The organism is Bacillus haynesii (assembly GCF_001969855.1).
Taxonomy (GTDB): domain Bacteria; phylum Bacillota; class Bacilli; order Bacillales; family Bacillaceae; genus Bacillus; species Bacillus haynesii.
On record NZ_MRBL01000004.1, the window covers coordinates 1 to 57,671 of the forward strand.

The 57,671-nt window shown below is 47.7% G+C and carries 55 protein-coding genes (1 of these 55 running past the window's edge); 35 read left to right on the forward strand and 20 right to left on the reverse strand.

What is annotated here, in order from left to right:
* On the forward strand, window positions 1-356 hold a 356-nt coding region (locus BTA31_RS04135), incomplete at its 5' end, for a hypothetical protein (protein WP_193427207.1).
* 192 nt (window positions 357-548) lie between these two features.
* Here the strand turns inward: BTA31_RS04135 and BTA31_RS04140 are convergent.
* The 5 genes from BTA31_RS04140 to BTA31_RS04160 form a co-directional block, all read right to left on the reverse strand.
* Entirely contained in the window at window positions 549-1,640 is a 1,092-nt protein-coding gene (locus BTA31_RS04140; RefSeq protein ID WP_076789039.1) for a DegT/DnrJ/EryC1/StrS family aminotransferase, read from the reverse strand.
* Window positions 1,637-2,179 (reverse strand): acyltransferase, encoded by a 543-nt coding sequence (locus BTA31_RS04145; protein WP_076789042.1) that lies wholly within the window; start codon window positions 2,177-2,179, stop codon window positions 1,637-1,639. Before BTA31_RS04145 ends, BTA31_RS04140 begins: the two co-directional genes overlap by 4 nt.
* A 17-nt stretch (window positions 2,180-2,196) precedes the next feature.
* Entirely contained in the window at window positions 2,197-3,171 is a 975-nt protein-coding gene (locus BTA31_RS04150; protein ID WP_043925917.1) for an NAD-dependent epimerase/dehydratase family protein, read from the reverse strand.
* A gap of 66 nt (window positions 3,172-3,237) precedes the next feature.
* Window positions 3,238-4,611 carry a glycosyltransferase gene (locus BTA31_RS04155; RefSeq protein WP_076789046.1) on the reverse strand — a complete coding sequence of 458 codons (1,374 nt, stop codon included), beginning with the start codon at window positions 4,609-4,611 and terminating at the stop codon, window positions 3,238-3,240.
* 153 nt (window positions 4,612-4,764) lie between these two features.
* A complete protein-coding gene (locus tag BTA31_RS04160) occupies window positions 4,765-7,008 on the reverse strand; it encodes a glycosyltransferase (protein ID WP_076789050.1) in 2,244 nt (747 codons plus the stop codon).
* 203 nt (window positions 7,009-7,211) lie between these two features.
* Here BTA31_RS04160 and BTA31_RS04165 point away from each other — a divergent pair, with 203 nt between their 5' ends.
* The 5 genes from BTA31_RS04165 to BTA31_RS04185 all read left to right on the forward strand — a co-directional run bounded on the left by BTA31_RS04165 (window position 7,212) and on the right by BTA31_RS04185 (window position 12,959).
* A complete protein-coding gene (locus BTA31_RS04165; protein ID WP_076789055.1) occupies window positions 7,212-8,294 on the forward strand; it encodes a glycosyltransferase in 1,083 nt (360 codons plus the stop codon).
* A 120-nt stretch (window positions 8,295-8,414) separates the two neighbouring features.
* Entirely contained in the window at window positions 8,415-9,524 is a 1,110-nt protein-coding gene (locus tag BTA31_RS04170) for a DegT/DnrJ/EryC1/StrS family aminotransferase (protein ID WP_076789060.1), read from the forward strand.
* Entirely contained in the window at window positions 9,521-10,585 is a 1,065-nt protein-coding gene (locus tag BTA31_RS04175; RefSeq protein WP_076789063.1) for a Gfo/Idh/MocA family protein, read from the forward strand. Before BTA31_RS04170 ends, BTA31_RS04175 begins: the two co-directional genes overlap by 4 nt.
* Window positions 10,586-10,670: 85 nt before the next feature.
* A complete protein-coding gene (locus BTA31_RS04180) occupies window positions 10,671-11,966 on the forward strand; it encodes a nucleotide sugar dehydrogenase (protein WP_076789066.1) in 1,296 nt (431 codons plus the stop codon).
* An 81-nt stretch (window positions 11,967-12,047) separates the two neighbouring features.
* Window positions 12,048-12,959, forward strand: coding sequence for an alpha/beta hydrolase (locus BTA31_RS04185; RefSeq protein WP_076789069.1), 912 nt, complete (start codon window positions 12,048-12,050; stop codon window positions 12,957-12,959).
* Here the strand turns inward: BTA31_RS04185 and BTA31_RS04190 are convergent.
* Window positions 12,956-13,348 carry a winged helix-turn-helix transcriptional regulator gene (locus BTA31_RS04190; RefSeq protein WP_076789074.1) on the reverse strand — a complete coding sequence of 131 codons (393 nt, stop codon included), beginning with the start codon at window positions 13,346-13,348 and terminating at the stop codon, window positions 12,956-12,958. The two genes, BTA31_RS04185 and BTA31_RS04190, sit on opposite strands and share 4 nt — an antisense overlap.
* 130 nt (window positions 13,349-13,478) lie before the next feature.
* Between BTA31_RS04190 and BTA31_RS04195 the strand changes: the two genes are divergently transcribed.
* Window positions 13,479-14,162 (forward strand): NAD(P)H-dependent oxidoreductase, encoded by a 684-nt coding sequence (locus BTA31_RS04195; protein ID WP_076789078.1) that lies wholly within the window; start codon window positions 13,479-13,481, stop codon window positions 14,160-14,162.
* Between the two features lie 44 nt (window positions 14,163-14,206).
* On the opposite strand, the gene BTA31_RS04200 is transcribed toward BTA31_RS04195, so the two are convergent.
* A complete protein-coding gene (locus BTA31_RS04200; RefSeq protein WP_076789082.1) occupies window positions 14,207-18,544 on the reverse strand; it encodes a multifunctional 2',3'-cyclic-nucleotide 2'-phosphodiesterase/3'-nucleotidase/5'-nucleotidase in 4,338 nt (1,445 codons plus the stop codon).
* Window positions 18,545-18,772: 228 nt separating this feature from the next.
* On the opposite strand from BTA31_RS04200, the gene BTA31_RS04205 reads away from it, so the two are divergent.
* On the forward strand, window positions 18,773-19,288 hold the full coding sequence (locus BTA31_RS04205) for a type 1 glutamine amidotransferase domain-containing protein (RefSeq protein ID WP_076789086.1): 516 nt from the start codon (window positions 18,773-18,775) through the stop codon (window positions 19,286-19,288).
* 39 nt (window positions 19,289-19,327) lie between these two features.
* Here the strand turns inward: BTA31_RS04205 and BTA31_RS04210 are convergent, their stop codons facing one another.
* Both BTA31_RS04210 and BTA31_RS04215 read right to left on the reverse strand, forming a co-directional pair.
* Complete coding sequence (locus BTA31_RS04210; protein WP_043925906.1) at window positions 19,328-19,543, reverse strand: DUF1128 domain-containing protein; 216 nt, start codon at window positions 19,541-19,543, stop codon at window positions 19,328-19,330.
* A gap of 90 nt (window positions 19,544-19,633) precedes the next feature.
* Window positions 19,634-20,992, reverse strand: coding sequence for an alanine/glycine:cation symporter family protein (locus BTA31_RS04215; RefSeq protein ID WP_076789089.1), 1,359 nt, complete (start codon window positions 20,990-20,992; stop codon window positions 19,634-19,636).
* Between the two features lie 183 nt (window positions 20,993-21,175).
* On the opposite strand from BTA31_RS04215, the gene BTA31_RS04220 reads away from it, so the two are divergent.
* The 3 genes from BTA31_RS04220 to BTA31_RS04230 are packed head-to-tail and all read left to right on the forward strand — an operon-like array spanning window position 21,176 to window position 22,831.
* A complete protein-coding gene (locus tag BTA31_RS04220) occupies window positions 21,176-21,646 on the forward strand; it encodes a low molecular weight protein-tyrosine-phosphatase (RefSeq protein WP_076789092.1) in 471 nt (156 codons plus the stop codon).
* A 22-nt stretch (window positions 21,647-21,668) separates the two neighbouring features.
* Complete coding sequence (locus BTA31_RS04225; RefSeq protein WP_076789095.1) at window positions 21,669-22,019, forward strand: hypothetical protein; 351 nt, start codon at window positions 21,669-21,671, stop codon at window positions 22,017-22,019.
* Complete coding sequence (locus tag BTA31_RS04230; protein ID WP_076789098.1) at window positions 22,016-22,831, forward strand: YihY/virulence factor BrkB family protein; 816 nt, start codon at window positions 22,016-22,018, stop codon at window positions 22,829-22,831. The genes BTA31_RS04225 and BTA31_RS04230 overlap by 4 nt, the downstream gene beginning before the upstream one ends.
* Before the next feature lie 211 nt (window positions 22,832-23,042).
* On the opposite strand, the gene BTA31_RS04235 is transcribed toward BTA31_RS04230, so the two are convergent.
* Entirely contained in the window at window positions 23,043-24,221 is a 1,179-nt protein-coding gene (locus tag BTA31_RS04235; RefSeq protein ID WP_076789101.1) for an MFS transporter, read from the reverse strand.
* Between the two features lie 100 nt (window positions 24,222-24,321).
* Between BTA31_RS04235 and BTA31_RS04240 the strand changes: the two genes are divergently transcribed.
* The 3 genes from BTA31_RS04240 (at window position 24,322) to BTA31_RS04250 (ending at window position 26,719) form a co-directional block, all read left to right on the forward strand.
* Window positions 24,322-24,708: an OsmC family protein gene (locus tag BTA31_RS04240; RefSeq protein ID WP_076789107.1), complete on the forward strand. Its 387-nt coding sequence runs from the start codon at window positions 24,322-24,324 to the stop codon at window positions 24,706-24,708.
* A 97-nt stretch (window positions 24,709-24,805) separates the two neighbouring features.
* Window positions 24,806-25,861: a calcium/proton exchanger gene (cax, locus tag BTA31_RS04245; RefSeq protein WP_076789110.1), complete on the forward strand. Its 1,056-nt coding sequence runs from the start codon at window positions 24,806-24,808 to the stop codon at window positions 25,859-25,861.
* A 66-nt stretch (window positions 25,862-25,927) separates the two neighbouring features.
* Complete coding sequence (locus BTA31_RS04250; protein ID WP_076789115.1) at window positions 25,928-26,719, forward strand: YfkD famly protein; 792 nt, start codon at window positions 25,928-25,930, stop codon at window positions 26,717-26,719.
* A gap of 29 nt (window positions 26,720-26,748) precedes the next feature.
* Here BTA31_RS04250 and yfkAB read toward each other — a convergent pair whose 3' ends face one another.
* The gene (yfkAB, locus tag BTA31_RS04255) at window positions 26,749-27,870 is read right to left on the reverse strand and encodes a radical SAM/CxCxxxxC motif protein YfkAB (protein ID WP_076789121.1); all 1,122 of its coding nucleotides are present in this window, start codon (window positions 27,868-27,870) and stop codon (window positions 26,749-26,751) included.
* A gap of 144 nt (window positions 27,871-28,014) precedes the next feature.
* Between yfkAB and BTA31_RS04260 the strand changes: the two genes are divergently transcribed.
* From BTA31_RS04260 to BTA31_RS04270, 3 genes are all read left to right on the forward strand, one after another.
* A complete protein-coding gene (locus tag BTA31_RS04260; protein ID WP_003179806.1) occupies window positions 28,015-28,200 on the forward strand; it encodes an SE1561 family protein in 186 nt (61 codons plus the stop codon).
* A gap of 107 nt (window positions 28,201-28,307) precedes the next feature.
* Window positions 28,308-29,099 carry a delta-lactam-biosynthetic de-N-acetylase gene (gene pdaA / locus BTA31_RS04265; protein ID WP_043925924.1) on the forward strand — a complete coding sequence of 264 codons (792 nt, stop codon included), beginning with the start codon at window positions 28,308-28,310 and terminating at the stop codon, window positions 29,097-29,099.
* A gap of 175 nt (window positions 29,100-29,274) precedes the next feature.
* Window positions 29,275-30,378 carry a glycerol dehydrogenase gene (locus tag BTA31_RS04270; protein WP_076789126.1) on the forward strand — a complete coding sequence of 368 codons (1,104 nt, stop codon included), beginning with the start codon at window positions 29,275-29,277 and terminating at the stop codon, window positions 30,376-30,378.
* A 223-nt stretch (window positions 30,379-30,601) separates the two neighbouring features.
* Here BTA31_RS04270 and BTA31_RS04275 read toward each other — a convergent pair whose 3' ends face one another.
* On the reverse strand, window positions 30,602-31,198 hold the full coding sequence (locus BTA31_RS04275; RefSeq protein WP_076789129.1) for a hypothetical protein: 597 nt from the start codon (window positions 31,196-31,198) through the stop codon (window positions 30,602-30,604).
* Between the two features lie 57 nt (window positions 31,199-31,255).
* Entirely contained in the window at window positions 31,256-32,215 is a 960-nt protein-coding gene (gene corA, locus BTA31_RS04280) for a magnesium/cobalt transporter CorA (RefSeq protein ID WP_076789132.1), read from the reverse strand.
* A gap of 133 nt (window positions 32,216-32,348) precedes the next feature.
* Between corA and BTA31_RS04285 the strand changes: the two genes are divergently transcribed.
* The 6 genes from BTA31_RS04285 to BTA31_RS04310 all read left to right on the forward strand — a co-directional run bounded on the left by BTA31_RS04285 (window position 32,349) and on the right by BTA31_RS04310 (window position 37,047).
* The gene (locus BTA31_RS04285; protein ID WP_076789136.1) at window positions 32,349-33,212 is read left to right on the forward strand and encodes a DNA-3-methyladenine glycosylase family protein; all 864 of its coding nucleotides are present in this window, start codon (window positions 32,349-32,351) and stop codon (window positions 33,210-33,212) included.
* Window positions 33,213-33,214: 2 nt separating this feature from the next.
* Window positions 33,215-34,621, forward strand: a complete 1,407-nt coding sequence (gene rlmD / locus BTA31_RS04290; protein WP_422109650.1) for a 23S rRNA (uracil(1939)-C(5))-methyltransferase RlmD — start codon at window positions 33,215-33,217, stop codon at window positions 34,619-34,621.
* Window positions 34,622-34,670: 49 nt separating this feature from the next.
* Window positions 34,671-35,141: a DUF6884 domain-containing protein gene (locus BTA31_RS04295; RefSeq protein ID WP_076789140.1), complete on the forward strand. Its 471-nt coding sequence runs from the start codon at window positions 34,671-34,673 to the stop codon at window positions 35,139-35,141.
* 227 nt (window positions 35,142-35,368) lie between these two features.
* On the forward strand, window positions 35,369-35,767 hold the full coding sequence (locus BTA31_RS04300) for an RNA polymerase sigma factor (RefSeq protein ID WP_239693138.1): 399 nt from the start codon (window positions 35,369-35,371) through the stop codon (window positions 35,765-35,767).
* Entirely contained in the window at window positions 35,757-36,320 is a 564-nt protein-coding gene (locus BTA31_RS04305) for a hypothetical protein (RefSeq protein ID WP_076789143.1), read from the forward strand. Before BTA31_RS04300 ends, BTA31_RS04305 begins: the two co-directional genes overlap by 11 nt.
* A 1-nt stretch (window position 36,321) precedes the next feature.
* Window positions 36,322-37,047: a YfjL-like protein gene (locus tag BTA31_RS04310; RefSeq protein ID WP_076789146.1), complete on the forward strand. Its 726-nt coding sequence runs from the start codon at window positions 36,322-36,324 to the stop codon at window positions 37,045-37,047.
* A 29-nt stretch (window positions 37,048-37,076) separates the two neighbouring features.
* Here BTA31_RS04310 and BTA31_RS04315 read toward each other — a convergent pair whose 3' ends face one another.
* A complete protein-coding gene (locus BTA31_RS04315; RefSeq protein WP_076789149.1) occupies window positions 37,077-37,652 on the reverse strand; it encodes a TetR/AcrR family transcriptional regulator in 576 nt (191 codons plus the stop codon).
* Between the two features lie 107 nt (window positions 37,653-37,759).
* Here BTA31_RS04315 and BTA31_RS04320 point away from each other — a divergent pair, with 107 nt between their 5' ends.
* From BTA31_RS04320 to BTA31_RS04345, 6 genes are all read left to right on the forward strand, one after another.
* The gene (locus tag BTA31_RS04320) at window positions 37,760-38,956 is read left to right on the forward strand and encodes a macrolide family glycosyltransferase (RefSeq protein WP_076789152.1); all 1,197 of its coding nucleotides are present in this window, start codon (window positions 37,760-37,762) and stop codon (window positions 38,954-38,956) included.
* 96 nt (window positions 38,957-39,052) lie between these two features.
* Complete coding sequence (locus BTA31_RS04325; RefSeq protein WP_076789155.1) at window positions 39,053-39,373, forward strand: YckD family protein; 321 nt, start codon at window positions 39,053-39,055, stop codon at window positions 39,371-39,373.
* A gap of 103 nt (window positions 39,374-39,476) precedes the next feature.
* Entirely contained in the window at window positions 39,477-40,682 is a 1,206-nt protein-coding gene (locus BTA31_RS04330; RefSeq protein ID WP_076789161.1) for an MFS transporter, read from the forward strand.
* A 58-nt stretch (window positions 40,683-40,740) separates the two neighbouring features.
* Window positions 40,741-41,415, forward strand: coding sequence for a YfjL-like protein (locus BTA31_RS04335; RefSeq protein WP_076789166.1), 675 nt, complete (start codon window positions 40,741-40,743; stop codon window positions 41,413-41,415).
* Between the two features lie 312 nt (window positions 41,416-41,727).
* The gene (locus BTA31_RS04340) at window positions 41,728-43,104 is read left to right on the forward strand and encodes a sucrose-specific PTS transporter subunit IIBC (protein WP_076789170.1); all 1,377 of its coding nucleotides are present in this window, start codon (window positions 41,728-41,730) and stop codon (window positions 43,102-43,104) included.
* Between the two features lie 42 nt (window positions 43,105-43,146).
* Window positions 43,147-43,989, forward strand: a complete 843-nt coding sequence (locus BTA31_RS04345; protein ID WP_076789173.1) for a PRD domain-containing protein — start codon at window positions 43,147-43,149, stop codon at window positions 43,987-43,989.
* A 34-nt stretch (window positions 43,990-44,023) separates the two neighbouring features.
* Here the strand turns inward: BTA31_RS04345 and BTA31_RS04350 are convergent, their stop codons facing one another.
* The 5 genes from BTA31_RS04350 to BTA31_RS04370 all read right to left on the reverse strand — a co-directional run bounded on the left by BTA31_RS04350 (window position 44,024) and on the right by BTA31_RS04370 (window position 50,065).
* The gene (locus BTA31_RS04350) at window positions 44,024-44,530 is read right to left on the reverse strand and encodes a carbonic anhydrase (RefSeq protein ID WP_076789176.1); all 507 of its coding nucleotides are present in this window, start codon (window positions 44,528-44,530) and stop codon (window positions 44,024-44,026) included.
* Window positions 44,531-44,541: 11 nt separating this feature from the next.
* On the reverse strand, window positions 44,542-47,163 hold the full coding sequence (locus BTA31_RS04355; protein WP_076789179.1) for a DUF2309 domain-containing protein: 2,622 nt from the start codon (window positions 47,161-47,163) through the stop codon (window positions 44,542-44,544).
* Window positions 47,160-48,692, reverse strand: a complete 1,533-nt coding sequence (locus BTA31_RS04360; RefSeq protein WP_076789182.1) for an NADH dehydrogenase subunit 5 — start codon at window positions 48,690-48,692, stop codon at window positions 47,160-47,162. The genes BTA31_RS04355 and BTA31_RS04360 overlap by 4 nt, the downstream gene beginning before the upstream one ends.
* Window positions 48,693-48,868: 176 nt before the next feature.
* A complete protein-coding gene (locus BTA31_RS04365; RefSeq protein WP_043925878.1) occupies window positions 48,869-49,243 on the reverse strand; it encodes a Na-translocating system protein MpsC family protein in 375 nt (124 codons plus the stop codon).
* A 270-nt stretch (window positions 49,244-49,513) separates the two neighbouring features.
* Window positions 49,514-50,065, reverse strand: a complete 552-nt coding sequence (locus tag BTA31_RS04370; RefSeq protein ID WP_043925877.1) for a DJ-1 family glyoxalase III — start codon at window positions 50,063-50,065, stop codon at window positions 49,514-49,516.
* A gap of 211 nt (window positions 50,066-50,276) precedes the next feature.
* On the opposite strand from BTA31_RS04370, the gene BTA31_RS04375 reads away from it, so the two are divergent.
* The 5 genes from BTA31_RS04375 (at window position 50,277) to BTA31_RS04395 (ending at window position 56,790) form a co-directional block, all read left to right on the forward strand.
* A complete protein-coding gene (locus tag BTA31_RS04375; RefSeq protein WP_076789186.1) occupies window positions 50,277-51,251 on the forward strand; it encodes a thiamine pyrophosphate-dependent dehydrogenase E1 component subunit alpha in 975 nt (324 codons plus the stop codon).
* Between the two features lie 21 nt (window positions 51,252-51,272).
* Window positions 51,273-52,307: an alpha-ketoacid dehydrogenase subunit beta gene (locus tag BTA31_RS04380; protein ID WP_076789191.1), complete on the forward strand. Its 1,035-nt coding sequence runs from the start codon at window positions 51,273-51,275 to the stop codon at window positions 52,305-52,307.
* Window positions 52,279-53,457 (forward strand): dihydrolipoamide acetyltransferase family protein, encoded by a 1,179-nt coding sequence (locus BTA31_RS04385; RefSeq protein WP_275667465.1) that lies wholly within the window; start codon window positions 52,279-52,281, stop codon window positions 53,455-53,457. The genes BTA31_RS04380 and BTA31_RS04385 overlap by 29 nt, the downstream gene beginning before the upstream one ends.
* Window positions 53,458-53,475: 18 nt before the next feature.
* On the forward strand, window positions 53,476-54,852 hold the full coding sequence (gene lpdA / locus BTA31_RS04390; protein ID WP_043925873.1) for a dihydrolipoyl dehydrogenase: 1,377 nt from the start codon (window positions 53,476-53,478) through the stop codon (window positions 54,850-54,852).
* 102 nt (window positions 54,853-54,954) lie between these two features.
* Complete coding sequence (locus BTA31_RS04395; RefSeq protein ID WP_076789198.1) at window positions 54,955-56,790, forward strand: sigma-54-dependent Fis family transcriptional regulator; 1,836 nt, start codon at window positions 54,955-54,957, stop codon at window positions 56,788-56,790.
* Here BTA31_RS04395 and BTA31_RS04400 read toward each other — a convergent pair.
* Window positions 56,787-57,116: a YnfA family protein gene (locus BTA31_RS04400; protein WP_162274285.1), complete on the reverse strand. Its 330-nt coding sequence runs from the start codon at window positions 57,114-57,116 to the stop codon at window positions 56,787-56,789. The two genes, BTA31_RS04395 and BTA31_RS04400, sit on opposite strands and share 4 nt — an antisense overlap.
* A gap of 183 nt (window positions 57,117-57,299) precedes the next feature.
* Here BTA31_RS04400 and glvA point away from each other — a divergent pair, with 183 nt between their 5' ends.
* Window positions 57,300-57,671 carry the 5' portion of a maltose-6'-phosphate glucosidase gene (gene glvA, locus BTA31_RS04405; RefSeq protein ID WP_043925870.1) on the forward strand. It continues 978 nt past the right edge of the window, so the window shows 372 of its 1,350 coding nt (coding positions 1-372); the start codon lies at window positions 57,300-57,302; its stop codon lies beyond the right edge, outside the window.

Consider the following 57,671-nt stretch of genomic DNA (forward strand, 5'->3'; position numbering starts at 1 on the left):
CAACCGGAGCGACAGGTCCGACCGGAGCAACCGGAGCGACCGGAGCAACAGGAGCGACCGGAGCAACGGGAGCAACGGGAGCAACCGGCCCGACAGGCCCGACAGGTCCAACAGGAGCAACAGGTCCAACAGGTCCGACAGGAGCGACAGGTCCAACCGGAGCAACAGGAGCAACGGGAGCGACAGGTCCAACCGGAGCGACAGGCGCAACAGGCGCAACAGGCGCAACCGGCCCGACCGGAGCGACAGGAGCAACGGGAGCAACGGGAGCAACAGGAGCAACCGGAGCGACCGGCCCGACAGGCCCGACAGGTCCAACTGGCCCAACTGGCCCAACAGGTCCAACCGGCGCTTAATATCTAACGGCTATTAGCAAATACTTTCCGTTAAATGTTTGTTTTCCCGGAAGTTCGCTGTAATCTATGCGAATGATTCAGGGGGCAGTAAACCTATGGTTTACTGCCTTTTTTTCTATTTTTATTCTTGCTTACTTCTAAGAATAAAAAAACATCCCTGTCACTATTTTGTGAAAGGGATGTTTTGATTGATTAGCCTTTACGTTGGCTAAATGATTGAATGGCTGAGACTACCTGATCCACATTGACTTGGTCATGACAGGGGAGGGTGATCGTATTTTGTTCAAGAAAAATGGAATTGGGTTTAATCTGCCTGTATTTGCGGCGGTAATAGGTAGTGCCGCTTAAGCAATAGGTGCCGAAAGTCGACTCTATATGGCAGTCTCTCAAATATTGAATCAATTCGTCGCGAACGATGTTTTTTGGAACTTTAAAAACGGCGGATTGTATGTTGTGTACAACGTCAGGACCGATTTTTTGACTTTGGAATCCGAGGGGTTCAAGCTGTTCACTATATGCTTTCTGCTGAAGGTTTCGGCGATGAATGATGTCATCAAGTTTTTGGAGCTGTTTGATTCCAAGAGCGGCTTGGATATCAGATAATCTGTAGTTGTAGCCGAAATCCATAAAATCCAATTGGCCGTCAGAGATAGCGGCGCCATGGTTTAACTTGACTGAAAACCAATCTTTCAACTCTTCCCGGTCGGTTGTAATTGCTCCGCCTTCGCCTGTCGTAAGCAGCTTTCTGGGGTGAAAGCTGAAACAGGTGAGATCGGCAATTTTTCCGGATTTACAGCCGTACTCACTGCTGCCGATCGCACACGCAGCATCATCCACGAGTGGTAAGCTATACTCTTCACATATGTGTTTAATGTTGGTGATGCCTGTCGGGTTTCCAAGAGCATCTACAAAAAGAACGGCTTTTGTCCGGGACGTGATTTGACTTTCCAGCTCTTCTGGAAGCATGTTAAATGTTTCAAGATCAACATCGGCAAAAACCGGCTTGGCACCTAAATCTTCTATTACATTGACAGTGGCGGGAAACGAAAAGTCTGAGACGATCACTTCGTCTCCGGGTTGGACGTTCAGGCTTTTAAGGCACACCGATAAAGCCGTTGTAGCCGATGTTGTTAAAAAAGCATGCTTTGCACTTACATACTGTTTAATATGATCAGCAAATGTTCTGACGAAAGGGCCTTTTGTCAGCATGCCGGAGGAAAATATTTCTTTTAATTCTGCTTCCACTTCTTTAAACGTAATATACGGCTCGATCAACCTGATCATGAGCGCTCCTCATCTTTCATCCTTCGGTTTTTGATGATCTTTGCCGGCACGCCTACCGCTATGCTGTACGGGGGAATATGACGATTGACGACGGCATTTGCTCCGATTTTGGAGTGGGCGCCTATCGTAACGCCTGCTAAAATAGACGCACCGATCCCGATGTTGCAGTTTTCTTCAATATGAATGGGAGCGAATGTAAGCGGCGAAAACAAAATGGTACTATCGGATTTCTCGGGATCGGTATGGTAAGCGGCATGTATCCGGACATTCGGACCAATTCCCGCAAATTCTCCGATTGTAACCCCGCCGGCACCGTGTATAAAACATTGCTGACCGATCCAGCTGTTTGAGCCGATGATCAGGTCATGCTTATAATAGCCTTTTAAAATCGTGTCATGGCCGATATAAACGTTATCTCCGATATAGATATTTTCCGGATGGAAAATGCGGACTCCGTCTTCAATAACGACATTTTCGCCGTATCCTCCAAGCTGGGAAAGGGTAAATTCACCTTTTCCTTCGCTTTTCCATTGTTTCAACAAAAGCGCCTCCTTTCTTATTGATCCAAATTTTTTTTAATGCTCTCAGCTGTTCTTCTGATGCCTTCTTCCAGATCCACTTTAGCGCTGAAACCGAGCATTTCTTTCGCTTTATTGACCTGAGGGATGCGAAGTTCAATATCGGCTTCTTTTTTCTCTCTAAAGAAGATTTGTGATTTTGATCCGAGAACTCTGATAATCGTGCTTGCCAATCCGTATACGGTAATCACAGTGCGTTCATTGCCGATGTTGAAAGACTCTCCAATGGCTTCTTTCATCGTCAAACAGCGCAATATTCCGTCGATCATGTCATCTACGTAACACCAGGCCCGGATTTGCGTTCCATCGCCGTGAATATCGATCGGCTCATCTAACAGCGCTCTGTGAACCATCGTTTTGATGGCGCCTTCCCCGACTTGTTCCGGTCCATAAACATTAAATGGGCGGACGGTGACGGTCGGCAGTCCATGTTCTTTAAAATAGGCATATGCCATATGTTCCTCGGCGAGTTTGCTGACAGCATATGTCCAGCGTGCTTCTCCTACCGCTCCTAAAACAGTATGACTGGTCTCGCGTGCTCTGAAAGCGATTTGGCCGAACACTTCACTTGTACTGAAACAGACGACCCTTTTGCATTCGGTTAAACCGGCAGCCGCTTCAAGCAGATTGGCTGAACCGATCATGTTGACCTGCATCGTTTTAACCGGATTTTGAATGACTGTGTCAATCCCTGCGATGCCGGCGGCGTGGACAATGTGACTGGCCCCTTGGATCGCCTTTTTAAGCGCGTTCAAATCCAAAATGTCTCCCTGCACCACCTTTAAGTGAGGGTGGTCCCGGTAAGGTTTATACCGGAGGGAGTCTCTTGAAAAATTGTCGTATACGGTGACGCTGTTGCGCTCTATCAGCTTTCCTATTAGAGAAGATCCGATAAAGCCTGCTCCGCCAGTTATGAAAATATGCTGGCCGGATAACTCTGTCATATCGCTCATCAATTGTTCACCTGCTTGTTTTGTTTTTTTGAAATACAAATCCCGCTACGCGAAAGTCGTTCAACATCATCCCGAAAGAAGTGACTGATAAACAGCCAGCGTTTTTTTGCTGTTTTTCACCATATCATGATGAACTTCTGCATATTTTCTTCCTTTCTGGCCGATTTCCGGCAGCATATCCCTGTTTTTCAGCACATTTTCAATCACTTCTGTAATGTTGTCAGGATTTGCTCTGATGAGAGGCAGTTCGGAAGGATAGTGATCCTTCATAAAATCACTGATCCAGCAGATAACGGGTTTCCCCATTGCCATCGATTCGACGGCAAATAATCCGTAGCTGCCGATATGAAGCTGATCAATGATCAAATCCGCCTTTTGATAGATTTTCTTTGCCTGTTCATGAGAAACCCCTCGTACTAGGTGAAAATGAAAATCGTATTTTTCTTTTAAAGACTCAACAGCCTTAAGGATATGGCGGGTTCCTTTTATTCCGGGAGAGGTGGGGGCATGAACGATGAGCGGCTTTTCATTTGACCGGTAGTCGGGGATATAGCGGTCAAGCTGGATCATGGTTGGAATCATGTGGACATGCTCATAATAGTTTTTTACATACTCGTATAGTTCCATATCGGCAACGATGCAGTGCTGGACATATTGTGAAATTCGTTTGAGGTGATATCGAATTCGCGCTTCGTTTTTCGTTTTTGCAACGGCGTATGGATTTGTTTTAGCCAATGTTGAATAAAGCCTCACATCGCTGCCCCAATGATGCATGATCATTGGTTTCCCCGCCTGTTTTAAAATGGGATAATCCGACATGTCCAGTGTAAAGCTTGTGCCAAAATGAAAATGGAACAAATCATAGGATGGCAAGAGATCACTGGCAAGCCTTCTCAGCCTCGCATTCATAACGGGCGTATTGCGTTCTTTCAGCAATGACCAGGTGTAGTCGGCAGCGTAATTTAAATAATAAGGATAGTAATTTAAAGTGTGGGCAAGCGCGCCATGCTGTGAGAGCCCTTTAGCCAAGGTATTCATTTGATTGGCGATTTCCATCGTGCCTTGCAAAACGCGGACTTGCCCAGCCGGAGGCTCGATTTTTTCATCAACAGGAAGATCAAGCTTCAGCGCGCTTCCGGTTTCTGCTCCATCTCCTTTTTGAAGATAGGCCGCGCTCTCTTGTTCCCTTCCGGTGCGCAGGCACACTTTTCCCATCAGCAGATTTAAAGACCCGTTATCAGGAAAAAGGTCAAGCCCTCTCCAGAGCCACAGCCAAGCGTTATGGTCATGGCCGAGATAAACAGAAAGAGAGGCTTGAAGAAAATAAAAATCAGGCTCGTTATGCGAGCCGTCAGCTTCCCACTCTTTTAGGCGCTTCATGGCTTTGTTCCAATCTTTTTGTTCCAGACAATGAATGATATCTGACTTGAAATCTTTCATGATGACCTCCCATCGATCATGCTGATTCAATTTCTCCTTTTAAATGGCAGAATAAAAACACTTTGTGCGCTCTATCATACGTATCAATGAATCTATATGACTGTGTATTTGTGCGAGAGTATATGAGAAAAACCTTCCAAAGAGCGGAAGGTTTTATATCAGCTGTATTTTTTTTATATTTTTCATATACCGTTCATACTGATTGTCTGAAGCGAGGCTTAATTGGAAGTATTCATCCATTTTGTTCAGGAGCGGCTGAATGCATTCTTTTTTGGCGTCTTGATCTAGATGCCGGGTATATCCGTTTTGTGCGTATCCCCGGGCCATTCTCCAAAAGGTTTTCCCGATGCTGAAATACTTCAAAGACTGTCTTTGATTTTCCTCAAGCTCCTTCCATTTGATATGAGGAAAATAGACACTTTCGTCAAATTCTTTCACAATATAGTCCATGACGTACACAAGCGATTGAATTCTTTTATGCAATTGGTAGGAAATGTTGTTTTGATGGCGGCGGTAGCATAATACAGGTTTTTTTAAATAGCGGCGCTTCCAGCCGCGCTTCGTGTTGGCTAAACAATTCAGCACATCGCCAGCAAGCGGCTTTTGCCGATCAACCAGCCAAGAGAAGCCTTTTTGCTGATAATAAGATGCTTTAAACATGCCCACCATCGGGACAATGCCTGAGCCGCCCCTTTGAAAAACAGTCCTCACCAGCTCCTCATCGTCATACTCTTGATACGTCCACAGACCAGCATTTTTCCCGTGTTGATCAACGAGCAAAAGGTCGCCGTAAACATAATCCAATCCCTCTTCTTCAAAAAAGCATTGCATAAAGTCATGGATCACCAAATTGTGCGGGAGGAAATCATCTGCGCTTAAAAGTAAAACATATTCTCCCTTTGCCTCTTGGAAGATTTCCTTAAAAGCGAGATCAGGAAGTTTTGTATTTTCGCTGTGGCATATCGTTCGAATGTGCGGATGCGTTTTTTGATAGCTGCTGATTTTTTGCATCGAGTCGTCAGTTGAATGGTCGTCAACGATCAGAATGTCGATACTAGGGTAGAGTTGATTTAAAACGGATTGAAGGCATTCATCAATGAAATTACTGTAATTATAGTTGATGATGCCTACCGTAATCAGCGGCGGATTTGGCATAACCGTCAACTCTGACTGCTTTGCAAAGCCTGAAATCATCTCTTCAATTTTGCGCATGCTCAGGTCATATGAATAATGCTCTTCAATAAACGACCGATAATGGAGAGATGTATAATCACCGCTTATGATCATGGCCACGAATTCATCTATCGTATTCCAAACAACTGATTCATCGTATATCGTCTTTGCGCCGTAAAAGTTGTGAATCAGCGGTTTTATGCCTTTAGCCATCGCTTCCATGGCCGACATATGCTGACTTTCAAGAAGGCTCGTGCAAATCAGGTAATGCTTATCCTCCAAGTATTGATTCATGTCATCTTGCCAGCCGTCAAATTGGACGCTGTCAGTCAGCCGGAGCTCATCAATCATTTGCCTGAAATACAACTGATAGCGGGCGTCCTGAAACGTCCCGGCGATAAACAATTTGTATCTTGGGTCTTTGTCAATCAGTGCCTTGAAAGCCTGCAGCAAAAGCATCGGACCTTTTTTATAGTTGATATAGCCGACATATGCGATATGAAATCCTTTTTGCCTTTGCTGAAAGGAGTATTGATCTAACTTGATTCCATTTGGAACGACGGCCGTTTTCTCTTTTTTCAACGTTTTAACTTGATCTAATACGTATTCCCGCATATGTTCCCCGTCAAAAATCACTTGGTCCACCGCTTGCCAATATACCTTTTTAATATAAAAAGTAAATGCCTCATAGCTGTGGAGCCTGCATATTAACGTTTTGACAGCTGCAGAAGGGACTTTGCTCCCGTGGATCAATAAATCATCGCACCATTCAAACCAGCAAATATCCGCCCATTGCATACCAGTGTCGATTTGATTCAGATCATGAACCACGATTTTTTTGGTCCGGTAAGTTTCGGAAAGGTGCTCAACGACAGAATTCAAAAACCGGTCCAAATCCGGTTTGACGAAAAAAATGATCTTTGGACGCCTGACCATTTTTTTTAAAAGATCCTCTTTCTCCTTCCTGAGGCGATGTTGATGTTCGCGCCTGACAAACAGGAGGGCATCATCATATAATTCAGACGCTCTCTGAACCTGCTGCTTTTTTTCATAGACAAAAGCAGCGCTTATCAGCAAGCCGGGATCGAAGGGAGCGAACGCCAGCCTCTCTTCCAGCTTCTGCGCAGCATCGTGCCATTTGTGTTGCAAAATCAGTTGGGATATTTCAGTGTCTCTCCAGCTAAGCCCAACAGAGTCTAGCAGATATTCCAATTCATTATCCATCTGAAACCTCCTTGTTAAACACATTTTCGCTAGTAGTATCTATATTCAAGCGAGAAAAGAAAGTTCTATGAAAAATACTTTGGAAATGGCGCAGCCTTGAAAATATAAAACAGTGACAGTGGCACAAACGCGATCAGCTGCTGGTTCATATTTTATGGGTAGATTTTAAAAATAGAGTCTTGAAAAAACAGGGAGTGAAGGCTTTGGTTACAATCAGTCTATGTATGATTGTCAAAAATGAAGAAGAAGTATTAGCGAGATGCCTTGATACTGTGAAAGATATTGTAGATGAAATTAACATTGTTGATACGGGGTCGACAGATCAAACCGTCGAGATTGCGAAGCGATACACAGACCGCGTCTTTTTCTTTGAATGGATCGGCGATTTTGCGGCTGCCCGCAATGAATCGTTCAAGCACGCCACGAAGGATTATATTCTCTATCTGGATGCGGATGATGTTTTGCTTGAGAAAGATCAGAAAAAATTAAAAGAGTTGAAGGAAACGCTTGATCCTTCCGTTGATTCCGTGTCCATGTACTATGATGCAGGAACTGACGAATTCGGAAATGTGACATTAAGGTACCGCCGCAACCGCCTGGTGAAAAGGGAGAAAAACTTTAAATGGAAAGGCGACTGCCATCAATATTTGGAGGTATTCGGGAACATCATCAATGCCGATATCTCGGTGACGCATAAAAAAATCCGCCACTCTGTCGGACGAAACCTCAATATTTACCAAAAGAAGATCGATCGCGGCGACACGTTTACCCCGCGCGACTATTTTTACTACGGAAATGAATTAAGAGAAAACAGACACTACGAAAAAGCGATTGAAAGCTACAATAAAAACATTGAAATGAAAGAAGGGTGGATTGAAGACAAAGTATACGCCTGCATCAACAAAGCCGACTGCCACCGCTTTCTCGGCGACTTGGACAATGAGCTGAGATCGCTGTTCCAGTCATTTGAATTTTCCAAAACGCCTCGTGCCGAAACATGCTCAAGAATCGGCTATAACTTTCAGCGGAGGCGGGAATATAAAGCCGCTATCTACTGGTATGAGCTGGCGACAACACTGGTGCCTGAATCAAACAAATGGAGCTTCACCTATCCGGCATACTACACTTGGTACCCTCATTTGCAAATGTGTGTGTGCCATTACAATTTAGGAGACTTTGAAAAGTCGTATCAGCACAATGAAGAGGCGAGAAAATACCGGCCCGAAGACAAATCCGTCCTTCATAACAAACAGCTGCTTGAAGGAAAATTAGGCATTAACAAATAGCATTGTAAAGACTTACTGATCAAGTAGGTCTTTTTTTATGTTTAAAATCAAGCCGTGCCAAATGATCGGCAGTCATCATAACTTATTTTGGAACTTTTTGATTTTAGAGGAGGAACAGAAATGATTCCGTTAATCAATTTAAAACGTCAATTTCAAACGGTAAAACAGGATATTTTACAAGAGTTTGAGCATGTGTTGGACAGCGGCCAATATATATTGGGGCCAAAGGTTGGAGAATTAGAGAAAAGAATAGCCGAAAAGCTTGGTGTAAAAGAAGCGGTCACGGTCGCCAACGGAACGGATGCATTGGTGCTGACACTCGAAGCTTTCGGCATCGGCAAAGGGGATGAAGTGATTACGACGCCGTTCACTTTTTTCGCCACCGCCGAAGCTGTCTCAAGAGTGGGGGCTAAGCCGGTGTTTGCTGATGTCGATCCTGAAACCTACAATCTTGATCCGAAAAAAATAGAAGAAAAGATCACCCCTGCTACTAAAGCGATCATTCCCGTCCACATCTTCGGACAGCCGGCTGATATGGACGAGATCATGGCGATTGCCAAAAAACACGGACTGCTTGTGATTGAGGATGCCTGCCAAGCGTTCGGCGCTTCGTATAAAGGGCGTCCTGTCGGCAGTATCGGGGATGCCGCCTGCTTTTCATTTTTCCCGACAAAAAACTTAGGAACGTTGGGAGACGGGGGAATAGTGACGATTTCAGATCCGGATGCGGCCCGGCAATTAAGAACACTCAGAACCCATGGCACTAGCAAAAAATACTTCCATGACAAAATCGGTTTCAACAGCCGTCTTGATGAATTACATGCCGCCGCTTTGCTCATTCTTCTTGAGAAAATCGACGGCTGGAATGAACAAAGAAGAAGAGTGGCCAGCCGCTACAAGGAAGGTTTGAAAACGGCGCGGCATCTTACACAGCCGGCTGAGAAAGAAGACCGCACACATATCTATCATCTCTATTGTATCGGCGCGAAAAACCGCGACAACATCATTCAATCGCTGAAAGAGCAGCACATTCATTCAGGCGTGTATTATCCTTGTTGCCTTCATTTGCAAGCAGTCTATTCTTCCCTGCAGTACAAAAAAGGCGATTTTCCTATAGCCGAGTCCTTGTCCGAAACCCTTTTCGCCATTCCGATGGATCCTTTTCTAGCCGCTGAGGAACAAGAGCAGATTATTTCCGCCCTGCTGAAAAAAGGAGGAGGGGAAAAGTGACGGTTCATTTTGGTTTAATCGGCTGCGGCTATATGTCAAGAAAACATCTTCAAGCACTGGCCGGGTGCGATGAGGCAAAGTTGTCGGCTGTCAGTGATTTGCAGGAAGAACGGATGAAGGAAGCGGCAGAATACTATGCTTCCCTCGCCGGGGATGAAAGCCGAATGACCCGTTATCCGCAGTATCAAGCGCTGCTTTCAGATTCTAAAATAGAAGCGGTCATTATTGCGGCGGTTTCGGGACTGCACGCCGAAATGGCCAAACATGCGCTGCTGGCAGGCAAGCACGTCATCGTCGAAAAACCGATGACCTTGTCATTACAGGATGCCGATGAGCTTATTGAACTGGCGGAACAGAACGGGCTGAAGCTCATGGTCTGCCACCAGATGCGCCACCGGCCGATCATGAAAAGACTGAAGGAAACGATTGAGAAAGGAAAACTGGGGAGGATTTACTTAGGTACAGTATCGCTCCGCTTAAACAGATCCCCCGCTTATTATGAAGCGGCATCCTGGCGAGGAAGCTGGGAAAAAGACGGCGGGATGCTGGTCAATCAAGGAATACACCTGATCGATCTGCTGCAATGGTTTTTAGGTGATGTAAAAGGCGTTTACGGAGATATACTGGGCGGCTCCGGAGCTAAAGAAACGGAAGATGTTGCTGTCGGTGTTCTGACGTTTGCCAGTCAGGCGAAAGGAGTAGTAGAAGCGAATATCGTCACACAGCCAAACAATATCGGAAGCTCTCTCTCGATTTTTGGAGAAAATGGAACAATTTCATTGGAAGGCCCGGCATTAAACCGGATCAGCCGCTGGTATATCCACGGGGAGAAGGCGGATGCGGAAGATGCGGCACAGCTGATTGATCTCGGCGGCGAACAAACCGCAATGTATCAAAACTTTATAAACGCCGTCAAGCGCCAAGACACATTATTGGTTGACGGATATGAAGGAAAAAAGGCGATTGAAACGATTTTTGGAATCTATCAGTCTGTGCTGCAGAAGCAGCCGGTGCAGCTGCCTCTTTCTTCATTTCAAACATCTGATATGAAAAATAAATAGGTTTTGATTTGGTAGATCGTCCCTTTCAAAAAAAGATTTGAAACATAGTTTATTAAAGGAATGTACAGAAGGGGCGATTTGATAAATGAGCAAACAGGAAAAGCATAACGAAACGATAGCGGTCATCGGCTTGGGGTTTGTCGGTCTGCCCTTGGCCATGTTGTTGATATCAAAAGGAATTCGGGTTATCGGTGTTGATTTGGACAAAAAGAAAGTCGAGACATTACAGAAGGGAAACAGCTATATTTCAGATATAAACGATCTAGCGGTGCAGGACGGAATAGGCACCGGTTTCTTTCGTCCTGTTTCGGACTACGGTTTAATCAGTGAAGCGGATGCCGTCATCATCTGCGTACCGACGCCGCTGAATGAAGATGCGGGTCCTGATTTGAATTATGTGAAAGGAGCGGCGCAATCGATTGGAGCGCATTTGAAAAAAGGGCAGCTCGTCGTGTTGGAAAGCTCGACATATCCGGGTACGACAAGGGACATCGTCAAACCAATCCTGGAAAAAAGCGGCCTTGTATGCGGAAAGGATTTTTATTTGGCTTATTCTCCAGAACGCGTTGATCCGGGCAATCAGTTCCCGATTGAGGTCGTGCCGAAGGTAGTAGGAGGAGCGACGGAGGCATGCCTTGAAAAGGTGCATCAGTTATACAGCGGCATTTATGAAGAAGTTGTGCCAGTTACATCACCTGAAACAGCGGAGCTGACAAAGCTGCTCGAAAATACGTACCGGTTTATTAATATATCATTCATTAATGAATTCGCGATGATGTGCGACAGGCTCGGGGTGAATGTGTGGGAAGTCATCGAGGCGGCAAGCACGAAGCCGTACGGGTTTGCGGCGTTTTATCCAGGCCCCGGCATCGGCGGCCATTGCATCCCTGTCGACCCGCTGTATTTGCAGTTTGTCATGAAACAAAGCGGTTTATCGAGCGACTTTATCGAGCTGTCGGAAGCAACAAATGAAAGAATCGTCCGCTATATCGCAGAGCGTTCCTTGCAACTGGCAGGGAAAGACAAGGCGACAGACGCCCGCATTTTAATCTACGGCGTCACCTATAAACGAAATATAGCGGATGTCCGCGAATCAAAATCGCTTGACATTTTAGAAAAGCTGATCGGCATGGGAGCTGATGTTTCCTACCATGATCCGCACGTTCCTGATCTCGACCTCAGCGGCAAAAAACTAGCAAGCATGCCGATAGATTCAGAGATGCTGAAAGAGTACGACTGTGTTGTCGTTTTGACCGATCATGACGCACTTCCGAAAGAGCTGTTATTAAACTATGCAAACGTGATATTTGATACGAGAGGCGTCCTGAGGAAAGCAGCCGGAAAAGCGAAAGTGATCCAACTCGGAAACGGGCGCCCTTGACGTCAATTTTTCTGCCGCGACTCACGCCCAGACACGTTCGGAATACAATAAGTTTAAACAAGAACGTAAAGGGTGAGGGCCGTGTGGATCGGAATTCTGTTGATGGTCTTTGGAATTGGAATCAGTGTTTTTGCGGTCAGTCTGATTGTCAGCTATTTGTTTGTTTTGCCGAACCGGAGCGCATATGAAGAAACCTTTTTCAGCGGACTCAAACACGGCGAGATCATCGATGACGTGTTTGAGTCACATGACAAAGAAGAGCTGTTTTTGACGGCGGGGGATGGATGCCGGCTGCATGCGCTGCTTTTTCCTGTTCAAAAGAGCAGGAAAGCCGTCATCATCTCCCACGGCATCAAGTGGTCGCTGTTTGGAGGGTATAAATACGTCGAGATGTTCCAGTCCATCGGCTACAATGTCCTGCTTTGCGACAGCAGATGTCACGGGTTGAGCGGCGGTTCACACGTTTCCTACGGGTTTTACGAAAAGGACGATTTGGCGAGGTGGGCTGACGAGCTTGAGAACAGGTTTGGCAAAGATCTTTGGATCGGGGTTCTTGGTGAATCGCTCGGAGCGGCGGCTGCCATCGAGCTGATGAAACAGGACCGGAGAATCAAGTTTTGTATTGCCGATTCCTGCTTCAGCGATTTAACAGAGCTATGCCGCTTTCAGCTGAAAGCCGCCGTCAAATTGTCCGTGCCGTTTCTCATCCCGTTGGCAAGCGGGCTGATTAAACGGCGTCACGGCTGGAGCCTTGCCGACATATCGCCGGTCAGCAATCTTGAACAGTCAGACACGCCGCTGTTGATCATCCACGGCACTAACGATCAGCTTGTTCCGCCGGAAATGGCTAAAAGCTTGTATGAACGGAAAAAAGGATTCAAGAAACTGTATTTGATTGAAGGCGCGGGACATGTCGGCGGATTTCGCCACAATCCTGAAGAATACTTAAGCAAGATCAAAGACTTTCTTTTGAAAATCGAGCCGGCCAATTAGCCTTGCGATTCAAGCTTTTCAGCCGCAGCCGATCTTTGACGCGCTTCCTTGATTTTGCCGGCATATGACGTTCCCCAATTCATCATTTGACTGATGATCGGGATCAGCGTCTTGCCGAACTCTGTTAAACTGTACTCGACTTTCGGCGGAACCTGCTTATAAATCGTGCGGCAGACGATGCCGTCGCGCTCAAGTTCGCGAAGCTGGAGGGTCAGCATCCGCTGTGTCACGGCGGGAATTAAGCGCCGCAGCTCATTAAAGCGTTTTTTATCATTGATCAAGTGATACAAAATGACGCTTTTCCATTTGCCGCCGATGATATCGATCGTTGCTTCCACCGGGCATGAATAACCGTCCGGTGCTTCGCATGCTGCCGGATACTTTTTCATTTTCCTCTCTCCTTAGTATAAAAAATGATACTATGCCACAAAAATGTGCGTACTTTCTTATTGCTATTATAATGATTAGAATGAAATTAAGAAAGGAATATAAACTATAGACAAAAGGAGAGAACAGAACATGACAGAGCAATCAAAGAAGCAGGAGATTCTTGACGCATTCCAATTTAGACACGCGACAAAAGAATTTGATCCGGACAGAAAGATATCAGATGAGGATTTTCAGTTCATTTTAGAAGCGGGCAGACTGTCGCCAAGCTCGGTCGGCCTCGAACCGTGGAAATTTGTCGTCGTCCAAAATAAAGAGCTGCGTGAAAAACTGCGCCAAGTCTCATGGGGCGCGCAAGGACAGCTACCGACAGCCAGTCATTTCGTTTTGCTGCTCGGACGCACGGCTAAGGAAATGCGACATGATTCCGGCTATGTAGCAGATCAATTAAAGCATGTGAAAAAGATGCCAGAGGACATCATTGAAAATATGCTGAAAGAAGACGGTGTTCTGAAAAGTTTCCAAGACGGCGATTTTCATTTGTACGAAAGCGACAGAGCGATGTTTGACTGGGTATCAAAGCAAACGTACATCGCGCTTGCCAACATGATGACGGCAGCTGCCTTGATCGGTATTGACTCTTGCCCGATTGAAGGCTTTAACTACGACAAAGTCCACGACATCCTTGAAAAAGAAGGATTGTTGGAGGACGGACGCTTTGACATCTCAGTCATGGCCGCTTTCGGATACCGCGTGAAAGAGCCGCGTCCGAAGACGAGACGGGCGTTTGATCAAATCGTGAAATGGGTTGAATAAGAAAAGTGCGGTTCTGCCTTTAGCAGACCGCACTTTTTTTATATTTAGATTTGGAGTTTGCGCCGCTTCCTTTGGTAAAGGTACAGGCCGCTTCCGGATATAAGCAGCAGCAGGCCGAGCATCAGCCAATGATAGGCGCTTGAAGCGGTGTCAGGCAAAAATCCGCCGTTTGAACCATCGGAAGGTTGATTTCCGTCATCTGACCCGCCGCTGTCATGACCGCCTGATCCGTCTCCGCCGCTTCCGGCGCCGGGCGAAGCAGGGGGCTCACCGCCGCTGCCGCCATCCGGACCGTCATCATCGCCGGAACCCGGCGGAAGTGAAGGTGACCCGGCATCATTGTCATTCATCACGGTATACTCGCTGAAATGGTCGACATAGCCTGCAACGGTACGGTCTTTCGTATAGCCGTTTGTCACTTTTGTGAAGCTGTTGTTTTTGCGGTCGACATAATAGACGCTCAAATGTTTGTCAGGAGCATCAACTTGGAAAAACAGTCCGACAGGCTCTTTAAATGTGCTGATCGCTTTTCCATTCTGCTGAATGTTGAAATCATATACCTTTGTGACCGCCTGTTTGATATCCTTGGCGATTTTAATGCTGATTTTTGTCTTTTCGCTTGCCAGATTAACAGCTGGAAGCTGCATCGCAATACGATCGTTTTTCAGGGTGATACTTGGATCACCAGTTCTTTCTTTCACAAGGCCAGTCTGTGCTTTTGTCATATTCAGCTTGATGTGTTCCTTTTCTGTGTCAGGGAAATAAGCAATCACCTGATTTGCGTTTTTCGCGTATGTTTCGAACGGCTTTTCCGCAAGCGTCCAAGTGCCGTCTGCCTGACGGTCAGGAAGGAACACTTCTGTGATTCTGTTTTCGATGTTCGGTGAAACAGAATCGTATAAGGCAAGCTGTTCTGTAAAAATATCGTAATCGGTAAAGCCGAGATCGACACCGTTTTTCGCTTCTTTAAAAACGGAATAGCCGTCTCCGCCGCCGCCCATGAAGTTATTTGTAGCGACGCGGTAGGTTTTGTCCAAATCGAGCGGAACAGCGTCCCCTTTGTCATTGACGAGGTTCACATCGAGGATGCGTTCACCTTTTGGCTTGCTCAGTGTAAAGGTGAAGGATAAACCCGCGACATGCGGAAACGCGCCCCCGCCTTCTTCGACTTGGCTCACCCCGTGCTCAAGCGCTTCTTTAATTTGCGCCCCCGTCAAATCAGCGGCATAAAGGGTGTTGCCGAACGGCATGACTGTCAGCACATCGCCGAGTGTGATGTCGCCTTTGGCAATACCGCTCCTGATTCCGCCGCCGTTTGTGATGGCGATGTCAGCGCCGCCGGCTTGTTTTGCTTTCTTCAGCATGCCGTCCGCGATAAAATTGCCGAGGTTCGTTTCTTTTGAGCGGACATGCTCGCGTTTTCCGTCAAGCGGGACATCGGCATAGCCTACTTTTTTCTTTTTCAGTTCGTCAATATCTTCTTTAAAACCGTCAAGCACTTCTTTCGCAGGAGGGTCTTCGTCCACTTTGTCGTCGATCGCGATCAAATTGAACCTTGATTGGTTCGTTTGAACGACGCCATTCTCATCAAACACAACATCGACCCTTCCCAAAAACTGCCCGTAGTCTTTCACCTGGGCGACGATTGTCGGTTCTTCGCTCTCGACTACTTTCAAGTGATCGACGAGTGTATGCGTATGCCCGCCGATAATCAAATCGATGCCCTTCACTTTTTTTGCAAGCTCCAGATCCCGATTGTAGCCGAGGTGGGTGAGGGCGATGATTTTGTTGACCTTTTCTTTTTCTTTCAGTTCCTTGACCGTTTTCTCCGCTGACTGATAAGCGTCGTGAAACGCAATGTTTGGACCAGGGCTTGACGTATATGACGTATCTTCCGTCGTCAGGCCGAATACGCCGACTTGTTCGCCGTTTACATCAAGCAGAATATAAGGATAGATGCCGCTTTCTTTCTTTTTTCCCGCTGTTAAGACTGCAGGCTCTTTTTGAAAGCTTCGCAGCTGAGGCTCTTTTGATACATCGACATTGGAGCTGACAATCGGAAAATCGGGCTTTTCCAGCTGGTGTCTGTTTAACGGATCGACGGCTGCATAGTTTCCGCTGAGAAAGTCTGCGAGCACTTTAGGTCCCTTATCAAATTCATGGTTGCCGAAGGTCATGGCGTCATAGCCCATCATGTTCATCAGTTTCAAATCGGCGAGTCCGTTCCATTTTGTAAAATACAGATCGCCGGAAAAGACATCGCCGGCATCGAGCAGCACATTGTTTTCTGCTTCACTGCGGATTTCTTTCACTTTGGCAGCGCGCCTTGCCGCTTCATCAAGGTGGGCGTGCGTGTCGTTCGTGTGCATGACTGTTAACGTCCAGTTTCCATCATCAACGGGAGGCTCTGAACCGTCAAAGTTCAGTTTATAGACGCCATATCCGCTGTTTTCGGATTCCCTGACAAAATCGATGTCTTTCGCTTTTTCAGCAAACGGTTTGGCGAGGAGGGAAGATTCAAATGTCACATCGGCTCCTTTAATCGGAGCGATCGACCAGTTGTTGTCGGCGGCAGGATTGACCGTTTTCTTTTCCATGATGTAGTTCATGAGCACCTGCCTGTTTTCATCAGCTGCCGCATAAACGACTTTGTCTTGAGTCAGATGTGGGAATCCGCCGCCCCCGGACGCGCGGTAATTATTTGTGACCACAAGAAATTCCTGGTCGTCGCGGACGGGTTTTCCGTTGTAAGACAACTGTTTGACGCGGTTCGCCTGCGGATTTTTCACCCCGCCTGACGCATTGTATTTTGCCGGTTGTGTGACATCGATCTGGTAGGTCACACCGTCAATGACATCGAAATTATACGACCTGAAATCGGGGTTGAGGAGCGCCTGTTCACCCGATTTTGAAGGATCGATCTGGTTGAACTGCCCGGCCGACATTTCGATCCAGTCCTTCACTTCGCTTCCCGTCAGCTTGACGATATAGAGCGTATTGTCGTACAAATACAAATCGCCGATGTTTTTGATCGCAAGGTTTCCTGCTTTAATGTTTGTATAATAATCAGCACCGTTGCGTCCTCCTGCTTTAAACGGCGCGCCCGCTGATAAAATCGGCAGGTTTTCGTACTCCGTGCCCTTCATGACATCTTCCGCATACCATTTTTGTGCGTCTGTGACAATCTGGATCGAAGGATCGTCTTTTACTTGTGCGAAAAAGCTGTTAATATCGGCTTCCGTTTGGCCAACCGGCGCGCGGACGTATTTAAGCGTTTTTTCGTGCGTGTCTTTAATCGCGGAAACGACGGTTTCGTGTCGCGACGTCACATTGCCGGCAATCGCTTCCGTTTTTGCGCTGGCATCTTTCACTGTCCATTTGCCGCCGTCCTGTTCAAGCTGCATATCGATGATTCCTAAATGGCTGCCCCAGTTTTTCGGCATAACGACAGGGATGCCGTTGATCGTTCCTTTTTGATTGTCGATCACGCCATTTCCGGGATAGTCGGTGCCGGGGAATAGACCGTGCTGGTGTCCGGAGATGATCGCATCTATTCCTTCCGTCTTGAGAGCCAGATCATATACGGCGTTTTCGGCTCCCGCCGCCTGTTTGCCATTTTCAATTCCGGAGTGGGCGATCGCGATGATCACGTCGGCGCCTTCCTGTTTCATTTTCGGAATCGTTTCTTTTGCTGATTCGGTAATGTCCTGCACCGTGATTTTGCCGTCCAGGTGCTTTTTATCCCATGTTAAAATCTGCGGCGGAACGAAGCCGATGTAGCCGACTTTAAGCTGGTGCTTTTGGCCACTTTCATCCGTCAGCGTCCGGTCTTCAATATGATATGGCGTATATTTGTTCTTTCCGTCCGGTGTTTTAATATTGGCATTGACGATGGGAAATTCGGCGCCTTTTATCGTGCCGTCAAGGAATTCAAGGCCGTAGTTGAATTCGTGGTTTCCGAGCGTGCCGGCGTCATAGTGCAGTTTGTTCATGACATCAATGATCGGGTGTGTTTTCGTTCCGGAGATCATCGATTCACGTTCATGTTTGAAGATGTATTCCCCTAGAGGGTTCCCTTGAATTAAGTCGCCGTTGTCGACAAGAATCGTGTTTGGATTCCGGCTCCGGTACTTTTCGATCAGCTGAGCCGTGCGGGCCAGTCCGAATTCAGCCGTTTCTTTGTCGGCATAGTAGTCATAATCCATGATATGGGCGTGGATATCTGTCGTGCCCAAAATGCTGAGGTTGATCAGCGGGTGTTCATTTTGTTCTTCTGCATATGTCTGGGTGTTTGGAATGAGTAAACTGAATATCATCACTGAGGTTAGCAGAATACGGAGAATGTTTTTCCCTGAAAACCGTCTTTTCTGTATTCCCACCATTTCTCCACCTTTCAGATTAGAGTAACAATTTCTATTGTAAGAACTTTTTGTAAAGTTTTGTAGAACTTTCGTTGCGAATATTGTAAACACTCAGAAAATGATTCCAAAGTCTGTCTCTGTCTGCCGGGTGATTTAGGCACTTTGTCGTGGGGACGTGCGGATGTTTTATTTAGTGTGGCAGGGGTAAATGGATTTATGTAGACAGAAGCTTCTGGGAGGGTGATCAATATGAGCAAAAAAATTGCAGTTGTTCTGACAGATTACTTTGAGGATTCGGAGTATACCGAGCCTGCGAAAGCGTTCAATGACGCCGGACACCAGCTTACGGTTATTGAAAAAGAGAAAGGCAAAACGCTGAAAGGCAAGCAAGGCGAGGCGCAAGTGGAAACAGATGCGTCCATTGATGAAGTCAGCCCGGCTGATTTTGACGCATTGTTGATTCCGGGCGGATTTTCGCCGGATATTCTCAGAGCAGATCAGCGTTTCGTATCGTTTGCGAAATCCTTTATGGATGACAAAAAACCGGTATTTGCGATTTGCCACGGGCCGCAGCTTTTAATCACCGCCAAGGCTCTGGACGGACGCAGTGCAACAGGCTACACATCGATTCAAGTCGATTTGGAAAACGCCGGGGTTCAATTTAAAGACGAGGAAGTTGTCGTCTGCCAGAACCAGCTTGTCACAAGCCGGACGCCTGACGACATCCCTGCGTTTACACGCGAATCTTTGAAGCTGCTTGGCTGATGAAAAAAGACCGGAATAGATTTCCGGTCTTTTTTATGTTTATTTTCGGAGGGCAGCCAGTTCCTCTGCGATTGCCTGCATTTCGCTCGGACTGAAAGATTTCTTCTTCATCACCATTTGGTGCAGGTATTCAAGATCTTCAAGCTTTTCATTGCTGAAGTGTTCAGCTTTAATGACGCCGATGTTCAGCATGTTTAATTTTTGCGAAATCTCTTCGATCATTTTGTTCAGCTCGGCTGTTTTCTGCTCTGACAAGAAGGCACATCCTTTCTCACTGATTTCGTAGTCTTTATTGTAACAGAATTAAGCGAGAAGAAAAGGACGGCTGTCAAAAAGCATTCCGGCTTAAACAGATACGCTGTTTTGCTTTTCCTCTTTTTCGGCTTTGATTTTGGCGAAGATCTGTTTGGACTCATAGATGACAATGCCTGTCAAACCGAGCAGGCCCATCAGGTTCGGAATTGCCATCAGACCGTTCAGCATATCGGCAAGCGCCCAGACGAAGTCATTTTTAAAGACCGCTCCGAAAAAGACGGCGATTACAAAGATGACACGGTAGACGATCGCATATTTTTCATTCAGCAGGTAGGTAAAGCATTTTTCTCCGTAGTACGACCAGCCCAAAATCGTTGAGTAGGCGAACAGCAGCAGTCCGATCGCGACGATTGTCGATCCCGCAGGACCAAGAAAATGTGCGAATGTCATCGATGTCAGCGCATCGTTTTTTTCTGTCAAATACATATTTCCCATGACAATCGATATCCCCGTAATCGAGCAGACAATCAATGTGTCGATGAAAACCTGGGTCATAGAGACAAGCGCCTGGCGGGCCGGCATATCGGTTTTTGCTGCGGCTGCGGCGATCGGCGCCGAGCCGAGGCCTGCTTCATTTGAAAATACGCCCCGCGCCACGCCCCAGCGGATTACCGTTCCGATCGCGCCTCCTGCCACGGCCTGACCGGTAAACGCGTCAGAGAAAATTAAACCGACCGCGCCGGGGACAAGTTCAAAGTTTGTGACAAGAATGATCAATCCGGCGATGACATAAAATAAAGCCATGATCGGCACGAACAGCGAGGTGACTCTGCCGATGCTTTTAATTCCCCCGAGAATGACAAGGGCGGTAAAAAACGTGACAATGATGCCGGTTACCCAGGCAGGCACGGAAAATGTGGAACTCATGACTCCGGATACAGAATTTGACTGAACCATATTGCCTATTCCGAAAGCGGCAAGCGCCCCGAATATGGCAAATAACACACCAAGCCACTTTTGCTTGAGGCCGTGTTCCAAATAATACATCGGACCGCCTGACATTTCGCCGTTTTTGTCTTTCACGCGGAATTTGACGGCAAGCACAGCTTCGGCATATTTCGTCGCCATTCCGAAGAAGGCGGCGAGCCACATCCAAAATACGGCGCCCGGCCCGCCGGCAATGACAGCTGAGGCGACACCGACGATATTCCCTGTACCGACCGTAGCGGCAAGGGCAGTCATCAGTGCCTGAAAGTGGGAAATATCGCCTTCGGAGGATTTATCCTGATGTCTTGAAAAGGCAAGCTTTAACGAGTAAGGCAAAAGTCTGACCTGCAAAAAAGCCAGCCTGAAAGTCAAATAAATACCCGTTCCAACAATGAGGATCAAAAGCGGAGGTCCCCATAAAAAACCGTTCATTGTATCTACAATATGTGAAATAAAATCCATAGGCGAAATATCCCCCTTTAATTTTGTGTCTAACTAGAATATTCTGAAAGTTTGTTAGATTTGTCAATAGCATTGTCATCTTTTCTTCCCAAAGTTGAAAAAAACAGAAAAATCTTTAGTATAAAAGCAAAAGTGTTTTTTCTTTCTGAAAAGTGGGGAAAGAATAGAGGAGGCTCCTGATTGATGATCAAAGTGTTATTTGTCTGCCTCGGCAATATTTGCCGATCTCCGATGGCAGAAGCCGTATTTAACGACATGCTCAAAAAAAGCGGACTGGAGGACCGGATCGAAGCCGATTCGGCTGGCACAGGAAGCTGGCATGTCGGCAAACCGCCTCATGAAGGCACACGGTCGCTGCTGTCTGACAAAAAGATAAGCTGCGAAGGCCTTTACGCGAGGCAGATTACCGACAAAGACCCGGAAGCGTTCGATTATATCATCGCGATGGATGCCGAAAACGCAGGCCATGTGAGAAGCCTTGCCGGCTACGGGAGCAAAGCCGTCATCAGGAGGCTGCTCGACTATGTGGAGGACTGTGAGACGGCAGATGTTCCTGATCCATACTACACCGGGAACTTTGAAGAGGTGTACGAACTCGTCGCAAAAGGGTGCCGCGAATTGCTGAAGGACATTCGAAAAGAACACAATTTATAAAAAACGAAGGGAGAGATTTTTTATGAAAAACGACCGCGTTTTCATCAGAAATATCCTCCTCGGCGCTTCGGTCGGGGCGGTTATGTCACTGCTGCACAAACCGACTAGGGAAGCGTGCGGTGCAAAGCTTACCGCGTGCAAAAACAAAGTCCGCCTTTACCGCGCAAATCCCGGCATGCTCACCGAATGCGTGAAAGAAAAAATGGACGAAGCCAAAAAGCTGACGGCTTCCATATCGGATGATTTGAACTTCTTAAATCAACAGGTAAAAGAGCTGAAGGAGACGACGCCAAAAGTGATCGGCCTGATCGAGGAAACGAGGGATCACTTCACAGCCAAATCCAAAGGGCGTACGGAGCCGGAAAAAGAATGAGTTTTTTGAAAGAACTGGGCTGGCGTTTTTTCCTTCATGAAGGACCGAGCAAATCGGCGGAACTTGCCTACTTTTTTCTATTGTCCCTGTTTCCGTTTATGATTTTCCTATTGACCTTAATCGGCTACCTGCCTGTCAAAACGGGCGATGTCATCGGACTGATCGAACAGTATGCCCCAGAAGACACGATGTCCGTCATTGAAGAGACGCTCAATACAGGAAACAGAGGCCTGCTTTCTTTCGGGATCATCGCGGCGCTCTGGTCTGCATCAAACGGATTGAACGCGATTGTCAGGGCCTTTAACCATGCTTATGAAGTCGAGGAAAATCGCTCTTTCATCATGGTACGGCTGACATCGCTTCTCCTGACCGCCGCGATGGTTTTCACAATATTGATCGCGCTTCTTCTGCCCGTATTCGGGAGGGCCATCGGCCATTTCATCGCCAATCTGGACGGTACGCCGGAGATGTTTCTGACGGCATGGTCAGCGCTCCGCTGGGGAATCAGCCCGCTTGTGCTGCTGATCGTCTTTACGGCTTTATACTTTTTTGCCCCGAATAAACGGCTGTCATTTAAATTCGTGCTGCCGGGAGCTGTTGCAGCGACCGCCGGCTGGATCCTCGTCAGCGTCCTATTCTCATACTATGTCAGCGAATTTGCAAACTACAGCGCGACATACGGAAGCCTCGGCGGCATCATCGTCCTGATGATCTGGTTTTATTTAAGCGGAATGATGATTATTCTTGGAGGGGAAATCAATGCCCTTTTACATAAACGTAAAATCATTCCTGAAGAAAATCCGCGGAATTGAGCAATCTATATATGAACGTTTCATGAGTTCAAAAGCGGAGGGATCATCATGGCAAAACACACGAAAAAAGGCGGAAGCCATAATAAACAAAATTCAAAGCAAAGTCCGAAAAACAAAACGAGCGGAAGCGCCAACGGACAAAACGGATATCATTAAAACTGTCTGACGTTTTCGAAAAGGCCGGCTGCCTATTGTAAGCAGCCGGCCTTTTTTACATTGGCGCCGCCTCAGATTGTTCGAGAGCGCCTTTTTCCTTCGTTTTGCCAAAGAGCACCCCGATCCAGATCAACACCATCACGATTGTAATCAAATAAAACAGATTGCTGTTATGAAATGTCTGCATATACCAGCCGCCGGCAACCGGGCCGAAAATGCTTCCGAAGCTGAAAGTAATTCCGCACATCAAGTTTCCGGCCGGGAGAAGGCGTTTTGGAAGCAGGTCGGCCATAAAGCTGATGCCGAGTGAAAAAGTTGATCCCACAGCCATTCCGGCTATGAAAAAACATGCCGCAAGCAGGGGAACGGAATCGGAAAAGCCTGCCGCAAAGAAGCAGCCTGCCCCGACAGCCAATATGATAAGCAGTACATTTCGCCTTCCGTACTTGTCGCTCAACACGCCGAGCGGATACTGAAAGACGATGCTCCCGATCGCAAATGCCGGAAGAATGATCGATACGCCTTCGACGGAAATGCCCGACCGGAGCGCATAGACAGGAAAATTGCCGTTCAGGGCGGTTTCCAAAAAGCCGTAGCCGAACGTCGGCAAAAACGCGACCCACCCAAGAAGAAAGGCCTGAACGAAGCGCTTCAAGCTGTTATCGCCGCGGCTTTCAGAGCCGCTTTGCTCAGGAAAATCGTTTTGAAGGCAAAAAATAAACAGCCACGCCAGCAGGCTGAACGCACCTGAGACGATAAACGGCAATGACGGGGCGATGTTGACAAGCGGCGTTAAAAAAGGCCCGGCTGCAAATCCTAAACCAAATGAAAGGCCGTACAAAGAGATATTGCGGCCGCGTTTTTTTTCAGACGATAGTGTGGTCACCCAAGTTTGCGTTGAAAAGTGCAGCATATGATCCCCGATACCGATCAAGAGCCGCAAAAAGAACCACACGATAAACGACTGAATAAAAACAAAGGCGAACAAACTCGCGCAGACCATTACCCCGCCGATGACGATCAGCGGTTTAAAACCGAGCCTGCGAAGCGGCGCTTCCATGAACGGCGAAGCGATCAGAACGCCGATGTAGAGGCCTGTCGCATGAAGCCCGTTCAGTGCAGCCGAATGGCCTTCCTGTTCGAAAATAACAGAGATGACCGGAAGGAGCATCCCTTGCGAAAAACCTGATATACTGACAATCAAAACGAGAATGAAAAAGTGAAATCTAGTCATCGGCCGATTCTCCTTATCCGTAATCCTTCTTTGATCGTACAACTTTCAGAAGTTTTTAGGCAAGGCGATTTTTCTTTTTCTGTCAGAAGAGGTGTGAATCATGGAAATCGTGTGGAATCAGAACGGCTTTGAGGCTGATCTGGAATATGGAAAGCTTAAAATATCAGGCAATGAAGAAGCGGGATTCAGGCCTTATCAATTGCTGGCCGCCTCGATTGCGGCATGCAGTGGAACCGTTCTTCATAAAATAGTGGAAAAGAAAAGGATACAGCTGAAAGATATGACCATCAAGACAAAAGAAGAACGCATTTCCGAAGAGGCGGGCCGCATCAAAAGCATCCATCTTCACTTCATATTGAAGGGAGAAAATCTTGATCCAGAACAAATCAAAAAGGCGCTCAAAATAGCGCTGAAAAACTGTGCCATGGTGAGGTCTGTTGAAAACAGCATCGGCATCATCGAAACATTTGAGATTCGAAATGTTTAAAAACCTGTGCCACTGCGGAATAGATCAGTATGCCGTATATAAACTGAAAAGTTCGCACAAAAATAACCTACACCAAAAAAGAAAAGAGGAATGAAAAATGGGCCGTTTTTTCTTTTGGATGATGGCTGCAGGTGTTCCCCTTTCTGTCGCAGGGAGCCTTCTGCATTGGCCGCAGGTTTTATTGTTCATCATATACTGCCTGACGATCATCGCGCTTGCAAGCTATATGGGAAGAGCCACCGAAAGTCTTGCGATCATTGCGGGGCCGAGGATCGGGGGCCTTTTAAATGCGACGTTCGGAAACGCCGTTGAGCTGATCATTTCGATTTTCGCGTTGCGGGAAGGACTGATCGGCATTGTGCTCGCATCGCTGACAGGCTCTGTCCTCGGCAACCTTCTCCTGGTCGCCGGGCTGTCGTTTTTCATCGGGGGCCTGAAATATAAGCGCCAGGAATTCAACGTGTATGATGCGAGACACAATTCAGGTCTGCTCATGTTCGCAGTGATTGTCGCTTTCGTCATCCCTGAAGTATTTTCAGCCGAAATGACAGAGCCGAGGAAGCTGTCGATGAGCGTCGGCATCAGCATCATCATGATTTTGCTTTACCTGGCTGCGCTTTATTTCAAGCTTGTCAGCCATCGAGGGGTTTACCAGACGAATCAAAATGAGCGGGAAGAATCGCATGAAGAGCCGGAATGGTCGGGAAAGAGGGCAACATTGATTTTATTTTTGGCAACCGCTGCCGTTGCCTACATTTCCGAGCACCTCGTCCATACGTTTGATACGGTGGCCGAACAATTCGGCTGGTCGGAGCTTTTCATCGGGGTCATCATTGTCGCGATCGTCGGAAACGCGGCAGAGCATGCTTCCGCCGTCATTATGGCCTATAAGGACAAAATGGATGTCGCAGTTGAAATTGCGATCGGATCAACGCTTCAGATCGCGATGTTTGTCGCACCCGTCCTTGTGATCAGCTCTTTGTTTTTTCCAACGAGCATGCCGCTCGTCTTTACCTTGCCGGAGCTGGTTGCCATGGCGTCCGCCGTCCTTTTGATGATCGTCATTTCCAACGACGGGGACACGAACTGGTTTGAAGGCGCGACATTGCTGGCCGCTTATATCATCATGGGAATCGGTTTTTTCCTTCTTTAAAAAAATTGGGATAAACAGAGTGCATCCGGAAAACAATAAGGGAAAAGAAACAGAAAGAGTGATAGTATGAAAAAGCTTTTGTGTTTTACGCTGACCGCGTTTTTATCCTTTAGTTTTTTCGCTGTACAGGAAGCTGATGCAGCTAAGCCGATCAAGATTCCAAACTCTGTCACGAATATTTCCAAAGAGAACACATACCCTAACGCCTCTCAAGATCAGCCGAGACTGCAGCCGAGCGAACTAGCCGAAGAGCTGCTGAAAACAACCGATATCGCGATTGAGAATCCGCATCTGATCAAAATGCTGAATGAGTCAAGCATTTCCGGCACACCGCTGGCAATCGGCTATCGGGCGACGATTTATTTGGGCAGATGGGCGCTCGGGTATACCTCGAATGAAACCGTTGCGAACTGGGAATACCGCAAAATCAACACAAACCGCTTTGACAACCGGGGCGGGAAAGCACCTGCCGAACTCACGTATTCCCAGGAACAGACGAGCAAAATCAAAGGCGGCTTAACAGCGAAAGTCCCGAAAGCGGAAGATGTCAAAAACATGATGATGCTTAAAGCCATGGAAAAAACAAAGCTGCCGCTCGCCTTTGAAACAGTGGTCGGCTCCGGTACAAAACGCGATCAGATTTATAAAGTGCAGCCGAAAAAACTGGGAAATTTACACGCTTATGCACCTGCCGTCAATGAAAAAGGAAAAGTCACCTACGGCGAAGTGTACATCGTATTAAAAGACAACAAAAGAAAGCTTGTCGTAAAAAACATCACCTCACAAGGAATCGGCGCCTGGATTCCTGTACAGGATCACCTCACATTCGGCTTTCAGCTCAGCCATCAGCCGAAATAAAAAGCAAGCCTTTTGCAGGCTTGCTTTTTTCACACTCTTGCTGTTCTGGAAGTAAAATCAACATCTTGATAATAGCTGTTTTTGACGAGCACATTCGGCCCGAGGCATCGGACGTGCGGGCAGTGGCAGTTGAGCTCCTTGGCAAGCTCTGTTTTTCTCCACTTCGCATAGGCGCTTGGCAGGCTGTCTTTTTGAATGTTGCCAAGCGGCGGAGTGTCTCCGAAATCGGTCACGATGATATTGCCGTCAAAAATATTGACGTTCAGGCGCGATCTGCCGTCAGGGTCGTTTCTGACGGTGACATTTTTCGCTTCGCGCAGCCGCTGTAAGAGAGCGTGATCTTCAGGATCAGAGCTGCACGCATAAAACGGCAGGGTGCCGAACAGCATCCACGTGTTTTCGTCGCGAATGTCAAGAAGGCGGTGAATTGCTTTCCTCATGTCTTGTAAGCTTAAAGATTCAAGTGCGCTTGCAAAGTCGCTCGGATACATCGGATGGACCTCATGGCGCTGGCATTTCATGTCTTCGACAATTTGCCGGTGAATATGCTCGATGTGAGGGAGCGTCCGTTTGTTGAGCATCGTCTCGGCGGATACCATAACCCCTTCATCAACCAGCGTCCGGCTGTTTTCGATCATTTTTTCAAAATAGCGCGCCCGCTGGGCAAACGTCGGCTTTTTATCCATCATGGCGAAGCCGATTTCTGCAAAGTCTTCGACTGTTCCCCAGTTGTGGGAAATATGAAGCACATCCAGGTAAGGGATGATCAGCTCGTAGCGGCCGATATCGAGCGTCAAGTTTGAATTGATCTGCGTCCGCACGCCGCGTTCATGAGCGTATTTTAATAAAGGAACGACATATTCCTTTACGGATTTTAATGAAAGCATCGGCTCGCCGCCCGTAATGCTTAAAGAACGAAGGCGGGGAATCTCATCAAGCCGTTTCAACAGAAGGCTGACGGGCAGCGCGTCCGGGTCCTTCGTCTGGAGCGTATACCCGACGGCGCAGTGCTCGCAGCGCATATTGCAAAGAGTCGTCGTCGTAAATTCAACGTTCGTCAGCTGTATATCTCCATATTGGTCAACGTCCATGTAGGCTTCCCACGGATCATATTCCGGGGTGATCGGACGAACCTGCGTTTTTTCTGTCATGACATATCTAACTCCTTTTATGATAGGACATACTAATATAGCCCAACTATTCATTTTAGACCTGATCCTTGAGGCGTGCAAGTCATGGATGATTGAAAAAAGGCCGTTTATAGGCTACGATAAAGGAACAAAAGGAGGAGAATCATGGGTAACGCAGTACATGACAAAGAACAGCAAGTCAATTATTTAAAAAACAGATTGGATATGTTTATGTCAGTCATCGATTCTTTAGACCCCGAATCGACCGACCTTGAAGATATTGACAGACTGATCAGCATGCTCGACGATTTGGAAGCCAAATACGAGCGCTTTAAAAAAGACTGGAAATAAAACCGCGCATTCTCTGCGCGGTTTTTTTGTTTTCCAAGTGTTGCTTGGTATGAAAAGCTTTGCCCTTCTGCACAATAAGAAAAAATAAAACTGGGAGCGAGAAGATGATGAAACGAATCTGTGCCATATGCTGCGGGTTCCTGCTGACGCTGGCCTTCAGCGGCAATGCTGAAGCGATTTCCAACAAGGCGATCCATTGGGGATTTTCAAAAAGCAAAAACCATCAGCCGGCAGATGCGGGACAAGAGCTGAACACCCTTTTACAGCAGTACGACGCCTTTTATTTAGGCAACACAAAGGAAAAAACGATCTATCTGACCTTTGATAACGGCTATGAAAACGGCTACACCCCTCAGGTGCTCGATGTTCTGAAAAAACAAAACGTTAAAGCGGCTTTTTTTGTGACGGGCCATTTTGTCAAAGATCAGCCGGAGTTGATCAAGCGAATGGCCGAGGAGGGGCATATCATCGGGAATCATTCATATCACCATCCGGATCTCACGACGAAAACAAGCCGCGTGATTCAAGAGGAATTGGAATCGGTCGATGAAGAGGTTTACAAAATCACAGGCGAAAAAAACAACCTCTACCTGAGACCGCCTCGGGGCGTTTTCAGCGAGCGGGTGCTTGAAGAAACGAAAAAGCTCGGTTATCAAACGGTATTCTGGTCTGTTGCTTTTGTCGATTGGAAAATCAATGCCCAAAAAGGGTGGCGCTATGCGTACGACAATATGATGAAACAGGCCCATCCCGGCGCCATCTATCTGCTTCACACCGTCTCGAAAGACAATGCCGAAGCGCTTGATCAGGCGATTACCGACTTGAAAAAAGAAGGATATACATTTAAAAGCCTTGATGATCTGATGTTTGAAAAATCTATGATGCTAAAGACCCTATGAAAGACAATCCCCCGGTCGCTGTGCCGGGGTTTTTGCTTTGGACGAAAAAATTGATGCTTCAGGCTCTTTTATTTCCTCTAGTCAATTCCATAGAATAAAAATCCATTTTATATACATATATTACTAGATTTAAAAAGAAAATAGGTATATCATTGATAGTGAAGGGGGAATTACCATGTCAAAATCAGTAAAATCAGTCACATCACCTAAAAAATTTATTACAGGAAAACGACTGCTGGAGAACTTGAACGACTACATTGAAGATTTTGGCGATCACGCATATATCATTTGCGATGAATTCATTTTGGAACGCGCTCAAAAAGAAGCGGGGAATTCGATTCAGAAAGCCGGCAATCAATCCGTTTTTGAAAAATTCAATTACGAATGCACACAGGAAGAAATCGATCGCAACCGGGAGCTTGCACGCAATGCAGGCGCTAATATCATCGTTGGGATCGGAGGCGGAAAAACGCTTGATACCGCAAAAGCCACCGCTTATTACGAGAAGCTGCCGGTTGTGATTTTCCCGACAATTGCTTCCACAGATGCTCCATGTACGGCCCTTGCCGTCATTTATAAACACGACGGATCGTTTGACCGCTATCTGTTTTTGCCGACGAACCCCGATGTTGTGCTCGCGGACTCTGACATTTTAGCATCCGCGCCGCCGCGCTTTTTCGCAGCCGGTATCGGAGACGCCTTGGCGACGTATTTTGAAGCGCGCGCCTGCTTTAAAGCAAACGGCGATAACCTCGTGCTGATGAAGCCTTCAACAACTGGATTGGGACTTGCCCGTCTGTGCTATGATACGCTATTGGAAAACGGCGTAAAAGCGATGCAGGCGATCAAGCATGGCGTTTCCACACGCGCCGTCGAAGATACAATCGAAGCGACCATTTATTTAAGCGGCGTCGGCGCCGAATCAGGCGGTCTTGCCGCCGCACATGCGATCCACAACGGAATGACAGCCGTTCCTTCTCTGCACAGAGCTCAGCACGGCGATAAAGTTACGTTCGGCCTTTTGGCTCAGCTCGTTCTTGAAAACGCGCCGGCCGAAGAGCTGGAGACCGTGATTGACTTTATCAAAGGCGTCGGTCTTCCGTTGACATTAAAAGACCTCGGAGTCGACGAATTTATCGAAGAAGAATGGCGCCAAGTCGCTCAAAGCGCTTGCGCAGAAGGCGACACAATGGGCAACATGCCGTTCCCAGTCACCTCTGACGACGTCTACAATGCGATCGTCGCAGCCAACGCGATTGCAGAATCTTATCACGATTAATAGACGAAAAGCCGTTTCCGTGAAGGAGCGGCTTTTTTCTTTGAAGTTTGTATATTAGTTTGTGAATCGGCTGTTTGAATATAGCTTGTTGTCAGTTCGTTTTTTTGTGTAATAAACGAGTAGTAAAATTATACCTTTTATTCTAAACTTACCCTGTCATGTGATTTTTTCAAAAATTATTTTGTCCTTATAGCTGTTTCCAAAAAACTCGAGTGAATGCTGATCATTTCACCACTTCAATCTTCAACTTCGGTTCTTCTTCAATTCCGGATGCAAATGCATCCTCATTACCCGGGGCCGTAAAGGTGACGCTGTACGTTTCCTGTGAATGCGGAGACAGTTCAAGCTCTTCCGGCTGAAAGTCAAATTCATTTACCATATCAGGGGTGAGCTGGATGCGTTCGGTATTTTTCCCGTAGTTGTTCACTTTCACCTCACAGTCCATGTTCCCTTCCTCCATATCGCCCTGATAGCTGCACGAGCTTCCCCTTATCATATATTCCACGGCATCATCGCCTTGTGCATTCCATTTTTGAAAGAGCATCAGCTGTTCTGTGACCATCGGGTAAAATACTGAAATGCCGATGATAAACAAAAACAGCTTAAAGCGGATCCACGGTACTCCATAATAATGGCGCCACGCCATAATGAAGCCGGCGATGATCATCAACACGCAGATCAGGACCATTAAATTCCTGACAGGCAGTTTTAAAAAGCCCGAAAGTGCGTCTGCAACAGACACGCTTTGGTGATTATCGGCGCTGATCAACAGGCCGAGTACGATCAGGATGATGCCGACAAGTCCTGTATGTACCTTCATTTCTTTCCCTCCTCGGTTGTAGAAATAGTCGAACAGAGAGGAAAAAAGTTTCCGGTTTTACTTGAAAATGTCAAACCATCCTTTATGCCGGAACCAGCAGATCATGCCGGCGACAACGGCTGCCATTATTCCGAGGATGAAAAAATAGCCGTAGCGCCAATGCAGTTCAGGCATGTTGTCAAAGTTCATGCCGTACACTCCGGCAATGAAGGTGAGCGGAATAAAAATCGTTGAGACGATCGTCAGCGTCATCATAATGGCGTTCATCCGGTTGGAGTTGAGCGTCTGGTAGCTGTCCCTCAAATCGGCGGTCATGTCTCGGTTGTTTTCGACGATTTCGGTCAGCTTCAAGAGGTGGTCGTAAATGTCGCTGTAATACGCTTTTCGTTCGCGGTTTTCTTTTGACATTTCAATGTTTAAAATCCGGTAAAGCAAATCCCGCATCGGAATGATTGTTTTCCTCAGCTTTAGAAGGTCGCTCCGGATATCAAATACCTCGTTCATCAGCGTTCCATACGTTTTCCTGCTGTCGCTTTCGGCAATTTCATTGAGGCGGTCTTCTATTTTGTAAAGAATCGGAAAATACTCGTCCACAAGCTGATCCATGACCATATAGGCGATGTGGCCCGGTCCGTTTTTCCACAACTCGCTGTTTTCCGAAAGCTGTCTTCTTACTTTTTCAATGCCGTCTGAACGATGAAGGTGAAATGTAACGATGAAATCTTTTCCAACGAATAGGTCAACTTCTTCAGACCCCAAAGTCTTTTGATTTAATGTGTGTATGACGAAAAAAAGATATTCTTCGTATTGATCAAGCTTGGGACGCTGCAAATGATGAACGCAGTCCTCAACAGATAAAGGGTGAAAGTGAAAATGGCTTTTGAGTAAGGAGACTTCTTCATCCGAAGGCTGATCGAAATCGGTCCAGAACCACTCAATATCTTGATCTGTCAGCCTTTCTGCTTTGTTGTCGGATAAAAGCCGTCCGTCCTTTGTCATCGCAAAATGTTTAATCATCGGACCCCCTCCGCTTCCATAGGATGCTGCGGTGCGCTGTAATTCATTCGGTGAAAAATAAAATGTTGTTCTTTTTTAAGAGAATTTGAAACATGGTATACTGTGGACAAAGAAGAAAAAGGGATGGGAAGCGATGTGGAAGGAAACTGTAAGCGTATCACCGCCGTATCATTTTGACCGCGTGTTGGACAGGCTTTCGCTTGATCCGCTCAATGCGATCAACCTCGACAAAAGGGAGGTTAAGCTGCCGCTCCGCAATCAAAACAAACAGCCTCGGATTGTCGCTGTGCAGGCGACGGGAACTGCCGAAGCCCCGGCGTTTGCCGTCAGCGGTACAGACGATCGAGACGACATGATGAAAGAAGTGAAACGGATCTTCAGATGGGAGGAAAGTCTTCAGCCTGTGCTGGATCACTTTTCACAATCAAGCTTATCAACGATTTTTGAAGAGCATGCCGGAACGCCGCTGGTGCTCGATTTTCATCTGTATCATTGCCTGATGAAATGCTTGATCCACCAGCAGCTGAATCTGTCTTTTGCTTATACGCTCACGGAACGGTTCGTTCACACTTTTGGAGAGCAAAAGGACGGGGTCTGGTTTTATCCGCTTCCCGAAACGATTGCACAGCTTGACTACAACGACCTGCGCGAACTTCAATTCAGCATGCGGAAAGCCGAATATGTCATCGATACATCGAGGATGATCGCAGACGGCCGTTTAAATCTTGATGAGCTTGATCAATTATCAGATGAAGACATTATGGAAAAGCTGGTGAAAATCAGAGGCATCGGCCCGTGGACCGTCCAAAATGTTCTGCTGTTCGGACTCGGCCGTCCCAATCTGTTTCCGGCCGCCGATATCGGCATCCAAAATGCCATCAAACGCCATTTTGGCTTAAACGATAAACCGACAAAAGAACAAATGCTTGAAATGAGCAAAGAATGGCACCCTTATTTAAGCTATGCTTCCTTGTATTTATGGAGGAGCATTGAGTAGAAATGGAGAGAACATCAGTGAAACGTGACAAAAAAGGATCATCAGCAGAATTAAAAGTCGGACAGCAATTTCCGCTGACGATCAAGCGCCTCGGCATCAATGGCGAAGGCGTCGGCTACTTCAAGAAAAAAGTCGTCTTCGTCCCCGGCGCACTGCCGGGTGAAGAAGTCGTCGTCGAGGCGACAAAGGTTCATCCGAAATTTTCCGAAGGGCGGGTCAAAAAGGTGCGCAAACGTTCAGAGCACCGCGTCAAGCCGCCCTGCATCATCTATGAGCAGTGCGGGGGCTGTCAGCTTCAGCATCTGGCTTATGAAGAGCAGCTGAAAGGAAAACGGGACATCGTCATTCAATCGCTCGAACGGCACACCCGTTTTGACATCGGCAAAATGGACATCAGGCCGACGATCGGCATGGACAACCCGTGGCACTACCGGAATAAAAGCCAGTTTCAACTTGGGCTTTCGAAAAACGGAAAGATGGTAGCCGGGCTGTACGGCCTTGACTCACACCGGCTTGTCCCGATTACGGAATGCATCGTTCAGCATCCGGCGACGAACAAAACGACGCAAACCGTCAAGCAGATTCTTGAAGACTTCGGCATTTCCGTCTACAACGAACGGAAGCGCACGGGAGACGTCCGCACGATCGTGACGAGGGTCGGCTTTGAGACGGGGGAAGTGCAGGTTGTCCTTGTCACGTCAAAAGAAGACTTGCCGCGCAAGGAGCTCATTGCTGAGGAAATCAAGAAGCGTCTGCCTGAAGTGACATCCGTGATTCAAAACGTCAACAAAGCCAAGACATCGGTTGTCTTTGGCGATGATACAAGGCTCTTAGCCGGCAATATGGTCATTCAGGAATTTCTCGGCGAGGTTTCTTTTGAGCTGAGTGCCCGCGCTTTTTTTCAGCTCAATCCGATTCAGACGGTCAAGCTGTATGACGAAGTGAAAAAAGCGGCAAAACTGACCGGGCGCGAAAAAGTCGTCGACGCCTATTGCGGCGTCGGCACGATCGGAATGTGGATCGCCGACGGTGCAAAAGAAATCCGCGGCATGGACGTCATCAAAGAATCGATCGATGACGCCAACCAAAACGCTAAAAAGCACGGAATCGAAAATGCGCGCTATGTCACAGGAACGGCCGAGCACTGGCTGCCGAAATGGACAAAAGAAGGCTTCAGGTCGGACGTCGTCATCGTCGATCCGCCAAGAACAGGCTGTGATCGCACCTTCCTTGATACGATCAGGCAGGTTAAGCCGAAGCGGTTCGTTTATGTCTCATGCAATCCGTCAACACTTGCGAAAGATTTGCAATACTTGGCGAAGGATTACCATGTCGAATACATTCAGCCTGTCGATATGTTTCCGCAGACGGCGCACGTCGAATCGGTCGTATCGTTGAAGCTGAAATAAAACGCCTTTTTAAAGGCGTTTTTTAGCGGAACCAAAAGGGGGATACATGATGAAAAGACTCTGCATCATCCCGTGCGGGGCGAAGAAAATCTGGGATGTCGATCCGGGCATCGGCCCGTCCGCGGCAAAGGATGTCTATCTGAGCCCGTTTCACCGGGCGTGCCGTGCATATGCCCAGACATTTTTTTTGGATTGGGTGATTCTTTCAGCAAAACACGGTTTTTTAAAACCTGAAGATATCGTTCCTGAAAACTATGACGTCACATTCGGTATGCGCCACCCGGAGATTATGCCGGATGACGAGCTGAAGGCCCAAGGTGAACGGAAAAACCTGATGGATTATGATGAAATCGTCATGCTCGGCGGAAAAAAATACAGGCCTGTACTAAGGAACGTGTTTGGCAGCGGACAGCAGATCACATACCCGCTGGCGGGATATCGGGGAATCGGCTACATGCTGCAGGCGCTGAAGCGGGCTGTTGATGAAGACCGGGAACTTAGTGAACGTGAAAACAGCTGAAGAAGAAAGTGAGTTTTTTTAAATCGCTGGCGGGCCCGTCCAAATAAGGACAGGGCATCATCCGAGAGACTGGAAGAGATTTGTTTGGCGATTGGGATATCCAGAGGCAAAATGAAATATTCATTTTTGTCTCTTTTTTTTATGTGATTTTTTGTAACAAAAAGAAGTTCAGCGGTACTAATAAGTGAATGGAAAAATAGCGGCATGCCCAGCCGGGGAGGGGCTTTATGAAACTTGAGGAAGTCTACAAGAATATTCAGCCTTCCATTTATGCCTTTTTCTACGTCAAGACATTCCATAAAGAGACAGCGGTTGCGATTGCGAAAAACGTGTTGAAAAAACACTTTCGTTCAGGAGCGTCGAAAGCCGGGGCAAACACAATCATTCAGCACGAGGAAGCTGATTGCTTATCTCCGGAAGAACACCTCCTGAAAACCGAGAAAGAGCGGCGGCTTCTCGAGGAAATCAACCGGCTTGATGAGACTTCACAGGAAATTGTCACCCTCCGCATCTACGGAGAATTATCATTTAAAGAAATCAGCATGCTCACAGGCAAAACCGAAAACTATGCCAGCAGGGCGAAGATCAAGCTTCAGCAAGAAATGGAGGGATATGATGAAGGATAAGGAACGCAGTATATTCAAAGATTTGCTTCCTTTATACCACGAGGGGCTGTTAAGCAAAGAGACGGCTGAATGGATTGAGGAAGCGGCCGAAAACGATGAGGAGCTTCAAAAGATTTTGAAGATGTCGGAGGCCGAGCTTCCGAAAGAACAGATCGCATCGTCTGTTCATGAAAGTCAAATGTTTAAAAGAATCAATCGGAAGCTTTCCTTGTACCAGCTGATGTTTATGGCGATTTCATTTTTTCTCGCAATTCGCACATCGCTGCTAAATGAGAGCTTCGGCTTTATTCTGTGGTACGCCGTGCTTGGGCTTGCGGTGTACCTGTTTTACCGGGATATAAAACTCGTGATTCTCCTCTCCTTTGCGCCGATTTTCATTTGGGGGATGGGGGATATTCTGGCCGGATGGGATGCAGCCGACGGTACAGGGTTTGTGGAGCACTTGCTGTATGCCGTCTTTGGCGCTTTTATGCTCGCTGTTATTCACTGTTTTTTCGCCGCGGCCGGAATGATGATCGGCTGGCTGTCCTTAAAGCTGAAAGAAAGTAGTTGATATGATGAAAAAGAAAATCTTGTATAGCGTGTTGATTGTGCTGCTCGTTTCATTTGTGCTTGCCGCATACAACGCCTTCAACGGAAATCCCGTAAGCAAGAGGCTGTCTCAAACGAAGCTTGAGCATTATTTGACTGACCGCTATCCTGAAAAAGATTTGCGGATCGACAGCGCTATCTATAATTTCAAGTTCGCCGAATATGTATTTGAAGTCACTGACACCGGTGATCAAAAGCGCAAAGATCCCTATCTGTTTTCTTTAAGAGGGTTTGTTCAACCTGAAGTGAACACGGACGGGATCTATGAAGAGAACCTCAACGAACCGCTGATGGAGCGGCTTGGAGAAGAAGCAGGAAAAGAAATCAAAACGTTTTTATCGAAAAGCATAAATCATCTGAAAGACGTTGACGCGCATGTGGAGGTATTAAAAGGAAAGCTGAAAAATGACGCAAAATGGGAGAAAAGCCTCCGCTTAGACAGGCCGATGGAGATTCATATTTTACTTGATGCCGCAAATGCTGACCGACAAGACGTATACAAAACGGCGCAAAAGATTCAGCGCCTGTTGAATGAAGAAGGGTATGACTACGAAAGCGTGACGATGAATGCCAACATTTTTGAGGGGGAAGATATCAAAGACGGGGAGATCGGCTATGTCAAATACAGTACCTCCTTTGAAAAAAATAAGGATATCGAGCTGAAGGATGTTGACGAGCTAAATGATTAACGGTCCATCCTTCAGTTTGAAGGGTGATATCATACTTGCAAGCCGCCGCAGAAAGCGGCGGTGAGCTGTTTAATATAAGTGTCTTTAGCGGTTTTTTGAAACCGGCCGTCAGCCAATGCGCCGGAAGAAAAGTATCCGTATAAAGATGACAGAAAAGCGAAGGCCTGTGAATCTGCGTCTCCCCTTTTCATCAGGCTTTTGTCCTGCATCGTCTGAAAGTAGTCTGTTAAATAATGAAGGAGCTCTTCCATATGCTTTAACAGAGAACCGAAAAGATCAGTCATTCTTCCGCCGTCTTGAACAGCGATAAGGTAGAGCGGTTTGTTTTTTTCCATATGGAGCAAATAAGATTCTGCAATCAATGTTAAATCTTTTTCCAGGTTCCAAGTGATATCGTTTTCAAATACGCGCTGAAAGGCTGGGATATAAGAAAATTGTTGAACGGCCGCTTCCAAAAGTCCGAGCTTTGTTTTGAAGTGCCGATAGACCGTCATCTCGCTGACGCCTGAATGAAGCGCGATATCCTTTATCGTCACCGACTTGAATCCGTATTTTTGCATTAAGTCTAAAGCAGCAGATATGATCCGTTCGTTCGTCTCTTGCAAAGGTGTTTACCCCCATTTTATGATAGTTAGTAGTAACTAACATCAGTCTAATCAGGCGCTCAATTGATGTCAACCCGTTTCAAAAAGGATAAAAAGGAGTTTTAATTATGAAAAACATTTTAATCGTCAATTTTCCGGCGGAAGGGCATGTCAATCCTACATTAGGGATCACCAAAGCATTTGCTGACAGAGGTGACAATGTGCACTATCTTTCAACAGAAAAGTATAAAGACAGGCTGGAGGGCGTCGGGGCTACCGTCCATTTATACAAAGATCTGGTGAGAAACGCGCATATTGATCCGAATTCACCGTCCGGCCTTCTTGAATTTTTAAAAATTCATCTCAAAACCTCGCTGTATATTCTAGACATTGTAAAAGAGCTGTCCAAAAGCATTTCGTTCGATGCTGTGTATTATGACACATTCGGGGCGGGTGAATTGGTCAGGGATTATTTGAACATTCCGGGAATCGCTTCATCGGCTTCATTTCTTTTCGGACAAGAACATATGAAGATTCTGCCGTTGCATCCGGATTCAGGTGCGGAGCTGCACTTGGACAAAGAATGCGAAGACCTGCTTGCGGAACTGAAAGAAAAGTACGGCGTCTCACCGCGGCATACAGGACAGTTTATGAGCAATCAGGCGGAGCTGACCGTTGTCTATACAAGCCGGTATTTTCAGCCTGACAGCGGCCGTTTCGGGGATGATGTGCTGTTTATCGGCCCGCGTTTTCCGAAGCGCTTGGACAAGACCGATTTTCCGATAGAATCGTTAAAGAAGGAGAAAGTCATTTATATTTCAATGGGAACTGTACTTGGTAAAACTGCTGACTTTTTCAATATGTGCATCGATGCTTTCCGTGATTTCGACGGCAAGGTTGTCATCGCTGCCGGTGAAAAGTCGGACTGCGCGGATTTAAGAGAAGTACCGGAGCATTTTATCATTGCACCGTATGTGCCGCAATTAGAAGTGCTTAAAGAAGCCGATGTGTTCATCACACACGGCGGCATGAACAGCGTCAATGAAGGCATTCATTACCGTGTCCCGATGGTCGTGCTCCCGCATGATAAAGATCAGCCGATGATCGCCCAGCGCCTGAAAGAGCTGAATGCGGGATATCCGCTGTTTGCAGAAGAGGTCAATGCTGAAAGATTAAGAGATGCAGCAGAACAAGTATTCACTGACGAAAAATATCAGGAAGGTATTCAAAAAATTGCTGAAAGCTTCAGCAACTGCATGGACATGAAAGATGCATTGGCGCGCATTGATGAATATACGGCGCAGAAAAAGTCGCTGCAGCCATAACAGAAAGCCGCTTTTTACTAGCGGCTTTTTTTATGCATAAACACCGCAAAACAGAAAAAAATAGAGTGAATCATAGATCAGAAAGGATGTTGCATCATGCGCAAACTGTGCGTTTGCCTGTTTCTCGTCATTCCGCTGTCATGTACGGCTCTCATGTCTTCTGCCTACGGAGAAACACGCGTTTATCAAGAGTTGACGGACAAGCAAAAAAATGAACTGGCTTCTTTGCAAAAGGACATTATGGAAAAGAAAAAACAGCTGATCAATAAGTATGTGGAGTACGGAATACTTGATCAGGAAAGGGGAAAAGAAATCAAGTCTCATATTGAAAAGCGCTATGAAAAACAGAAGGAAAACGGGTTTTTGCCAAAGTGGAAGCACCATAAAGAGAAGCTTCCCCAGCATCATATACATTAAACTGAAAAAGACGGCGTCTCATTTTCTTCGTGACAAAAGTGTAAAGACAGGTGTAAACTAATACTCATGTAAACTGCTAAGAGAGTAAAGAGGAGTTGTGAGTATGAAGAAGAACCGTCCTGTTTCAGAGCGCAGACTGCTTGGCATCGCCGGCCTCGGCTGGCTTTTTGATGCCATGGACGTTGGCATATTATCGTTTATCATCGCCGCTTTGCACGCGGAATGGAAGTTGACGCCGCAGGAAATGAGCTGGATCGGCAGCGTCAACTCAATCGGCATGGCTGTCGGGGCATTTGTCTTTGGCCTTTTGGCTGACCGTGTCGGAAGAAAATACGTTTTTATGATTACGCTGCTGTTTTTCTCGATCGGCAGCGGGTTGTCCGCTTTGACGACGACATTGTGGGCATTTTTGATCCTGCGCTTTTTCGTCGGTATGGGACTCGGGGGAGAGCTTCCAGTTGCATCTACGCTTGTATCCGAAACGGTTGCGCCTGAGCGGAGGGGAAGAATCGTTGTCCTGCTCGAAAGTTTCTGGGCATTCGGCTGGCTGGCTGCGGCGCTCATTTCGTATTTTATTATTCCGGCCTACGGCTGGCAGATTGCTTTATTAATAACTGCAATACCGGCTTTTTACGCCTTATATTTGCGGATTGCCCTGCCGGATTCACCGAAATATGAGAAGCTTGCGCAGGAAAGGAAGCCGACCGTCATGGAAAATGTGAAAAGCGTCTGGTCCCGCAAGTATGCCCGGCCTACGGCTATGCTGTGGATCGTCTGGTTTTGCGTCGTCTTTTCCTACTACGGCATGTTTCTTTGGCTGCCGAGCGTCATGGTGATGAAAGGATTCAGCATGATCAAAAGCTTTGAGTACGTCTTGATCATGACGCTGGCTCAGCTGCCCGGCTATTTCTCCGCGGCATGGCTGATTGAAAAAGCCGGTCGAAAAATGGTGCTTACCGTCTACTTGTTAGGGACGGCTGTCAGCGCCTACTTCTTCGGATCGGCTGAGTCGCTGGCGCTTCTGCTTGCGTCAGGCATGTTTTTATCGTTTTTCAACCTTGGTGCCTGGGGTGCGCTTTACGCTTATACGCCGGAACAATACCCGACATCAATCAGGGGGACCGGCGCAGGAATGGCAGCCGGCTTTGGCCGAATCGGCGGCATCCTGGGTCCGCTTCTTGTCGGCTATCTCGTCGCCCGGGGAACAGAGATTTCAATGATCTTTTTCATCTTCTGCGTCGCCGTTGTTGCGGCCGTCGCGGCCATCTTCTTTTTGGGAACGGAGACGAAGCAGAAAGAGCTTGCCTAATGTCCGAATTCTGTTTCATAATAGACGGGACGCGAGAATTTGGAAAGAGTTGATTGAATTGAAAAAGAAAGCCATCATTACAGGTCTCTCGTTGCTGGTTCTCGTGACAGGCTGTTATGTGTATAACGCCTTTTACGGAAATCCGGTCAGCCGCGCGCTGGCTGAACAAAAGCTTTCGGCATACTTGCAGGAAGCCCACGCCGGCGAAACCTTAAATATGAAAGGAAGCTCCTATAATTTCAAGTTCGCTGAATACCTTTTTCGCGTGTCAGATGAGCGGAATGATGAGTACATTTTCAGCGTAAAAGGTGGCTTGCACCCGGCTGTCACAAACGATGGCATCAAAGAAGCCAGACAGGAAAAGACGAGAGCCAGCATAAGCAAAGAAGCCTCAGATGAGATCAAGGCAGAGCTTGAAAAAAAGCTGAAAAACGTGATCGACGTCCAAGTTTCTCTATCTGGAAGCTATGATGTCAATACAGATTGGAAAAAACTGAAGCAAACAGAACCGATCGCTGTTACAGTTACCTTGAATTCAGGCCGGGACGGCCAGAGGCAGGTCTATGATCAGGCAAAAGCGGTGAAAAAGATATTGAGCGGCTACCATTATGAAAACATTGAGATTGACAGTATGGGCTTAGATGGGGAAGATCGGCCCGGCTATGTGAAGTACAATGTGCATGTTTCAAAGGACCGTGCGATAGCCATAGAAGATGTAGAGAAGGCGCTGTAACGCCTTCTCTTTTTTTATATGCAGGATATATAGGTGGTTTGCACTATTGATGTCCATGGCCGAAGAGAATAGAATCATATTAAGAACCAATATCGCCGGGATTGTTACTGGTAAGGCAGGCAAGACCTAAAATGTGCTAAAGGAACCGCAGCCCTTAGTGTGCTTTTTTGCGCCTATCGACTGATGCTTTCGCATGTTTTAGGTCTTTTTTTCTTTTTTTCACCAGGGTCTTTGGACGTAATGACACATTTTTCATTTTGATCGTCTTCTGTAGATTTGATAGGATAGAAAAATTGGAGGAGGTAGGTCCGGGTGCAGCAAAAAGAGATTGCAAGAGTTCTCTTGCCGCTCATTGGAGGCGCGGAGAATATCATCAGCATCAGCCATTGTACGACAAGGCTGCGCTTCAATGTCAGGGATGAAGAAAAAATCGATATAGCTGCTATTGAAAAGATGGAGTCTGTGCAGGGGACTTTTTTCAGATATGGTTTGTTCCAGATCATTTTCGGTACAGGTGTGGTCAATAAGATTTATAAGGAAATGATCCAATACAGCGATCCGGCTCCTTTTGAAGAAGCCCGTCGGGAGACGCAGCCAAACATGAACGTATTGACGCGATTTGCCAAAACGCTGTCAGACATCTTTGTTCCGATCATTCCTGCAATCGTTGCGAGCGGATTGCTTATGGGTCTCATCGGTGTGCTTAAAGAATTCAGCCTCGGCGCCTATGGCGGCCCGCTGATGAAAATGCTCGACATTTTTTCAAGCTCAGCGTTTGTGATTTTGCCTGTGCTGATCGGGTTCAGTGCAGCTAAACAGTTTGGAGCCAATCCGTTTTTAGGCGCTGTTATCGGCGGAATTCTGACCCATCCCGATTTGCTCGATCCTTCATTGCTCGGCAGCCAAAAGCCGGAATCCGTCGAAGTATTCGGCCTTGAAGTTCCTTTGATCGGATACCAGGGGACAGTCATTCCGATTCTCTTATCCGTCTACATAATGAGCAAAATCGAAAAATTCTTGAAAAGAATCGTCCCCCGTTCTTTAGATTTGATCGTTGCCCCGTTTATTACAGTCATGGCATCCGGGTTTGCCGCGCTGTTTATCATGGGGCCGCTCTCACTGATGATCGCCCATTTCGTAAGCGACTGTCTCGGGTTTGTTTATCATTTTGCGGGGGCGTGCGCCGGATTTTTATTTGGCGGGCTTTACGCCTTACTCGTTTTGAGCGGCCTGCACCACAGTTTTTATGTGATTGAAGCGTCGCTGCTCGCAGATCCTGAATACGGGGTCAATTTTCTGCTTCCAATATGGTCGATGGCCAATGTCGCGCAGGGAGGAGCGGGACTCGCCGTGTTTTTGAAAACAAAGAATGCCGGCATCAGAAAGATTGCGATTCCGGCTTCTCTCACCGCCTTTTTGGGAATCGTCGAACCTGTCATGTTTGGCGTCAACCTGAAACTCGCCAGGCCGTTTATCGGCGCATCGATCGGAGGCGCCCTCGGGGGTGCATACGCCGTCTTTACACACGTGGCGGCAAATTCTTACGGATTGTCCGGCATCCCGATGATTTCAATTATTCTCCCTCTTGGCACCGCCAATCTCATTCATTATTTAATCGCTTTTGCGATTGCGGTGATTTCAGCATTCATTGCGACTTTGTGTCTTGGCTTTAAAGATGAAAAAGAATAATTCCGTTTTCATTCATTAAAACAGGATGAAAGGAAGGCAGCTATGAAAGTAAAAAAAATCTTAAATAACAATGCGCTCGTCGTAAAGGATCGCGGCGAGGAAAAGATCGTATTAGGGTCCGGAATCGCATTTCAAAAAAAGAAGAATGATATTGTCGACAGATCTAAAATTGAAAAAGTATTCGTGATGAAAGATTCATCAGAATACCGCCAATTCGAGGAGATCTTAAAAACGTTGCCGGAAGATCATATTCAGGTAGCGGAGGATATTATTTCTCATGCGGAAAAAGAGCTCGGGATCAAAATCAATGAGCGAATCCATGTCGCCTTTTCAGATCATTTATCATTCGCGATAGAACGGTTAAGCAAGGGAATGGTCATTAAAAATCCGCTGCTTCAAGAAGTCAAAGTCCTCTACACGAAAGAATTTCAAATCGGCCGCTGGGCAAAGGCCCTCATTAAAGAAAAGCTGAAGATCGATATTCCGGAGGATGAAGTCGCCAATATTGCGCTGCATATCCACACAGCCAAAACAAACGCGGGAGATATGACAAAAACGCTCGATCTCACAACGATGATCAAGGATATTATCGAGATCATCGAAAATAAACTCAACATTAAAATAAAAGATGAGACGATTTCGTATGAGCGGCTTGTCAACCATCTCCGTTTCGCCATTCAGCATATCGAGTCGGGAGAGACATTTTACGAAATGGACAGTGAGATGATCAGCCTCATTAAAAAGAAGTTTGGACAAGCGTTTATGTGCGCAGAAGAAATCGGGGCATTTGTGAAGCGGGAGTATGGCTTTGAATTTCCGGAAAAAGAGCTGTGCTACATTACCATGCATATTCAGAGATTTTATCAGCGGTCTGCTGTCGTGTAAAGAATGCCTGCGTTTAAGACAAAACGGAGCCCTGTTATCGGGCTCCGTTTTTGTTTAAGGCTTCAATTTCCGTTAAAACTGAATTTTCGATTAGAAATCCTTTCACTTTGACGTGCAAAGGGATTAACGGGTGCCGGCGGATGGCCGCGACGCTTTGTTGTACGCCTTCGGCCACGTTTTCGCTCGGTGACAGCCATTCATCAATGCTGCTCTGCGTAAATTCCGGACTGCAGTTTTGGAAAAGGTACTCTAAAGTTTGCATTCTATCGCTTAAATCTTTGTCTCTATTTAAAAGGTCAGACATATCTTCATCTGCCGTTTGTTCGTATTTATCGCGGACAATCCAGATTTCTTCCGCTTTGTTCCGGTGGACAAGGGTGATGATATCCCTCATCAAATCACCGTAGGGCTGTGAAATATCAGGGAAGACGCTTTTTAAAACGAGGGTATCCTCCGGCTGAATATTTGCTGCCCGGCAAATGGTCTGTTCAAGCTGTTTCTCCATTCCGATAATCATCAGTATTTTTTTATTTTCTTCCATGACATTTCACCTCATTCATTTATCGTGTTTGTCCAGTTCTTCCATTTTCCCTCCGGATTAATAGATGCCAGATGAATCCATCCGTTGTCCGCCTTTTGCCGGAAGCTGTGATCGCGGTCAAGGAGCCGCTCGATCTCATCATCCGGCGCTTCAATCACGATCAGCAGCCTGAGAGGCGCATGATAGATTTCGTCATCTGACCGCATGACGGACTGCCACGGGAGACCGCTCAAAAGATCGCTTGCATTTCCTTGCATGACCCCGAGGCCGGAAGTGACGGTTTGAGTTGCTTTATTTCCGCTTCCATAATAATGCGGTGCAACGGTTGACGCGTAATACTGCAGATTGATCCATTGGGCCACTGTTCCAGGCCCTGAAATGATGCCGCTAAGGATGGAGCCGTCTTCATCATTCCGCCAGTCATAGCTGTGCAGAAAAGCCCTTCCCTCAAGGTCGGCTCCCCGTGTAAGCCGGCGTGTGCCGATGATGAATGAAGCATTTCGGGCCAGCCCCCATTCGGGACGGATTTCGCTCCAATCTTCGGCGAAGCGCTCAACTTCATTCCGCGGATTTTGATAGCCGAGCTGCGGCAGTTCTTCTAAGCGTTCGGCTCCCACAGTACGGCTGACATCGGGGAGCGCCGAGTTGATGCGGTCAAACGCTTGTTGAGCTTTAGCCGAAAGCTCAGGTACATAGAGCCACTGCAGTTCATCCAATGTTGTAATATGCTCTGCGGCAGCAAATACCGTATCATCCGGAATGAAAATGCCGTCGGAGCGAAGCCTCTCTCTGACGCTTGGAAGGTTGCATAAAGCGGCTAGGACGCGTGCGTTGAAAGCGCCAGATGCGCCTCCGCAGGCGCCGCAGTCCAGTGCCGATGCATAAGGATTATTCGTGCTTCTGCTGCCGTGCCCGCAAATGACAACCAGCGGAGCGAACCGGTCTGTGATCCCCATCATCTTTAATGCCTGTCTGGCATAGGCGGCTTTTTCTTCTTCCGTAAATCCGACCGGAATGCCGGCTTCAGATGTTTCCATGCGATCAAGCGAGAGCTTTGCCTGGGGCTTCTTCAGCCATGTTTTACGCGCATTCCGGAAAGCTTGCCCGGCTGCGCGGGGGACCAGGCTGCGCGCTGCCATTTGCAGGCTCAGCCAAGGCCCGCTCACTTCGGGAAGCAGCATACCCGCCAATAGATTCTGTTTCATCGTTTTAAAGGCGGAGCTAAGCGAAGCTGCCGCTTTTTTATGTTCTTGATACGATTTAAAACTTGATTCTTCGGCCGTTTCTTGTACTCGATGCTGCGGTTTAAGGATGACCGGCAGAGAGCTGTGGCTGTGCTTAGTGCCAAGTTCGCACGTTTCGATTGCCAGGTTGAAAAAGCCCGCCGTTCCATACGTTTCAAAAGGGCCTGACTTTTCCAACGCCCGGCGGAACGGCTCTGAACGGACATCAATACAAAATGCGAGCTGGGCCAGCACCGGTTCACTTTTGGCGGCAGCGGCAGGTCTGTTTGCCGTGACGAGCTTCCTTACTTCAGCGGCATATGTTTGTTCCCACGCTTCCAGCCAGATACGCCTGCGCGTTAGATCATCAAAGCGGCGGGCGAGTGATAATCTCGCTTTTTGCTCTGCTGCTGAAAGTTCGAGCCATTCCTCAGGCGTAAGACCGCCCCAATGCAGCCAGGCCGCAACCAAAGGAACGACCTGCATCTCTTTTTCAGGTTTTGGCTTAGACAGTGGCAAATAAGGTTCAATAAGCATCCATTCCATTGAAAGCCGGACAGCCAAATACTCGAGCAGCAGCCCTTCTTCGTCCTGCGATTGCTGGGAACGCCAAAGCATCATTCCGGCCCATCCCGGCAGAGAAAGCAAATGAGCTTCAAGGTACGCCTGAACGTCTCCATCAGAAATATCAAGCGCTCGAAGTGCTCTTTTCATCGCGTCCCGCGGCTCTTCCGGCCATCCATTCAGGCGTTGGCGTTCCGCGCGCGACAGAGCGGGATCATGTTCAACAAGCTGCCGCCATGCGCTGTAAAACCCTTTCTCACGATGCGGAAGCCGCCATGCCGATTGTGATTCATCAAGGAACAGCTTGCACCATTTAATCACATGATGATCAAGGAGGTGAGCGGTTTGTTGTCCGGCAAAAACGCTAAGCGGTTTGATCAAGCGTGTTTGCCGATCATCGATTGTCCCGCGGACCGTTTGTTTGGCAAGCTTTTTAACTTGTCGGGAGCTCAAGAGCTGTTCAGGTATTTCGTCCAGCTTGAGCGCGGCTTTGCAAAATGCTTCCGCTGTTTCCATCTGCATGCCGGGCAGATGTGAATCGAGCCAATTGATCAGCTTTTTTTCAAGAATCGACTCATTGATTTCTCCCCGTTGTTTTGCGGAACGGAAAATGGAGGACTTTGGGTAGATATCAACATGAAGCTGCTGTTTAAGCTGCCGGGCCGTCTGTTCAAATGTTTGTTCTTCAAGGCCCATCCACGGATGACGAGCGGCAAAGGTTTCAATCGGCCAAAGCGGCGCGATGACCCGTGCTGCTGATTGAACCAACTCATCCATATTAAAGTCCGCAGTCTGATGTTCATAATTGAAGATCAATTGTTTAGACAATGTGGGTGCTGCTTTCATGATTGACGACCTCCTTGAGTAAGATATTGGTCAAGATAATTCGGCCGTTCTTCGACCGATTCGAAATGAGGCTCACCCGTTTTTACAAGACGCAGATAAAGTGCCCCGGACCATGCAAAGCGCTGCCGAACGATCAAGGCGCCGGCCGCACTGCCGGCTAACAAAACGACTGCCGTCAAAACGACCGCAATTGCAGGCGGCTGCGCCCCCTGTACAACAGCATCCTTCAGGAGCCCGTGTAAAACGGAATGAATGATGGCAAACGCGAGTGAAGCCCCCGTTAAAATGAACAGACCGGCAATTCGTGTGACGCGCCCGTAATTGGCTGTGACAAGCTGCCTCCAAGCAATGAACAGTGCCCAGCCTAAAACAAGGGCGCTGATCAATTGATAGCCATCGTCCGCAGCTGAGGCCCAGATTCCGATGACGAGAGCAAGAGCAAAGACGCCGCCTATCATGTTCCAAAAAAGAGCCGGTTTGCCCGGTTTAGATGCGAACGATTCATAACGGCGCACCGCTGATCCGGCTTGCAGGAAAAGGGCGGCTTTGAACAGGCCATGCAAAATGAGATGAATAACAGCCGCAATATAGGCCCCTAATGCGCATTGGACGAGCATAAAACCCATCTGCGCGACCGTTGAAGCTGCGAGCTGCCGCTTGTAGTCCGTTTGGACGATCATCATGCCCATTCCGAGCAAGACGGAAAGGACGGCGGGAACTAGCAGAATAAGCTGCAGCCCGTCACCGCTGAACATCGGTGCGAAACGGGTCAGCATGACGCCGCCTACATTTACGAGTCCGGCGTGCATGACCGCGGAAACGGGAGTCGGGGCGATTGCAGAATCGAGCAGCCAGCGATGAAACGGCCACTGTGCCGCAGGAATCATCACCGTTAAAATGATAAGGAGGCCGATCCCGGTTTTCTCCCATGAGCTGAGCTGTACAAGGCTATCTTCCGCTATGGCGGAAGATAGCTGCCAGTGCCCCGTCGCGAGAGACAGCCAAAGAGCTGCTGCTGCTATCGCCAGCCAGCTGAGCGCAAAGATCCGGCCCGCATACAAAGCGGCATTTTTCGCCGCCTGCCACGCGCTGTTTAAGCCGATTAGCGCAGTCAAGCCGAGCAGCGTGATCCCCCAGCATAAAAGAAGCCAGCGAAGATCATCGTTCAGCCAGGCGCATGAAGCTCCTCCTGTCGTCAGCGTCAGCAACACAAAAAATTTACGGTAGGAGCGGTCGCCGAATAAATACCGGACAGAGTAGCGCTGGACGATGAAGCCGATGGTCAAGACAAACAAGGCGATCAGCCAAGCCAGCGAATCCAAGCGCCAAGGAGCTCCAGCCTGCCCGGGATTTGCCGTTATCAATGCTGCCAGCGCGGCAAGCGGCGGCAGGGCGATGATCTTGGCGTGAATCCGTACATATGTCAATGGAACCTTTCGATTCAGGACGAGCAGTGCGCTGATCAAACAAAGCGCAAGCGACGCGAAAAATATTTTCAGCCAAAATAAAGAATCTAGCAGATCAAACATCCGGCATCCCTCCGTCGGGATGATGGAAAAGAACACATTGTTTCATGTCTTGCCTTCCTTTCTGAAAACGTAAAAAAAGCCGGTATATTCAGGATTGGCCCATTTCAGCCAATCTTTCTGAATGATACCGGCTTATCTTTAACTCATGTTCATGCTTTAAAGATCTTCCGTTTTTTCTATGACAATTTTTTTTGCAGGTCGTTTGCCAATTTAAACACCATGATCCGCTCGCCTGTGCGCGTGCTGATATCCGTGTGAAAGCTGATCGTCTCTTCACCGGTCAGCTCCTTCATTATGCGGCTCAGTTGTTCTATACCCGATTCCACCAAACCGGAGCGGGTTCTTTTAATTGACAGCAGGCCTTCTTTTGTACTGCAAAGTTCGTATTCGGCGGGCGTCAAAATACCGTTCAGGGAAATGATGACCATATTTCTGAGAATATCTGTTTTAACAGACACGGACCCGCGGCCTAAATAGTCTTTTTCCCATTGGGTTAAGGTTTTGCTGATCTCCGCCTCCAAAGACCCCTTCGTCACTTTCTGTTTTTCCAATGTTATATCCTCCTGAAAAACGGTATATTTCTTTTCCTTATACACGAAGATAGGGAAAATGAAATATACCGTCCTATCAAAATGTTAATGTCATGCGTGGTAAAGATTGCTTTTTCACGCGACCATAATGGGATTATAGCCGAATGCTAAAGCTCTTTTGCATGAGATTACAATTATTGATTTTACGGAATTACTTTTTAAATATCATATCTTTTAAGATTTATGATGTCAATACCGTTCTTTTATTGGATAAAAAAGAGGAATGCCGTCTTAGCAGACGAGCATTCCCTTGGCAACTGCATCGGCTTTTTCTTTGCCGTTCAGCAATTCGGCAAGCTTGAGGGCAAATGGAATCGTGGTCGCCGGGCCTCTGGAAGTAATGATGTTTCCATCCACGACAACATTTTCATTTGCAGTGACATCCGCTCCTGTCAAATGTTCTTCAACTCCCGGATAGCAGGTCGCTTTTTTTCCGCTGACAAGCCCCGTTTTTCCGAGCGTCATCGTTGCGGCGCAAATGGCGGCGACATATTTTCCTGCATTCGCCGTTTCTGTCAGTGTCTTATGCAAAGCTTGATGTTCCAGCATTTTTTTGCTGCCTACATTTCCGCCCGGAAGAATCAGCATATCCGCTTCCTGAACATCTGCATCCTCAAACATGACGTCTGCCTCGATGACAATGTCATGCCCGCCTTTCACGCTGCGCGATGGATCAAGCGAGACGGTGACGGTCTCGACTTCAGCCCTTCGTAAAATATCAATCGTTGCGATCGCTTCAATTTCTTCAAATCCGTCGATTAAAAAAACATACGCTTTCTTCATGAAAAAAACCTCCTTCGTCTCTACCGTTCATTCTAACTGCGGCAAAGACATTTCCGCAACTGACGAAGTAGACAAATTGAGACACCTGTCTCGTTTTGTCTCTTGTTCTGGAAGGATGTCCGCCTGAAAAGAGCTTCATGTTCACGTCGGAGAGCTGGCACGATTTTTGCATCATAACGTGTGAGTAAAAAAAGACAGGAGGTTTTTTCAAATGGAAGAGGCACTGACAAAGGAAAAAGCGGTCTGGATCTATCAAAAAATGCTGGAAATCCGCCATTTCGAAGATCGGGTTCATCAGCTGTTTGCTAAAGGGATACTGCCGGGTTTTGTCCATCTTTACGCCGGAGAAGAAGCGGTCGCTGCGGGCGTTTGCGCCCATCTGAATGACGAAGACACCATCACGAGCACACACCGCGGTCATGGGCACTGCATTGCAAAAGGGTGCGACTTGAAGGGGATGATGGCCGAGATATACGGAAAATCTGCAGGACTTTGCAAAGGAAAAGGCGGATCAATGCATATCGCAGACTTTGACAAAGGGATGCTTGGCGCAAACGGAATCGTCGGCGGGGGATTTCCCTTGGCCTGCGGAGCTGCCCTCACTGCAAAGTATAAAAAGACAAAAAATGTAAGCGTTTGCTTTTTTGGTGACGGCGCCAACAATCAGGGGACGTTTCACGAAGGGATCAACCTTGCCGCCATTTGGAAGCTGCCTGTCATATTTGTCGCCGAAAACAACGGGTATGGCGAAGCGACGCCGTTTTCCTATGCATCAAGCTGCGAGTCGATCGCAGATCGCGCGGCCGCCTATGGGATTCCGGGTATTCGTGTGGATGGAAAAGATGCCGCCGCGGTTTTCCAGGCTGCGGGCCGGGCGATAGAGCGTGCCAAAAACGGAGAAGGACCGACGCTCATTGAGTGTATGACATACCGGAACTACGGCCATTTTGAAGGAGATGCCCAGCGCTACAAAACAAATGATGAAAAGGCGGTGCATCAGGAAGAAAAAGATGCCATTGCCGTGTTCAAAAGCGAACTGCTGGCAAAAGGGCTGATGAGCGAAGAAGAGCAGTCGCGGATTGAAAAAGAGGTTGAAGAAGCGGTGGAGGAAGCGGTCGCATTCAGCGAAAAAAGCGCTTATCCGGAGGAAACCGAACTGCTGGCGGATGTATATGTATCCTATTAATTCATGAAGGGGGAAGGAAACATGACGAGGGAAATCAGCATGTCAGCCGCATTGAATGAAGCGATCAAGCTTGCGATGAAAAAGGACGATCACGTCATTTTAATGGGGGAAGATGTCGCAGGAGGAGCGAATGTCGATCATCTGCAGGATGATGAAGCATGGGGCGGTGTGCTCGGCGTCACGAAAGGGATTGTTCAGGAGTTTGGACGGGAGCGCGTCCTTGATACGCCGATCAGTGAAGCGGGGTACATCGGCGCAGCTATGGCGGCGGCTTCAACAGGTTTAAGGCCGATCGCAGAATTGATGTTTAACGATTTTATCGGAACATGTTTGGACCAGGTGCTGAACCAGGGAGCGAAATTCCGCTACATGTTTGGCGGCAAAGCGGAAGTTCCGATTACGATCCGGACGACCCACGGCGCCGGCTTTAGGGCAGCCGCCCAGCATTCGCAAAGCTTGTATGCCCTATTTACAAGCATTCCCGGACTGAAAGTGATTGTGCCTTCGACCCCGTATGATGCGAAAGGGCTATTGCTCGCTGCGATTGAGGATCAGGACCCGGTAATCTTTTTTGAGGACAAAACGCTGTACAACATGACAGGCGATGTGCCGGAAGAATATTACACGCTTCCGATCGGAAAAGCCGATATCAAGCGGAAAGGCACTGATGTAACGATTGTTGCAGTCGGCAAACAGGTTCATACGGCGCTTCAAGCGGCGGAACAGCTTTCAATGCGGGGAATCGAAGCCGAAGTCCTTGATCCGAGGAGTCTTTCGCCGCTTGATGAAAAGGCCGTCCTTGCATCTGTAGAAAAAACAAACAGGCTTGTGATCGTCGATGAAGCCAATCCGAGATGTAGCATCGCTGCGGATATCGCGTCATTGGCGGCAGATAAAGGATTTGATTCGCTTGACGCACCGGTTAAAAAGGTGACGGCTCCGCATACACCGGTGCCATTTTCACCGCCTCTTGAAGATTTGTATTTGCCGACGCCGGAAAAAGTTGTGAACACCGTGCTTGAGATGCTTGGAGAAACCTCAACACAGACGGTGTGAAGATTGGAAAGGAGAGGAGAACATGGCTGTCGAGGTTGTCATGCCGAAATTGGGGATGTCGATGAAAGAAGGTACGGTTTCCGTCTGGAATAAAAAAGTCGGTGAAGCCGTTGAAAAAGGAGAAAGCATTGCCAGCATCAATTCCGAAAAAATCGAAATGGAAATCGAATCTCCGGCAAACGGAACCGTGTTGGACATCAAAGTGTCCGAAGGAGAGGGAGTGCCGCCGGGGACGGTCATCTGCCAGATCGGGAATGAAAACGAACAAACGCCGGAAAGCCAAACAAAACAGCCGGATCCCCCGAAAGAACGGATTAAAATTTCTCCGGCTGCACGCAAAATCGCGCAAAGCGCAAATTTAGACATCAAAACGCTGAAAGGCACAGGGCCCGGGGGGAGAATTACGAAAGCGGATGTGTTGCAGGCGCTTCCCGACCGGCCGAACAAGCAGGCGGAAAAGGCTGAAGATCGTCCGCAGGCAAGCCCGATGAGGAAAACGATTGCTGCAAGAATGACGGAAAGTCTGCAAAACAGCGCCCAGTTGACGATCACGATGAAGGCGGACATCACGAAATTAACAGCGCTGCAAAAGCAGCTCAATGAAACCGCTCAATCCAGATATGAGACGAAGCTGACGATCACTGATTTTGCCGCCAGGGCAGCTGTTTTTTCGCTTTTGGACCATCCGGCCATGAACAGTGTTTATCAAGACGGAAGGCTTGCGACCTTTGAGCATGTTCATTTAGGAGTGGCGGCCGCTTTGGACGAAGGGCTGACCGTTCCCGTCATTCGCCATGCCGAGCGGCTCCCGCTGATCGAACTGGCCAAGAAAATCAAATGGTACGCCAAAAAAGCGCGGGAAGGCCGGCTTCTGCACGATGAAATAGAAGGATCGACATTTACGATTACAAACCTCGGCGCATATGGTGTCGAGCACTTTACGCCGATCTTGAATCCGCCGGAAACCGGGATACTCGGAGTCGGCCGAATGTATTCGGCACCCGTTTATCATGATGGAGAACTGACAAAGGGCGCCATTCTCCCGCTCAGTCTGACATTTGATCACCGTTCGCTTGATGGTGCGCCTGCTGCAGCATTCCTTTCAAGCGTGAAAAACTATTTGGAAGATCCGGCATCGATTCTTTTATAGAGAGAAGGTGGATAGACTGTGACACTTGCGATTATAGGAGGGGGACCTGCGGGTTACGTGGCGGCGATTACAGCCGCCAAGAATAGCAGAGAAGTCATCCTGATTGAAGATGGCCCCCTTGGAGGAACGTGTTTAAATAAAGGATGCATACCGACAAAAGCGCTTCTTGAAAGCGCCGATATGTTCGAGAAAGTAAAATCCGCCGGCGCATTCGGCATCGGGCTGTCAGGTGAAAGCCCGACGGTTCAGTGGCAGGCCGTCCAAAACCGTAAAAGAGAGATTATTCGGCGGCTTGCCGGGGGTATTGAATATTTGATGAATAAAAACAAAATCAAGGTGCTGCAAGGAAAAGCATCGTTCTTGTCCGAACACGACATACTTGTTGAAAAGGACGGAAAACAGGAGGTCATCAATGCCGGGCATGTGATAATAGCGGCAGGGGCGGCACCTGCCGCACTGCCTTTTGCGTCTTTTGACGGGAGCTGGATCATCCACAGCGGAGATGCCATGTCATTGCCGTCCATCCCTGAAACGATTTTTATCATTGGCGGAGGAATCATCGGCTGTGAATTTGCCAGTATATACAGCAGGCTGGGAGCGAATGTAATCATAGCCGAGCAGGCGGAACAGATTCTGCCTGAGGAAGATCCGGATATTGCCGCCTTTCTTCGCACAAGTCTCGAAGAGTCCGGCGTCCGTGTTTTCACATCTGTACAAGTGGAGCGTCTTGATCCTGCCCGGCAGCGCATCTTTCTGAAAAATGGCGATGACAGCTTTCATATTCAAGCGGATCGATGTCTTGTCGCAGTCGGCCGAAAGCCGAGGACTGCTGATCTGAAGCTTGAGCATATCGGAGTCCAATATGACAAGAAAGGGATTCATGTCAACCAGCATATGCAGACAAACATCCCGCATATTTATGCGTGCGGGGATATCACAGGCGGGGTTCAGCTGGCGCATGCCGCTTTTCACGAAGGAACCGTCGCCGCATCCCATGCTTCAGGCCGAGATTTGAAGGTCAACAGTGAAATCATTCCGCGCTGCATCTATACTTCGCCAGAGATCGCAAGCGTCGGCTTAAATGAAAAAAAGGCGAGGGAGCGCTACGGGGATGTTCGTATCGGAGAGTTTCCGTTTTCTTCAAACGGAAAAGCGCTTATTTTAAATGAGACTGCCGGCAAGGTCAAGATCATCATAGAGCCGGAGTATCAGGAAATTGTCGGGGTTTCGATCGTGGGTCCGGGAGCAACCGAACTGATCGGCCAGGCAGCCGTGATGATGCATGCTGAACTGACGGGAGACGCAATGGAGCACTTCATCGCGGCCCATCCGACTCTTTCAGAAACGATTCACGAAGCTTTGCTGCAAGCCGCAGGTCAGGCCATTCACTGCTGAATAAGGGAAAACTTCGCACAGCGAGAAAGTGCGGAGTTTTTTTTATCGATATTGAAAGCGCTTTTATAATATAATGAGGAAAAAGCATGAGGAGAGGATGGAATGAATCCGACGCCCTGCTATTTAAATACGTGGAAACGCTTTGTTCAGGAAGGGCTCCTTGATCAGGCCCGCTTGAACAAAAGAGTCATGGAATCATGGTACCGCTGCAAAAATCGAAATGTCAATCCGTATTTAGATAAAGGACAGTCAATTTTAAAAAAGGATTTATTCAACGCTCAAAAAAAGAAACACTCGTTATTCCTCGATATCGCTCTGCCTTATTTACACAATATCAGCCGTGAATTAAAAGAGTCGGAAATGATGGCGCTCCTGATCGATGCCGACGGGTACGTATTAAGCTTGGCCGGATGCCGGAGGACGCTTGAAGAGGCGAAAAAAATCAATTTTGTTGAGGGCGTGCGCTGGACGGAAACAGAAATCGGCACGAACGCCATCGGAACCGCACTTGAAATCGGCGAAGCTGTCACCATTCACGGGACCGAGCATTTTTCGGTCGCTTCTCACCATTGGAGCTGTTCTGCTGCACCGATTCGCGATGAAGACGGCACCGTTATGGGTTTGATCGATATTTCCTGTCTCACGGATAGAAGGCATCCCTTTATGCTTGGGATGGCTGCTACTGCCGCACACGCCATCAAACGCGAGGTCAGCGTATACACGAAAAAAAACGAAGCGGAGCTCATCAGCCATTGTCTTGAAAAAATCGATTCGGATCAGCCGTTTATCGTCTGCAATGAAAAAGAAAAAATCGTAGCCGCAAGCAGACCGGTCCGGGAACGTTTTTCCGACTGGAGGAGAATGGATATCAATGATCTGTATGAGCGGGGGATTGCCGGGGTGCACAAGCAGACGATTTTCTCCGCCAAAGACGGGAGGCCCCTCGGAAAGTCGATTGCAGTGGCTGAAGTGTCCCGCAATAAAACAGCTCCATCACTCGCATCCCGTTTCATCTATCCGGGAGAAACAGGAACAAGCCGGGCGTTTCAGCAGGCGCTTCACGACATGAGGCTTGCGGCTAAGACGGATGCGAATGTATACATATGGGGGGAAACAGGCTCCGGAAAGGAACTTGCCGCAAGGGCCATTCATCAGGCAAGCGCACGGAGAAACGGCCCTTTTATCGCCGTCAATTGCGGCGCCATTCCTGAAAGCTTGATGGAGAGCGAATTGTTCGGCTATGCCGAAGGCGCATTTACAGGAGCAAAGCGCCGCGGTTCAAAAGGGAAGTTTGAACAGGCTCACCGCGGTACGATTTTTCTCGATGAAATCGGCGAGATCCCTTATCAGATGCAAGTGGCGCTCTTAAGGATCATCGAAGAGCGGAAGGTCACTCCGATCGGCGGAACCCGTGAAGTGCCTCTTGACATCAGAATCATCACAGCAACACACCGTGATCTGAAAGACCTTCTCCAAAAAGGAAAGATACGTGAAGATCTGTATTACCGCCTTCATGTTTACCCCATAAAAATACCGCCGCTTAGAGAACGCAAAGAGGACATACCTGATTTGTTCCGCCACTATCAGCAACAACACGAGTGGAAGGCCGAGTTTCCGCCGGTTTTTTTCAGGCGGCTTCAAGAATATCATTGGCCGGGAAACGTCCGTGAGCTCTTTAATACGTTTGAAAGGCTCAGGGTTTTATTTCCTGACGGCGGGCTGATCGATCCGTCCCAATACAGTGCGGTGCTGGACGGACTCGATTGGAAAAGCGGCGCACCTTCTGAAGAAGACCGGCTTACATTCAGAGAACGTGTTCAAAAACAAACGATGATGGAAGCTTTGCAAAAAACGAAAGGTAATGTGTCCGAAGCGGCTAAGCTGGCCGGAATTCCAAGAAGCACATTTTACAAGCGGCTTCGAAAATATAACCTTTAGCCTCTCGGCGCCCAAAGCATGACGCTGACACCGGCTAAGCAGATCACAGCCCCGGCCCAATCATAGAGGTCGGGGGTTTTTTTGTCCACCAGCCAACCCCAAAGCACAGCCAGAATAATAAATACGCCTCCGTACGCGGCATAGACGCGCCCGAACGATGGAAACGCCTGAAAAGCCGGGATGATGCCGTAAATGATTAAAGTCAGCCCTCCGGCTAACCCGTACCACAGCGGTTTGGATTCCCTCAGCCACAGCCATACGAGATAGCCCCCGCCGATTTCAGCCAAGCCCGCCAGTAAAAATAAACCGATTGCGATCAGCATCAACAACACACTCCAATTTAGATGAATTGCCTTTATTCTACACGACATAAAATGGCCGGGAAAGTTCCCGTTTTTCGGGAAAATAAACAGAACACGAGTATAGGAACTGTCTTCCCCGAACCTGTTGGAACGGCTCCTGCAGCATGATATAAGTAAATTGTAAACGCTTATAAGGGGGCTTTAAAAATGGATAAAACGTATTCGATTGTCATTGCAGGCGGAGGAAGCACATTTACCCCGGGGATTGTATTGATGCTCTTGGACAATCTGGATGATTTCCCGATCCGTCAGCTGAAATTGTATGACAATGATGGGGAGCGGCAAGACAAGATAGCCGGCGCCTGTGAAGTGTTGGTTAAAGAAAGGGCTCCGCACATTCAATTTTTAGCGACAACCGATCCGGAAGAGGCGTTTTCCGATGTTGATTTTGTCATGGCTCATATCAGAGTCGGCAAATATGCAATGCGTGAGCTCGATGAAAAAATCCCTCTGAAATACGGAGTCGTCGGCCAGGAGACGTGCGGACCCGGAGGAATTGCCTACGGAATGAGGTCGATT

What these genes read in the sequence shown, in the direction of transcription:
- BTA31_RS04305 (WP_076789143.1), top strand. Translation starts at nt 35,757, where the DNA reads ATGAAGGATAAGGAACGCAGTATATTCAAAGATTTGCTTCCTTTATAC.
- BTA31_RS04270 (WP_076789126.1), top strand. Translation starts at nt 29,275, where the DNA reads ATGTCAAAATCAGTAAAATCAGTCACATCACCTAAAAAATTTATTACA.
- BTA31_RS04295 (WP_076789140.1), top strand. Translation starts at nt 34,671, where the DNA reads ATGAAAAGACTCTGCATCATCCCGTGCGGGGCGAAGAAAATCTGGGAT.
- BTA31_RS04220 (WP_076789092.1), top strand. Translation starts at nt 21,176, where the DNA reads ATGATCAAAGTGTTATTTGTCTGCCTCGGCAATATTTGCCGATCTCCG.
- BTA31_RS04160 (WP_076789050.1), bottom strand. Translation starts at nt 7,008, where the DNA reads ATGGATAATGAATTGGAATATCTGCTAGACTCTGTTGGGCTTAGCTGG.
- BTA31_RS04150 (WP_043925917.1), bottom strand. Translation starts at nt 3,171, where the DNA reads ATGAGCGATATGACAGAGTTATCCGGCCAGCATATTTTCATAACTGGC.
- BTA31_RS04360 (WP_076789182.1), bottom strand. Translation starts at nt 48,692, where the DNA reads ATGTTTGATCTGCTAGATTCTTTATTTTGGCTGAAAATATTTTTCGCG.
- BTA31_RS04225 (WP_076789095.1), top strand. Translation starts at nt 21,669, where the DNA reads ATGAAAAACGACCGCGTTTTCATCAGAAATATCCTCCTCGGCGCTTCG.
- BTA31_RS04215 (WP_076789089.1), bottom strand. Translation starts at nt 20,992, where the DNA reads ATGGATTTTATTTCACATATTGTAGATACAATGAACGGTTTTTTATGG.
- BTA31_RS04155 (WP_076789046.1), bottom strand. Translation starts at nt 4,611, where the DNA reads ATGAAAGATTTCAAGTCAGATATCATTCATTGTCTGGAACAAAAAGAT.
- BTA31_RS04345 (WP_076789173.1), top strand. Translation starts at nt 43,147, where the DNA reads ATGAAAGTAAAAAAAATCTTAAATAACAATGCGCTCGTCGTAAAGGAT.
- BTA31_RS04180 (WP_076789066.1), top strand. Translation starts at nt 10,671, where the DNA reads ATGAGCAAACAGGAAAAGCATAACGAAACGATAGCGGTCATCGGCTTG.
- BTA31_RS04200 (WP_076789082.1), bottom strand. Translation starts at nt 18,544, where the DNA reads ATGGTGGGAATACAGAAAAGACGGTTTTCAGGGAAAAACATTCTCCGT.
- BTA31_RS04310 (WP_076789146.1), top strand. Translation starts at nt 36,322, where the DNA reads ATGATGAAAAAGAAAATCTTGTATAGCGTGTTGATTGTGCTGCTCGTT.
- BTA31_RS04370 (WP_043925877.1), bottom strand. Translation starts at nt 50,065, where the DNA reads ATGAAGAAAGCGTATGTTTTTTTAATCGACGGATTTGAAGAAATTGAA.
- BTA31_RS04230 (WP_076789098.1), top strand. Translation starts at nt 22,016, where the DNA reads ATGAGTTTTTTGAAAGAACTGGGCTGGCGTTTTTTCCTTCATGAAGGA.
- BTA31_RS04260 (WP_003179806.1), top strand. Translation starts at nt 28,015, where the DNA reads ATGGGTAACGCAGTACATGACAAAGAACAGCAAGTCAATTATTTAAAA.
- cax (WP_076789110.1), top strand. Translation starts at nt 24,806, where the DNA reads ATGGGCCGTTTTTTCTTTTGGATGATGGCTGCAGGTGTTCCCCTTTCT.
- BTA31_RS04320 (WP_076789152.1), top strand. Translation starts at nt 37,760, where the DNA reads ATGAAAAACATTTTAATCGTCAATTTTCCGGCGGAAGGGCATGTCAAT.
- pdaA (WP_043925924.1), top strand. Translation starts at nt 28,308, where the DNA reads ATGAAACGAATCTGTGCCATATGCTGCGGGTTCCTGCTGACGCTGGCC.
- corA (WP_076789132.1), bottom strand. Translation starts at nt 32,215, where the DNA reads ATGATTAAACATTTTGCGATGACAAAGGACGGACGGCTTTTATCCGAC.
- rlmD (WP_422109650.1), top strand. Translation starts at nt 33,215, where the DNA reads ATGGAGAGAACATCAGTGAAACGTGACAAAAAAGGATCATCAGCAGAA.
- BTA31_RS04355 (WP_076789179.1), bottom strand. Translation starts at nt 47,163, where the DNA reads ATGAAAGCAGCACCCACATTGTCTAAACAATTGATCTTCAATTATGAA.
- BTA31_RS04170 (WP_076789060.1), top strand. Translation starts at nt 8,415, where the DNA reads ATGATTCCGTTAATCAATTTAAAACGTCAATTTCAAACGGTAAAACAG.
- BTA31_RS04235 (WP_076789101.1), bottom strand. Translation starts at nt 24,221, where the DNA reads ATGACTAGATTTCACTTTTTCATTCTCGTTTTGATTGTCAGTATATCA.
- BTA31_RS04250 (WP_076789115.1), top strand. Translation starts at nt 25,928, where the DNA reads ATGAAAAAGCTTTTGTGTTTTACGCTGACCGCGTTTTTATCCTTTAGT.
- BTA31_RS04375 (WP_076789186.1), top strand. Translation starts at nt 50,277, where the DNA reads ATGGAAGAGGCACTGACAAAGGAAAAAGCGGTCTGGATCTATCAAAAA.
- BTA31_RS04285 (WP_076789136.1), top strand. Translation starts at nt 32,349, where the DNA reads ATGTGGAAGGAAACTGTAAGCGTATCACCGCCGTATCATTTTGACCGC.
- BTA31_RS04380 (WP_076789191.1), top strand. Translation starts at nt 51,273, where the DNA reads ATGACGAGGGAAATCAGCATGTCAGCCGCATTGAATGAAGCGATCAAG.
- yfkAB (WP_076789121.1), bottom strand. Translation starts at nt 27,870, where the DNA reads ATGACAGAAAAAACGCAGGTTCGTCCGATCACCCCGGAATATGATCCG.
- BTA31_RS04350 (WP_076789176.1), bottom strand. Translation starts at nt 44,530, where the DNA reads ATGGAAGAAAATAAAAAAATACTGATGATTATCGGAATGGAGAAACAG.
- BTA31_RS04190 (WP_076789074.1), bottom strand. Translation starts at nt 13,348, where the DNA reads ATGAAAAAGTATCCGGCAGCATGCGAAGCACCGGACGGTTATTCATGC.
- BTA31_RS04325 (WP_076789155.1), top strand. Translation starts at nt 39,053, where the DNA reads ATGCGCAAACTGTGCGTTTGCCTGTTTCTCGTCATTCCGCTGTCATGT.
- BTA31_RS04300 (WP_239693138.1), top strand. Translation starts at nt 35,369, where the DNA reads ATGAAACTTGAGGAAGTCTACAAGAATATTCAGCCTTCCATTTATGCC.
- BTA31_RS04140 (WP_076789039.1), bottom strand. Translation starts at nt 1,640, where the DNA reads ATGATCAGGTTGATCGAGCCGTATATTACGTTTAAAGAAGTGGAAGCA.
- BTA31_RS04240 (WP_076789107.1), top strand. Translation starts at nt 24,322, where the DNA reads ATGGAAATCGTGTGGAATCAGAACGGCTTTGAGGCTGATCTGGAATAT.
- BTA31_RS04275 (WP_076789129.1), bottom strand. Translation starts at nt 31,198, where the DNA reads ATGAAGGTACATACAGGACTTGTCGGCATCATCCTGATCGTACTCGGC.
- BTA31_RS04195 (WP_076789078.1), top strand. Translation starts at nt 13,479, where the DNA reads ATGACAGAGCAATCAAAGAAGCAGGAGATTCTTGACGCATTCCAATTT.
- BTA31_RS04395 (WP_076789198.1), top strand. Translation starts at nt 54,955, where the DNA reads ATGAATCCGACGCCCTGCTATTTAAATACGTGGAAACGCTTTGTTCAG.
- BTA31_RS04330 (WP_076789161.1), top strand. Translation starts at nt 39,477, where the DNA reads ATGAAGAAGAACCGTCCTGTTTCAGAGCGCAGACTGCTTGGCATCGCC.
- BTA31_RS04205 (WP_076789086.1), top strand. Translation starts at nt 18,773, where the DNA reads ATGAGCAAAAAAATTGCAGTTGTTCTGACAGATTACTTTGAGGATTCG.